We start from the raw sequence: 57,671 nt of genomic DNA, 5'->3' as shown, positions 1-57,671 counted from the left end.
CGCTCCGCGCAGGTTATCATCGCCGCGGCCGCCTTCAACGATATCATTGCCGCCCCTGCCGTTGATCGTGTCCTCGCCGCGTGTGCCGAGAATGCTGTCATTGCCACCGGTACCGTCATATGCGACCCCGTTGTCGCCCGGCGCTTCGACCAGAACGGTCACACCGGGATCGGCGGGATCAAGCGCCGGGACGTCGCCGACCTGGACTTCGACGGTTCTGACAAAGCCCTCACCATTGGTCACGGTATAGGTGAAGAAATCGAAGCCATCGAAATTCGCGCCGGCCGTATAGGTCACGGTACCGTCCGGCTCGATCACAACAGAACCGAACCCGCCATCATTGACCTGCGCCACCGACAATGTGCCCTCGGACAGTTCGACGTCGTTGGCCAGAACGTCGATATTGACTGAACCGCCGGGAGCCGGGGCAGCTACCTTATCGCTGGTGCCGCCGGGCAGGAGCGCCTCAACCGCGACCGTGACATCGTCGAACTGCAGGAATTCGACATTGCGCACCTGGTCGACACCGTCGACAGAGGTGACCGTCAGCTCGCCAGTAAACAGGTCCACGATCCCGATCGTCGCATCGGCATAGTTGCCGCCGAAGACCGCTGTATCGATTTCGCCCCCGCCGTTGATGTCGTCATTGCCGTCACCGCCGATAAGGATGTCGTTTTCGGATCCGCCATTCAGAGTGTCTTCGCCCTCGCCGCCTTCCAGCCGGTCATCATAGCTGTCGCCGTTCAGGACGTCATTGCCGCCATTGCCGATCAGCGTGTCTTCACCGGAGAAGCCGACGATCGTGTCATTGGTGTCGCAGCCCACCAGCAGGTCGAAACCGCCCACGGGCGAGTTCTGGTCGATCTGGCTGGTGCCTTCGATCAAGCCGCAGCGCAGCAGGCCGGCATCGAGCGTCAGATTGGATTCGCCCGCAGCCAGGGAAACGACCTGCGTCATCGCAAAGTCCGGATCGCCCGGCATGGTCACCGCATCGGAATCCCGGGCATCGTTGCCGCCCTGGTTGGCCGAGGTGAACGCAAAGCCCTCAGGCAGGATGAAACCGACCTTGTAATCGCCCGCCGCAAGACCGGTGAACAGGTAGTTGCCGTTCTCATCTGTGACCTGCTGGTCCAGCAGGGTGCCGTCTGCGGCCAGCAGGTGCACACTCACCCCCTGGACCCCCTGCTCCCGGCCGTTAAAGAACGCATCAAAGGCTTCGTCGTTCAGGATGCCGTCGCCGAACACGTCCAGCCATACGGTGTCGCCCAGTTCGGCGGTCATCGGATCAGAATTGCGCGCGCCGGCGTCATTGTCGGGCGTGTCCTGGCCGGCCTCAACCTGAATGTCCATGATCGTGGACATCACAGCGTCGCCGATCGCATCACTGTCGGATGCATCATCGCTGACATTCGGAGTGATCAGGGTCTTCCCGTCCAGAACCCCGTCCGGGTCGGTGAATTTGACACCATAGGTCCCGGCTTGCAGGTCGGTGAAAGAGTATTCTCCGTTCGGGCCCGTGACTGTTGTTGCACCGGTTGGATCCCCGCTTGCATCCAGCAGCATGACGAGGACGCCCTGGATGCCGGGTTCGTCGCCGTTGTTGTTATCCTGATTGTCATCATCCGTGTCGCAGAAGTAACGGCCGGACAGGGAACCCGGTTCGGGTTTCTCGCAAAGGCCCAGATCGATATCGGTTTCTGTGCCTGCGCCGACAGTGACCACGCCGGACATGCCATTTTCATCAACGTCTGAATCGATTGTATCGTCAGTGCCTGCATCCTGGATCGTGAACTCGGTTCCGTCCGGCGCAACCCCCATGATCTTGTAATCCCCGGCCGGGACATCCTCAAACGCATAGTTCCCGTCTGCATCTGTGGTGGTCGTGGCAACCACATTGCCGTCAAGATCCAGGAGTTTGACTGTCACCCCTTCTTTGACCGGTTCGGACACGGTCTCCTGCCTGTCCTGGCCTTCAAGAACGATGTTGTCGATGCGGACATATTCGTAGCCGTCCCCCTTGGCCTTGATCTTCACGCTGTCGCCGCTTTGAATGGAGACATCCTTGATCACATATTCCGAGAAGCCGCCGTTGTTCGACCCGCTGCCATCCGTGTTGCCGTTAAGGCGGATGGCCTCGACAGTCTGGCCGTTTACTTGCAGTTTGATGATGCTTTGGCCGTCGTTTTCGTCCTGAACCCGGATTGTCACGTCATAGACGCCGGTTTTGCCATCAAAAGTGGTGCAAAGAGAGCCATAGGCGCCGGCACAGTACAGTTTGGCAAGTTCGCCGCCTGAGGCCTGGCTGCCGCTGACTGTTTTAAAGCCGCTCTTGGACATGTCTTCGGCTTCGATGGTGTAGTCGCAGCCTGGAATAACGGTGACTTCCCCGTTGATGCCGTCGCAATCCTGATCGCAAAAGACGGTGCCGGAAATGGATCCGGTTTCGTTTTTATCGCCGGCGCCAAGGCATTTGTAATCAACCCAATTGCCTTTGATGCCGCAGGTTTTGACCACGGTCAGCTCAACCCCTGCCGGAGGAACATTGTTGTAGAACGTGAAATAGTCTTCCCCCGCCCCGGGGGCATTATGGCCTTCGATCTCGATTTCGATCATGTAGTATGTATTGCCATCCGACCCCTTCAGGACGTGATAGCTTTCGGCGTATATTTGACCGCCGGCGGGCTGCCCGTCGACGTAGGCTTTTTGCCCGCTGCCATCGTCCGCATTTTCGTTGTGGTAGTAGTCGCCTGACAAAAAGTAATCGTTGTCTTTCGTCGACAGGCAGACTGTGGCGCTTTCAGGCATGGTGAATTTATCACCGCAGCCAATACTTGATCCGTTTCCCCCTTGATCCAGCAGATCAGCTTCGGTGAGTGCCGTCCACTCGTAGTTTTTGTAATAATAGGTCACTTTTGCTATCCCCCGCTAAAGCGTAACTCGTTACACGGAATAGCTGGGGGAGGATCTGAATCTCCGGCTGCGGAAACAGGGATAACCTGAAAAATGCACGCGCTGAACCGCTATGAAACAGAGCGGCTGCGCTAAGTGAAACCTGAAAATCCCCCAGCCTCAAAAGGCTCAGTCTACCCCCGGTGATTAGCTATCCCCCATTATGAACCGCCTGAACCGGTATTTCGTTCCAGGCAGACACCATTGTAGAACTAACGTGCATTTTTTTTTGTCAATGCCAAGTTGATCAACCCAGCCTGAGCGGCCCGGTTTGATTGTCGGGGATATCTGGATTTTGGCCCCGCCCCGTTTCCCGTCCGGGCGCTATGCAGGCTGCCGGGTTTCGCTCAGGCGGGGGGGGACGGTTTTGAGGCAGCCGTATCCCCAGGCGCCGCGGTGCGGCGCCGTTTGCGAAGCGCAAACAGCACTCCCCCGGCCACAGCCTGAAGCAGCACCATCGCCAGGGCGAGCCAAGCCAGTGAGATGGCCGCAGCCGCATCCGTCCCGAAGGCGCCGAACAGGTAGACGAAAATCTGTTCGCGGATGCCGATGCCATTCACCGAAGCGGGGATCATCATCACGAACAGTGACACCGGGATGATCCCGAAATAGACCTGCAGCGGCAGGTCGATCCCGACCGCCAGGCCGATCAGATAGAAATGCAGCACGACATTGGCCTGAAACACAATCGAGATCGCCATACAGCCGTAGACAGCCGTCATCCGGGAGGCGAAGCCCTTTGAGGTTTCGGACATGTTGTGAGCGATCTCGCCCAGTTTGCGGAATCCGGGAATATGCCGCAGGCGGCTTTGGTTTTGGCTTTGGCGGTGCGGCATTGCCTTAAGGACCAGGCCGGCTGCCAGCAGCAAAGCAGCGATGGCGGCAAGCACCCAGATCACGCCGGTCTGGCCGATAATGTTCCAGCCGGCCAGCGGCAAAGCGAAGACGGCGAGCACAAGCAAACCGAACATGCCGGTCAGGCGCTCAACGAAGAGAATCAGGAAGGAGCGGGTATAGGAGCTGACACGGTCGGAGATATCCAACGCGCGCATGAAATCGCCGCTCATCAGCCCTGGCAGAAAGGAATTGAAGAAGATGCCGATCGTATAGGCGCGGATGAGTTCTATGAGGGGAACCCGGAATCCTTGCGCTTTGAGCAGGATTTGCCAGCGCCAGGAACACAGCAGGTAGCCGGCGGCGTTCAACGAGAAAGCCAACAGCAGAAGCAGCGGATCAGCCTGTCCTATAGCGCTCCAGATGTCATCGGCATTGTCGACCTGAACATAGAGCAGATAGGCCAGAAGGCCGGCGCTGACTGAGGCTTTGAGCGCGAGAGCCGTGATCTGGCGCCAACGGGTTCCGGGGGCCTTGGGGATGTCAGCCACGCTTTTGCCTCCGTTGTCTGATCAGTTTGGCCGGAACCCCGCCCATGATGCTGCAGGGGGCCACGTCACGGGTCACCACGGCACCGGCCGAGACAATGCTTCCGCGCCCGATGCGCATGCCGTCCAGGGCCTTGACTCCGGCCCCCAACCAGACATCGTCCTCGAGGACGATGCTCTGGCCGGCGATGCCTTGACTGTTCATCGGCTGCGACAGGTCCGCAAAGCAGTGATTTCCGGACACGATATGGCAATGCCCGGCGATCAGGGCGTTGTTGCCAATCTCCAGCCCGCCATCCCCGTTCAGGATGGCGAAGACATCAACGTAACAATCGTCACCCAGGATGATATGCCCGCCGTATCCGGTCTCGAAATGCGCTCCGTGCATAATCTGGCTCCGGGTCCCCAGCGTCACTGCGGCCGCGTCGCTTTTGATGTCAAAAAACACGCCGGCATCAATCATGCTGCCGGCCCCCAGAGACAGGCGGCTCGGGCAGCGCAGGGTGACGCCGCGCGAAATCGCGGTGCCTCTGCCGTAATGACCGACAAGGAGGGGTAGATTTTTTGCCGCAGGATCAGCCCGGCGGCGCCAGGAAAATTCGTGAGCAGCATTGTGATGAGCTCGTATTTCAGCAGATCCGCCTTGCGGCTGCTGCCGACGACACGCTTGAGATACTTGTTTAAGGCGCTGTCCGATGCTTGAGACTGACGGTTGCCATGAATGTGTCGCCCCACTGAAAGTCCCGCCTTTGCAAGTGATCCGAGCGGTCCGGTCCGACGAACCTGCCTTTAAGGTTAAGTCATCGCCCGCCCTGAGGCCAGCGCAACAAAAATGCGAAAGCGGCCGCTGAACCCGATCTGAATGAATGGAATGCGCTGCGGCCTGCCCGCCCGAACGCAGCAGCTGCGGCTGAGAAGGGGGGCGGACCCGGCGGGCCGCAGCCCGGATTATATGGCCTCCCGCACTCAAACCGGACCGGAAGAGGCGGGCCCTGCCCGGCCCTTTCCCGGAGCGCAGGGCGCGGCGCCTTTGAAGTTCATTTCCGCCAGCAGCGCCCGTATTTTGGCTTCATAGACCGGGCGGGCATATTCGCGGTCATAGAGCTTGCGTGCATTCTCTGCCCGCCGCTTGGCCTCATCCGGGTTGCTCAGCACGTTGCGCATGCCGTCAGCAATCGAGTCCGGTGACGGTTCGACGAGAAAACAATACGCATCGTCCAGCACCTGGGTGTGCGACCAGATCCTGGTCGCAATCAAGGGCTTTCCGCTTGCCAGCTGTTCGTAGATTTTCAATGGGGTGTTGGTGCCATCAATGCGGGGGGACAGCAGCACATCTGCCTCCCGGTTCAGCCGCAGCGCCGTCTTTTTCGAAACCCGGCCCGTGAACACGCATTGACCGGACAAGCCTTCGCCGGCCGCCACCGCCTTCATGGCCGCAACCTGCTCCGGGGTGCCGCCGGCCAGCACCAGCCGGGCGGCCGGATACTGGCCGGTGATCTGGGCAAACGCCTTGATGACGCGGTCGATGCCCTGGTATTTTTCAAATGTTCCGGCATAGACCATCGTCGGGTTCTGTGCGGAAAACACGACCTCCTCCGCGTCCGGATCCACGGCCGCGCTGGGGGACGCCGCCAGCCTGACATCGTCGAAGATCGAGTTCTCGATCAGAAAATGCTTTTCCTTCCGGACGCCCTGCTGCAGCGCATAGTCCCGCAGGTCCGGGCAGATCGTGATCACCGCATCAGCCGCCTTCAGGCAGCTGTCTTCCAGAAAGCGGAAGATCCCGATCAGTATCTTTGATTTTGTAAACCCGAAATTCTCCAGCTGCTGGGGCAGGCTGGAATGCATGTCGTAGATCAGGCGGAACCGGAAGATGGGCTTCAGGGCGCGGCACCAGAATACAGCTTCCTCATGGGCATGCACCAGCCCGTAGCGGTGCCGGATGAGCATCCCGATGGTCCAGAAAAAAACAAAAACGTCCAGAAACAGCTTCTTGACGGACGGGCCGACCGGCACAGGTTCGAGAACCGCAATGCGCGGGATCCGCACGATGCGGACGCCCGGAATATCCACATCCTGTCCGGGATGGTAGGTCAGCAGATCAATCCTGACGCCTTCCTGGGCAAGAACGAGCGTTCGGTAATAGACGCTGAACGGGGTGCCGCGGGGCGTGAAGAACGGGTGCGGCGCCACGACAAGCATATCCGCGCGCGCCCCTGTCTGCCCTGTCTGCCGCCCGCTCATCAGAGCCACCCCTCTTTGACATACCAGTTCGCGGTGTCCGCAAGCCCGCTTTCGTTGGTGTGAAGATACTCATACCCGGTATGCTGCCGCAGTTTCGACGTATCAAACGCGCGGTCCTTGGTGAAGAAGGCGACACGCCGCCGGTAAATCGGCGGTTCTATTCCCAGAGGCTTGCAAATCCATTCGCACAGATCGCCGGCGATAAAAAACGGGGTGACGGGCAAGCGCAGGACCTTGGGCGCCGTTTGCAGATTCCTGGCAATGACGCGGATCATCTGCTCGATGCTGATGGAATCCCGGGCACCGCAGATATAGACCTCGCCGAGGGTCCTCTCATGGGGTGCCGACAGGATCATGAACCGCACCAGATCGGTCACATGGATCAGGTGGTACAATCCCTTGCACCCGTATCCCAGGATCGGCACCACCGGTTTCGTTGCCATCTTGAAGACCTTCAGCAATCGGCGGTCTCCGGGGCCGTAGATGGCGGCGGGCCGGACCACCGTGAGCGGCAATCCTTCGGTCTGCGCGAAATCCCTGATCCACAGTTCCGCTTCGACTTTGGTATCCTGATACTGATCCCCGGGCGCGAAGCGGTAGTCTTCGTTTGCGGGCGGATTTTCTATATGGCCGTGAACGCCGATGGTTGACACGTGGACAAACCGCTTGAAGCCGGGATTCCGCATCGCCGTTCTGGCTAGGTGCTGCGTGCTTTGCGCATGCACTTTCCAGTAGACATCGTCGCTGATCCTGGCTTCCCGGTATGCCGCTGCGGCATGGAAGACATAATGCACCCCCTCAGCGGCGCGGACTGCGGTATCCGCATCAAACACATCGCCCTGAAAGATCTCGACCGGCAAATCCTTGATGCCATCGCGTTGCGAGGATTTGCGGACAATCGCGCGCACTGTGGCGCCGGTGGCGCATAATGCCCTGACCAGATGCTTGCCAGTGAACCCGGTCGCCCCGGTAACCAATACAATATCGCCCCTGCCAATACTCATAATCGCACCGCCTCCAACCCGTTGATCAATGTTCTTTTGAAGGCTGAAGAGGCCAGGCGGTCCAAGACCTGCTGTGCCTTTTCGCGCCGCCGTTCGGCCGGCCAATCGAAATGATCCGCCAGCGTTTGCAGAATCACAGCAAACTGTTTCGCGCGCATTCTGCCCAGCACGAGGTCGTTTGTTCTGCGCAAGATGATGTCGCTGAAGCGGAATGCCTGGGTGTGTTCGGTATGCGCCGCCACGAAACCGCGCAGCTGCGCGCCGGACAATCCGCATGTGTCATGCGGCATATCCGGATAATCCGGGAGAGGTGTCTGACGCGTCCGGCAGCTGCGGTGCTCATTCCATTGGCGCAGCAGCCGGTCAACGGCTTGTTCCGCGGTCAGCCGGGCGGTTGTCCATTTGATACTGACGATGCTGAACATTCCGCCGATACCATCCGTGGCGGCATGATCGACAATCTTGCTTTCATGCAGTTTCGCACCGTCTTCGGCCGTCTCGCCGTCGCCTGGGATAAGCCCCTGGTAGCAATACAGGATATCATCAAGCGCCAGGCCCATCGCCGGGCAGGCGGCATTGAATCCATTGACAAATGCCGCGATTCCATCCGGGTCGGTTTCCATGCTGCCGGAGCTGCCGCGGTATGTGAAATGGGTGGTTCCGATAACCGCCTTGCCCTGCCAGGGCACGACGAAGAACATCCGCTTGGCCCTGTCGATCCGGGAATCGGAGGCGCGGGCGCTCTTTACGGCAAGGGCGTAGGGCAATGCGGGTTTGCTGGTGACAAGGTTCATGCTCTTAACCAGTCCAACCTTCAGCGACAGTCTGGCGCCTCCGGCCTGTTTGATCCAGTCCGCGGCCCAGGGCCCTGTTGCATTTACCACCGAACGCGCCTGTATTTCGAACCGGTTGCCCGTGCGCATGTCTTTTGCCTTGAGACCGCAAACGGAACCGCGGTCCGGCGCGCTGAAACACAGCTGCTCAGCCTGCACGCGGTTGGCGGCGCAAGCCCCGTGATCCACCGCCTGCTGCAGGATCTGCAGAACAGCCTTGTCAGCGAAACCAACCTGAGCGCCGGCCCATACCGCGCCGCCGCTCAGGCCGTGCTGGTCAATGCCGGGGGCAAGCGCCCGGCAGGCGGCGGCCCGCATCAGCCTGCCCCTTGGCCATCCCGGCCTGTTGCCGTCCCGGAGCGACACAAGCGCGTTCAGCAGTTCGAAAAGGCCGATCCCGGCCCCCAGTGCCAGCGGCCCCCTCATGCCGTATCCGTAGGCGGGCATCAGGAAATTCAAAAGCTGAACAAGATGCGGGGCGGTCCTCAGGAAAATCTGCTGCTCCCGGATGGAGTCAATGGCGCGCCTGAAGTTCAAATGCTGGAGGTAGCGGATGCCGCCGTGAATGGTCTTCAAGGAATTATGGCTGGTCGCGCTGCAAAAATCCGCCTGTTCGATCAGCGCGGTGCTCAGGCCCCGCAAGGCCGCGTCCCGTGCCACACAGGCCCCCTGGATGCCGCCGCCGACCACCACCACATCAAAACGGCGGTTCTGCAAAAGGGATAAGTCGCGCCTCATAGGTTACCCAACGCTGTCCGGTTTATGTACAAAGGCCAGCATGTGACAGCCGGTATTCCGGGTCATGCGCGCTGGAAGAGCGTGAAACAGGTCGACAAAAAGAGTGTTATAGACGGCGGCCTTCCAGCCTTTATGCACCTCAGTTCTTTTTGGAAAACGGGATAGTTTTATTTCTTTATCAGGAAATAGGGCGGTCAGTTCCGTGAAATCTTTCAGGTCCATTTTGTGAAAGACCGGCGCATCCATGTAGTCGATTTTCACACCGGCAATGCGGTGCAGGAAATACAGCCACGAGCGCCTGTTGATTGCCATGAGGAGCGCCGTGCCGCCAGGTTTCAGAACCCGGTGAATCTCGCGCACCATTTTCCCGGGCGACGGCGTGAAATGCAGCACCGTGTGGCAGTACACGAAATCGAATTCATTGCTTGGCAGATCCAGAACTTTCCGGCCGGAATAGCGATCAAACCCCGCCGCGGCAGGCAAATAGTCAAGTTTCTCGAAGCGATAGCGCTCAACCTCCTCAAAGAAGGCCTGCGTCCCAATCTGCAGATGATTGGCCACTTTCCAGTTCGAAACGTTTTGGTCCCAATACCCCGAGATGTTCTTCACCGATTTTCACCACTTGCACTACAGCGTCCGGCCCGATCGCGGTATCCGCACTGTAAAATCCCTTAAACCTCATTAGCAACATGGGGCGATGACGCGGAGCGGCACGTTTTTTGTTCTTGCTGATGGCCTGCTGCCTGGAGCCTGGACCAGCTGAAGTGAGAAAATTTTCATAATAATAGAGCCCGCCCCGTTTTGCTCCGGGCGTCATGCGGCCTTCCGGGTTTCTTTCAGTTGGGCCGCAAATGCGCGCTTCTTGCGCGTGATGCTTGTGGTTGCGCTGATCCCTCTTTCGACGGCCAGGCAGATTAAAAACTGTCAGCCGGACCCGGGAATCCCGCATCAGCCGAGGCCGCAGGTCAGGCCTTTAAATAATTCAGGAGCTCGTCGTTCTTCATTGTGGCTTGCAGGTGCGACACGACATCCAGCGGGTCTTGCGCCGTTCGGTCTTGGTTTTTGAGCATCGAGATCAGCGCTGACGAAAACTCTTCGGGGGTGGCTACCGCTGTGACAAGCCCGTCCAGGGTGTCGCCATAGGCTTTGAGTGTTTCCTCAAATGTCAGAACCCGCATGCCAAGCTCGAGATATGTTCCAATCTTGATGCTGATCCCGCTGGCCGCCAGCATCGGTGCGATGCCAATCGCATTTCCATTTGCAAGTTCACACAAATCCTCGACAGGGTGAAAACACCGTATGCCTTCAGGATTGCCTTCAACCCAGCTGGATATTTCGCCAACGATCCACAACTCGCATTTCACTTCGGCCCGGACCCGCGGCCAGATGTCGTTCACAATCAGATCCAGTGCTGCCCGGTTGCCGTCATGGCTGGTGCCGATGAAAACAACACGGGGCACCCCGCCGAGTGCGCCCCTGTTGTCGGTTATGAGCGGGCGCATCCAGATATGCTTTATGTGAGGCAGCTTTTCTTGCAAAAGGTTCGCCTCAAGCTGCGACGCATGAATGCACAGATCTGCCTGCATCAGACGTTCGCATTCCTGCCGGACAGTGATCGGAGTATGATCCGGTGCCCTGCCCGCCTGTCTGAACGATCCCGCACGGCTGGAAAAAAGGTCGTGTATCAATGTTGCGCGTTTTGCGGCGCCGCACCCGCCGAGCAAGGGCGCAAGAGAGGAGTATTCGGCGATCACCAGGTCACTGGGCTTTTTATTCGCAGCCTCCTGAACTTTGCGTGCTTCCGATGAGTTCAGCGTTTTGCCCAAATCGCTGGGATAGGGGCGCCGGGTCCCGCCAAGCCAGAGGCGCAGGGCAGATACCATGTAAGTGAAGAGGCGCCGGATGGCCTTTGCCCAAACGCCCGAACAGGTTGAAACATAGATTCCGCCGATCCGCACAGTCTTAGGCCATTCGATTGAAATCCCATGTTCTGCAAGCACCTTATCAGGCTTGCAGAATGGAATTCTGCCAAAGCTGGTGCGCGGGGCAAGTATAATCCGGATCTCATATCCCGCTTCGATCAGGCAGGCGCACAGGCACATCAGGTGAACACCGCTGCCTGACTTAAGATTGTTCACCCGCCGGTGCATCAGGATCGTCGCCAGCCGGCTTGCCGGCTGGTTTTTCGAATTATCTGTCGGGGAGAGCAAAATGTTGGCTACCTTAACACCGTATCATTTGCGGACCATACTGAGGTTTGACCACCCTAGTTTAAGTTTTGTCGTTTCTGCAACTGGCAAGGAGAGGCTGATCAAAAGTCAGTGTCTTGATTTCAGGCCGAACTTCTTGCCCAGACTCTCAACGATTTGGCGCCCGGCCCTGGGCAGGGCGTATGGATGGCGGCCCGCCAGCCGCAATGCATCCAGCACATGCTTTGATTTCAGCGCCAGCAAAACCCGCTCCGACTCCATCATTTCCCGCAGCCCGGTTTCGCGGCTGCGGAACAGGCGGATGGCCTCGGCGCTGAGATCTTGCGCATTCTGCCCGACAAATGCCCGGTCGGCCTTGATCAGGGCCTCAAAATGATCGGGATTGATCCGGTGTGAAATCGAACCGGCCCGAACCGTATACAGGTAGTCGGGCTCAGGCCAGATATGCACTCTTGCGCCCTTGGCCAGGGCGCTGATGATCAGATGGCAGTCTTCGCCATTGCGCAGTGCAGGATCGTAACGCAGGCCGGCCCGCTTAAGAAACGCGCGGGATATGACCGGCTTGAGGTATCCGGTGCTTTTCGACCCCCGGGACGTCAGATTGCCCGCAACATATTCTTCCAAAGTGACCGGTTTGGCAGGATCAATGCTTTCGCGGGGCAGGAACGGCTCTCCGTCAAGCGGACGGCCGCTTTCATCAACCCGGAGAAAATTCCCCAGAACAATATCAGCCCCGGCCCGTTCCGCCATCGGGATCATGCCGGCCAGCCTGTCAGGCAGCATGGTGTCATCCGAATCCAGAACGCAAATCCAGTTTCCTTGGGCAAGATCCAGTGCCGCATTCCGGGCAGCCGCGGGCCCGCCGTTTTCCGCCAGACGATGGAGAAGGATCTCTTTCCGGTCCGGGAGCCCGGCCGCGATGCTGTCATCGGATGCGTCGTCAACGACAACGACCTGAGCTGATACCGATTGCTGTGCAAGCGCACTGTTAACCGATTTGCTTATCGTGCCGGCAGCATTCCACGCTGCTATTATTACCGTTGCATCGGTCATATGGCTCAATTACGGTTTAAGGAATTCGAATACTTTCAATAGCGGGTTCGAATGGCCTACGGTTTGTGCCCTGCTTGGTCAGGGTATGCAGCATTTTGCAGCGTTTCAACTTTTTTGATCCATTGCCGCTTCGTTGAGGCAAAGGAAGGCAAGACTGCCGTGCATCCTGTTACCGTTGCGGCAGCCTGCCAGTGACCGGATCCGGCACCCCTCCCCAGATCGCCGTGATCATCCCTGCCTGGAATGCCCAAGCGACACTGCGCCGGGCCGTCAGCTCCGCGCTGGCTCAGGAGCAGGTGACGGCCGAGGTGATAATCGTGGACGACGCATCGGCGGACGGCACTCTGGAGTGCGCCAAAGCCCTCGCCGCCAAAGACGGCCGGGTGCAGGTTCTGGCCCAGCCCGAAAACCGGGGCCCCGCCGCAGCCCGCAACCTTGCTCTGGAAAACATCTCAGCCCCATACGCCGCACCGCTGGACTCGGATGACTTCATGGAGCCGGGGCGTCTGGCCAGGCTTTTGCGCATCGCGGAGCAAGGCAACTGGGATTTTGTCGCGGATGATCTCTTCAAAGTTCCGGAGACCGGTATTGAGGGGCCGCGGACCCGGCTGTGGTCGGAAGACAGCATCGGTGTCCAGCCTCTCGGGTTTTCCGCATTCGTGCGGGGCAACCTGTCGGGCCAGCGCGGCGGCCGCAGAGAGCTGGGCTTTATCAAGCCGCTGATGTCCGTCGGCTTCTTGAACCGCACATCGCTGCGCTATGACACCGGCATGCGGCTCGGCGAGGATTATATCCTGTATGCCACTGCGCTTGCGCGGGGCGCCCGCTTTTGCCTGACCGATCCGGCAGGATATGTGGCGGTGACGCGGCCGGATTCGCTGAGCGGGGTGCATTCGGCTCGCGACCTCGGAGCGCTTGTCCAGGGGGACAGGACATTGATGGCGGCTGAAAACTTAACCAAGGCGGAACAGGCCGCCCTGAAAAAGCATTACATCGAGACGCTAAAAAAATGGCATTGGCTGCGCATGATCGACGCTGTCAAGGCGCGCGATTTTGCCGCCGCGATCCGGTGCTTCCAGGCCCCGCCTGCCGTGATCGGCGACTTGTTCGGAAAGCTGGGGGAGCAGGTTGTCATTCGAGGCGCCGCCAGGCTGCCTTTCCGGGCCGCGGGTCCGGGCGCTCTGAAAAACAAGAACAGAAGAGGTGGAAGCCCGTGACAGCGTCAAAAGTCCGATGGGGGATCTTCGGCTCAGGCGGGATTGCCCGGCAGTTTGCCCGGGACATCCGCTTCAGTAAAACCGGCGTGCTTGCCGCCGTGGCATCCCGCAGACTGGAGAACGCGGAAACCTTCGCAAAGCAGTTTCCCGGAACCCGGGTTTTCGGCGGTTACCGGGAACTGGCCGGTTCGGATACGGTAGATGCGGTTTATGTCGCGACCCCCAATATCTTGCACAAACAGCACAGCCTGACCGCAATCACCGCCGGAAAAGCTGTGCTATGCGAGAAGCCATTCGCATGCGATGCGGCTGAAGCGCGCGAGATCGCCGAAGCTGCAGCCGCAGCCAATGTGTTCTGCATGGAGGCGATGTGGACCAGATTTCTGCCAGTCATAGCCGATCTGAAGCGGCGGATTGCCACCGGTGAACTTGGACAGGCGGTCCATCTCGAAGCGGCCTTAGGCTTTGCGCGGGCAGAAACGCCAGGCGATCCGATCACCGACCCGTCACTGGGAGGCGGGGCTCTTTATGATCTTGGCTGCTACGGATTATCAATTGCAGAATTCCTGCTGGGACCGTTTCAGCTCGAAGGCGGCACAGTCGAAAGATCCAAGAGCGGTGCATCCAGAACTGCAGCCTTTGTGCTGCGCCACGCCAGAGCATCCGGGGATGCAGTGTCGGCAATCAGTGTCAGCCACGCGACACAAATGAGCAACACGCTTGTCCTGTCCGGGTCAAAGGCCCGGATTGCCCTGGATGCGCCATTCATTCAGGCCCGGTACGCAACCGCGGCCCCGGTCAGTTTTGCGGCAGCTGGAAAAAACCGCAGATCTTTCAAATCGCGCCTCGCCAACTCGCCATACGGGCAGAGGCTGAAACGTATTGGGCGCATGATCCTTCCTGGCCACACAAGGATTTCCGCCCCGTTTCCCGGAAGCGGCCTGCAGTTCGAAATCGACGAGGCCGGCGCCTGCCTGCTCAACGGCGCGACGGCCAGCGGGATCATGCCCCCAGAGGCAACCATATCTGTCTTGGAAGCCTTGGACAGACTCGATGGAGCACAGGCTTCTACTTCCTGACAGCAAGCACACCGGATCAGGTTTGCTCTTTGCCGGCGGCGGAAACATAATCTTGCCAAAGTCCGGGCGCGAGCCGGCCATGTTTGCCTGCTATTCCCATGCGCGGCGGATCGTTGAAAGCCAGGCTTGGCAAAGCGCCGGATGCTTTATGTTCGTTGCCGTGGTTCGAGGATGGACAATGTTGAACAGTTGGCTTCCATCAGCCGGCCGAAAAGCCCGAATAGGCGGATTGTGGAACAGCACTGATCCGGATCACGCAGGAATTTGCCGATCTCTGCGCTGTCTTTGGCGGGCTATGGTTCTCGCTGTTTTGACAGGATACGCCAGCATTGCGAATCCGGGGCGGGGCACTCAGCCGTTCCGACATCAGAGCAACACCGAATTCGGGGCGGCTTGGGCCGCCCTGGCCTTTTGCGCCGGGCTTTTGCCCGGGCTTTTGGCATGCGAGGCAACTGGAGCGGTTATGACCGATATGAGTACCGAAATGGTAATGGATACCACACACGATGCGACGCATCATTCCGGATCTGCAGCTGGCGGACAGGATCTGACCGGGTCCGGCAGCACCACACTGGCCAAAGCGGTTGCCATGCAGCAGGAGATGCACTCCGGCCATGACAGTGCGCTCATGAACCTGTTTCCGGATGCCGGCGGTTCCGGCACGGCCGTGGCGATCAATGGGGGATCGTGGTTCGACGCTGCGACCTGGGCGAACGGCAAGGTGCCTGGAACTGGCGATGACGTCTACATTCCGAAAGGCATTTCAGTTGTTTACGACGATGTAAGCAAGGCGTCCCTTGGAACAGTGGGGGTTGATGGCGGGCTGCATTTTGCCGTCGACACAGACACACGCATGGTTGTCGATACCCTGGTGACGGGCGGATCCTCCGTCCTGACAATCGGGGCTGAGGGCAACCCGGTGCAATCCGGCGTTTCCGCCGAAATCGTGATTGCCGATAATGGCCCGATCGACCTTTCTGCGGACCCGACACAGCTCGGCCGCGGAGTCGTCACCAATGGCAAGGTCGAAATTCAGGGTGCGTCCAAAGCCCCCTACCTCAAGCTGGCCGAAGAACCCGAAGCCGGCGACACGGTGCTGATGCTCGAAGGCGATGTCGGCAGCTGGCAGGTTGGTGATAGTCTTGTGGTTATGGGCACAGAATACGTCGGCAATGACAAAAACGGTGTTTTGCAGACCCAAGACGAAGAAGTGACCATCGTTTCGATTAATGCAAAGACCGGCGCCGTCACCCTTGATAAGCCGCTGAAATATGATCACACGACACCGGACTATGCCGGCCGCGAGGGGATCGATAACGAGCTGTCTGTCTACGTTGGCAACTCTACACGCAATGTGACCTTCTCCTCCGAGAATCCCGAAGGGGTGCGCGGCCATGTGATGTTCCGGCACAACCCTGACGTCGAAGTCCGTTTTGCCGAATTCGATGAACTGGGGCGGACAGATAAATCGAAGCCGATCAACACAAGCGAGCTGTGGGACGAAAACGATTGGTCGAACCGCGGCCCGGGTATCAAGGGCGGTCCTGGCGAGGATGCCATCGGCACCGCGCGCAATCCCGGCACCGATAACCCCGAGGGCCGCTATGCGGTCCATATCCACCGCACCGGTGCGGAGGAGGACGCAAAGCTCGCGATCGTCGAAGGCAATGCGGTTACCGGCAGCCCCGGCTGGGGCATCGTCCACCACGACAGCCACGCAGCCATTGATTACAATTTCGTCTATGGCGTCGCAGGCGCCGGCATCGTTTCGGAAGACGCAAATGAAACCGGCCAGTGGATCGGCAATTTTGTCACCTCCACCGTCGGCACCGGGCGGGATCCTGGCCGCGATAAAGATGCAAACGTTCTAACCTTGGAAAAGTCCGGCGATTTCGGCATTGAAGGCGTTGCTTACGAAAGCCAGGCACGGCAGATCCTCCAGCAGGACAACATTGCTGCAAACTCCAAGACCGCCTGGATGTTCAACACCTCCGAGACCAGCACCCAGGGTCCGGCTGTGGACGTGGTTCAATTCGACCCGTCGGGCAATCCCTTTAAGGAGCGGGAGCGCTACGACGAAGAAGAAACCTCCATCATCGGCTTCACCGGCAACCAGATCATCGCCGTGGAAGAAGGCATTTTCACCGGCCACCGGAACATCGACAATGCCACCGACATCCAGCAGACTTTCGAAGATCTGACGGCCTATAACGTCAAGAACGAGGCAGTGCACATCTTCAACTACACCAATGAATACGTGTTCAAGGATACGCTGTTCGTAGGCGTTGGCCGGGGTTTCAAAGTCGGCGACAAAGCCGAAGGCATCAACCTGTCGAATGTCCATGTCGAAGATGCGTTCGAAGTTTTCAACTCGCGCGGCTACAATGCTGACGGTGTCTTTATCGACGTGACCTCCCGTGACGTCGACCGCGGTCTTTCGGGGCGCGATATGAATGGGAACCAGGTGAGCTTTGACGACCGGATCATCGATGGCTCGAAAGTGACCCCGGTGGAGCAGATCACCTTTAAAGCGGATTCGGGCACGAAGATGACAATCCGCCCAAGCGGCGGCGAGATCGACATCCGCGGCACCCTGACCGACAGCGTCGGCACATTCAAATTCCACGCCAACACCTGGTATCGTCAGGACGTGCATACGTTCGACGGGTTGCAAACCGAAATCCAGTCGCGCGATGTCGATTACATCCTCGACAAATACGGGGCGGTCAAGAACAGCAACGGCACTTGGGATCTGGCCTTCCACTGGTGGGTCGGAGACCGGATGACCGGTGAAAACCAGGCCGTGTCTATCCCGCTTCGCCTGGAAGGCTTCAAGGATTCATACTTGGAGCAGTACCGGGTCGATGGCTTCTCTGCTCCGTCAAACGAAATCCGGCACTACTATGAGGACGGGATTCAATCCATTGGCCAGGACTTTGCCAGTGAAACGGGCGAGCCCAAACCGGACCCTGTCCCGGGTCCTGATGAGGACGTGCTGCAAAATGGCACCGACGGCAACGACACCCTCGAGAGCGGCGACGGCAACGACACCCTGTTCGGGGGCGATGGAGACGATCTGTTCGTCTTGAACGGCGGCAACAACCGCGTGTGGGCTGGCGACAGCGACACTGGGGCTGACAACATTGACATCAACGGCGACGGCGACAATATCGTGGCCGGCGGCGGCGGCACCGATGATATCGACATCGCAGGCGATGGTGCGAACCAGGCGTGGGGCGGTGAAGGCGGCGACAATATCGACGTCAATGACGGTGCCGATGGCAACAACATTCTGGGCGGCGGCGCAGGCGCAGACATCCTGACCGTCAACGGCGATGGCGGCAATGCACTTTGGGGCGGCGCAGGCGGCGACAGCCTGACAATTGCTGGAGCCGCGGAAGGCGTCAACACTGTTGGCGGCAGCCAGGGCGCAGACACCATCAATGTCTCCGGATCCGGCAACAACATCATCTTCGGCGGTGATGATGATGACAACGACGTCATCACCATCACCGGCACCGGTAACAACACCGTCTTCGGCGGCGGCACCGCTGGCGTCAACACCATCACCATTGGTGATGCGGCGACCGGCATCAACACCATCTACAACGGTGGCGGTGATGATGTTGTCAACGTGAACGGCGCCGGTGCTAATGTTCTTTATGCTGGTGCTGGCGATGACGATTTTGCCTTTGATGATGACGGTGCAGGTACCATTTTTGTCGAAAACGGCAGCGGTTCAGATGATATCACGGGCTTCCGCATTGATGGCACCATCCTGCTGGACCTGTCCGCCCTGGGCTTTGCTGATGCAGATGAAGTGCTGAGCAGTATGACCGATACCGGTGCGGATACCGCTCTGTCAGTCCCGGCAGGCCAAACTCTCACTTTGGCTGGTATCGACTTGAGCGACTTGCAGGCTGCAGACCCCGCCGACTGGCTGGCCCTGTAATTCAAACAGAAAAATGAGATTCCCCAAGGGCCCCGCAAGGGGCCCTTATTTCATCTTCTTTCTGATTCCCGGGGGCCAGCAGCCGGTGTCCCTCACTTAAAGCCGTCCGGATTCCGGGGCGAAGCCAAGCGCCGGGAAACTCCAAGACCCGGTGGCCGGCGCCGGGCTCAGGCCAGGGCGTCTTTGGGCTAACGTTTTGCTAAACTTGAAAGCTTCAGGCTGCAGGCAGCGATGCTGCCTGCGCATTCATCAGCTTGCGCCAAGAGTTTGCTTATCGGCAAATTTCAGGCGTTGCGGCTTGCCGCTTGCAGCAAAGGCAATAGATGGTAAGCTCTAAACGTTAACGATTGGTAAGCTTCAGTTGCGCCGCTGCCCTGTGATTGTTCCGCCAGGGTATTGGGCTTGCTGGGAATACAAAGTTTTTTGTGTGGGGGGAATCTGTGATGTCTTTGGACTCCGCGACTTCAGTGTCGGAGGAAGATAGGGCGTTTGGTACAAGAAGAAGCACATCCTGTCAGTTTGCACATTCCGCAGGCGTAACCGGTTTCACCGGCAGACAGCGTTTTTCCGGGAAAATCTCGAAACGGCTGTGCGATATCATGCTGTCCTTGATGATGATTGTGCTGTTTGCACCGCTCATGGCCATGCTGTCGCTTTACATCATGCTGGTTTACCAGGTGTCGCCAATCTTCAGGCACAACCGTGTCGGCTTGGGAGGCAGGGAGTTTTCCTGCTTGAAGTTCCGCACCATGGCGCCCAATGCAGGAGAGGTGCTGGACAAAATACTTGCAGAAGATCCGGTTTTGCGCCGCGAATGGGAGCAAACAAGAAAGCTCAAAAATGATCCCAGGATCCTTCCCGGCCTCGGAAACCTGATGCGCCAGTCCAGCTTGGATGAGCTTCCGCAGATCTTCAATGTGTTCATCGGAGACATGAGCGTTGTCGGCCCGCGGCCTGTGACGCAGGAGGAATTGGCGCAATACGGCAAGGATAGAGCATATTATGAAGCCGTGAAGCCAGGCATCACCGGTGCTTGGCAGATTGGCGGGCGCTCGGACACCTCTTATGCTGAGCGTGTCTCTATGGATGTGTGGTATGTCTGCAATTCAAGCTTGCGGCTCGATCTTCAGATTTTTTGGAAGACTGTGCTATTGTTTGTTTCCGGCCGCTTGTCCGGAGCAGTATGACGAAGTCCGCTGGACGGGGGGGCTGCGCCGGCTTTTGAAGCGGCTGCGGTGCTCGACGTAGAGTATGATCAAACACAGCGGCGCCGACAAAAGCCAGCCGGCCAGAAGCCACATCAGCCAAGACCCCCCGGACAGCAGGCATATGAGTAAAGACAATCCGATCGAGACGGCTGAGGAGAAGAACAATCTGGATATGATCATTGCCAACATTGATCCTGTCTGGCAGCAGCAGTGTCCTCGCATCCGCTCTTGCGCGGCGGCGAGCACCCTAGTTGTGCGGGATATTGAGCGGAAATGGAACTACAATTTTGGTCACAAAGTAGATAGGCAAGAACTGGCCGTGCAGGTGGCAAGACATGAATATTGACATTGGCATCTGCACATTCCGCCGCGACAGCCTGCACAAGACGTTGGAAAGCCTCGCCGTTCAAAACCTTCCAGAGCACGTGAGAATCCGGATCATCATTGCCGACAACGATGAACGGCCCATCAGAGAAGCCGCGATCGAAGCGCAAGCAAGGAAGCTCAGGCTTAACTTGCGTTATGTGCATGCCCCGGCCGGCAATATCTCGATTGCGCGAAACGCCTGCCTCGAGAATTCCGACGCAGAGTACCTGGTGTTTATTGACGATGACGAGATCGCTGAACCGGAGTGGATCGCCAGCCTTCTTGAAACCGCAGCCCGGGAGCGGGCCGCTGTTGTGTTTGGCCCGGTGCATGCCATTTACCCGCCCGGCGCGCCGGAATGGATGCGCGACAACAAAATCCACTCAAGCGTGCCATCCGCGCTGAACGGAACCGTTGAGACGGGGTTTTCCGGCAACGTGTTCCTGGACCGGCGGGACGCGCGCTTGCGCGATGCCCGGTTCCGCCTCGACTTCGGGCGGACCGGAGGCGAAGATATCGACTTCTTTTTCCGGCTGCATCGCATGGGTTTCCCCATGGCGATCAGCGCATCTGCGGTTGTTCACGAACCCGTAGATCCTTCCCGCCTGTCCTTCGACTGGCTTTTGACAAAGAACATGGCAACCGGAACGATCTATGGATTTTGCGCCCGGCAGGGGCAGTCCCGGAAGATGCCGCTATTGCTGGCTAAAAGCCTTGCCAAATCAGCCTATTGCGGGGTTCGCGCCATCGTATCTTTGAGCAGCAGGACAAGATGCGCCTTCTGGACGCTCCGCGGCGGTTTCCACTACGGCGTCATGAAGGGATGCTTCAGAAAGCCAAATCGCGAATTCTATGGCCGCGTATGAACAATTGCAGCAGGGGCATAGATGACAGCAATGTTCCATTGCTGCAGGCCGGTTCCTTTGATTTTTGCAATTCAGGGAGGTTCTGTCAGCGGGTCTCCTTGAAAGTGATGAAAGCCGGCCAGCCGACACGCGCTTGCAAGAGCAACCGGTTTTTTTATCCAGGCGACGGCAGCTCTTCGCTGAACAAAGACGCATAGGGTGTCCCGTGGAAGGCCTCGTGCAGTTCGTCATAGTTCTCGATAACTTCAGATTTTGAACGGGTATTCTGCTTGGACATGCGCGTATGAACCGGTGCAGGCTCAATTTCCAGGAATGCGAACAACCGGTGCATCTCATCCTGTGTGTTGGCCGCCAGCGTTTCATAGCTCATCTGAAGCAGCCGGTCCTCTGGAAAGGTTTCCACAATGCGGGACTCCCAGGCTTCCAGCCAAGTGAGCTGCTCATGGACCCATTCAACTGACATATGCACGGTCTTGTTGCCATAGGATCCGGACACCCATTGCTGGAGCGCGTTCGCCAGGCGCATTGAAATCAGCAAGGCCAGCTTGTCCTGGCGCCGGAGCTGAATGATCCGGATGGAAGAATTGGCCTGCAGATGTTCCAGCAAGTCTCCAGTCCCTGGGATACCCCGCACATCTCCATATCGAGGCTCGATATTATTGTAGAGAAGTTTGACGCCGGAGATTTGTTCGGTTGTCAGGCGGCTGAGGCGCCGGTCCAGATAGGCACACACCCCCGCTTGGTTGATCCGTCGGCGTACCAATGGGCTTTCAAGCTGAAATTCTCCGAATATTTCACCGTGCTGGAAGATTTTAGAATGAGATTTAAGCAATGATATCAAAAGATTAGATCCGGATCGGCCGCTTGACAGAATGGCAAACTTCTTAATGGGCGGCAGGAACAGGCTGGCCGCTGCACCTGTTGTTGAATGCAGGAAGTCTTTTATCGGCACGGAATATTGAGGCTGCATGCATTTCTCAATGACGGGTCGGTTTCAGTCAGACTATAGGGGATCGGGGCGGCGGCGTCATCCAGCGGCCCGCAACCGGCAGATCAGACCGCGGCCCTGCCAAACCTGATCAGCGGCCGCGGTCTTCGTCAAGCAATGCCATGCTGATACTGAGACCGCCGGAAATCTACCCGGGCCGGTCAAGGGCGGGTTTCAGAGGCGTTCAGCGGCAATGCCGGAACGGCATGCATTCTCTTTGAAGGGATCCCGCAGAGACAGCGCAATGGGTTCACCTGGACACTGCAGCGCTTTGCGGCACTATACTGTGAAATCACCTTTCGCTTTCACGTTCAGCATGGGTTAGAATTTCCCCTTGCGGCTCCAAAACCCTTGATTTGTGCAATTTTTTTGAGTTTGGTAACGATATGACGTCGACATTTGCAGCGCAGCGCGAAACGGCAGGCTCTCTTGATTTGGATGAAACCGGTCGCACAGACGTGCCTCTGATCGTCGATCTGGACGGAACCCTGACAAAATCCGACACGATGCACGAGGCGCTTTTACTGCTCATCTCCAAGCATCCGGCGAAGCTGCCGCAGATTGTAGCCTGGCTGCTGTCCGGCAAAGCCAAATTCAAGGACAGGCTCGCATCGGAAGTCTTGATCGATGCTGCATCTGTTCCGATGCGTGACAAAGTTCTTGCGCTTATCAGCGCGGCCAAAGCCGAAGAGCGCGAGGTCCTTTTAGTCTCGGCCTCGAACCAAAGGCAGGTCAAGCAGATCGCGGCGCAAATGGGTTTGTTCGATGAAGCCGTGGGGTCGGATGACACCCGCAATCTTTCCGGGAAAGAAAAGGCGCGCTGGCTGGTTGAGCGTTTTGGCGAAAAGGGCTTCGACTATATCGGAGACTCGAATGCGGATCTGGACGTGTGGCCTGCGGCACGCCAAGCGATCACTGTTGGCTCCACCAGGACCATGCGCAAACGTGTCGACGAAATATGCGGGAATGCCCTTCATCTGGCGGATGATGACAGCGGCAATACCTTCGGGCGCAGCCGCCATTATATCAAAGCCATGCGCCCGCATCAGTGGCTGAAAAACCTGCTCATTTTCGTTCCAGCCCTTGCAGCACATGATCCGGCGGCGCTGCTGCCGTCGTTCTTGGCGTTTTGCGCCTTCTGCCTGGCCGCGTCGAGCATCTATCTGATCAATGACATGCTGGACCTGCATGTGGACCGCCAGCACCCGCGAAAACGCAACCGCCCGTTCGCTGCGGGGACAATTCCAGTGGCGCACGGAACGGTTCATTCCGGGGTGCTGCTTTTCAGTGCGCTGGCGATCGCGGGTTTTCTGCCACCGCTGTTTGCCACTGTCCTTCTGGGCTATGTCGGCCTGACGTTTGCGTATTCCCTGGTTCTGAAACGCAAGCTTATGATTGATATCTGGACCTTGGGCGCCCTTTACACCATCCGGATCGTTGCCGGGGGCGCAGCCGGCGGCATCCCGCTGTCAGAATGGCTTCTGGCCTTCTCCATGTTCCTGTTTCTGTCTTTAGCTGCCGTAAAGCGCATTTCTGAACTGACGGATCTGAAAGCCCGGAAACTGACCAGTACAGACGGCAGGGGCTACCGCGTTGCTGACTTGCCGGTTGTTCTGGGCGCCATGCTGGCGTCGGGTTATTGTTCTGTTGTCATTCTGGCGCTCTATGTGTCGAACGCAAATGTCGCCAGTCTCTACTCGGAGCCCAGATTGCTCTGGCTGGCCTGCATGATGCTTCTGTATTGGATCAACCGTGTCGCGATCATCTCTTACCGCGGAGAAATGCATGACGACCCGATCGTCTTTGCCCTGAGGGACAGGATCAGCCTTCTGGTGTTCCTGTGCTGCGGGGCGGTGTTTGTCGTCAGCGCACAGGTATGACACGTGCTCAAGTTGTGTGTCTTTATGGCGCGTCTGCTATTGCAGCCGTATTTTGCCAGCCTGCTCACACAACGGCTGCCGTTCACTTTTTATGAGGGCGAACTTGCGCTCCCGCTGGCAATTTGCATGGGAACAATTGCTGGTATGGCCGTTAAGTTTCATCTCGATAAATGCTGGGTTTTCCGGGATGCCCCGGCACATGCGCAGACCTGCAATTCCGGCGTTGCCCATGGCGCCCCCGCCCCTGGTCTCAAACGGTGCCCTCTTTGAATGGCCGACAGCATATGTGCAAGACAATCGCCAAGCAGGATGCCGGATCCCTCGACCCGCGCCAGCAGCGCGCTATCTGCACATATGTTTGACACGCTAACCTTCAACCGGCCAAGGATTTTCTCAATGACTTACGACGGCTTGCCAAGGCAGCAATGACCAAAGACACAGGCTTGTCCGATCCATCGGCCGCTGATGCCGGGACCGCCGCAGAGCGGATTGCTGCAGCCATGGCGCAGGGCCGGTTCGGTATGACCGGACCGCTCTTCAGCCGGAACCTGCATCCATAACAACAAATTTCTGAAGAGACCGGGAACCGCAATGGCACTGGATCGAAAATCCGCAGATTTCCTCTTGGCACTGGGGCTTGCATGCGCTGGAGCGGCGATTGCCTGGCTGCTGACGGGCGGGCTGCCCGCCATCGGCATCGACGACGCTGCCATCACACGGTCTTATGCAGAGAATATCGCCAATGGTGCAGGCTATGTCTACAATGTCGGCGGGGAAAGAGTTGAAGGCTCCACTGCTTTCTTATGGGTTGGGATCCTGACACTGGCGTATTGGCTCACGCCCGCGCCGGAACTTGCAATCATCCTGCTTTGCGGCGTTTTCACTCTGACAGCAATCTATATCACTTTGCGGCTTGTCCGGGCCCTGTGCGGCTGGCTGAACATCGCACCGGCCCCTGCCGTTTGGATCCTGTCAGTCTGCCTGGCCGCCAGCCCGGGCTATTTCATGTGGTCGGTCTGGACCATGATGGAGCTGGCACTCTGGTCGATGATACTGATCTGGATGGTGTATCTGCTGGCCAGGCTGGTGGAGGGGGACGGCGGCCGGAGCAATACTGTCTGCCTTTTGGCCGCGGCGGCCCTGATGCCTCTGGTCCGGCCCGAAGGAATTGTCACCGCGCTCGGCCTGCTCATCCTGAGCGGGATCATCGCGCCGCGGTTCTGGCGGGCGGTTGCCGGACCCGTTGCTGTTGCCATTACCGCCTTCGTTGCGGTGACGTCATTCCGCCTGTCCTATTTCGGCCAGCCTTTCCCCAATACATTCTACGCAAAAGTGTCCTCGGACAAATTGCAAGGCTTGGCCGATGGCCTGAAATACCTGTTCGATTTTCTCCTGCGCAGCCCGTTTGCGGAAATTTTCGTTGCGATCTGGCTGGGGGGGGCAATCTGGGCAATGGCCGCCACGGTACAGAACCGCCCCGGTGCGCGGGCACTCTTGGTGACGGGGGCTGCCATTTTCGGAATTCTAATGGCTTATGCCGCGCTGGGGGGGGATCACTTCACGCTCTGGCGCTTTTATCAGCCGATAGCGCCGCTGATGCCAATAGGGGTTTCCTTGCTGATCGCCGGCGCCCCCTCTGCGGTCGCTGCCGCCCCTGTCAGGGGGGCGGCAAAGTCTGCCGCCGCTGCTGCGGCCGCCGGAGCCTTTATAATCGGATGGATGCAGTATTATCAGGCCAGGTTCGATATCCGCAAAGAATACACATTGGTGGAACAGGGGCTGAGTTTCGGCCGGTTCCTGAACAGGATCGAGCCGCGGCCGACCATCGGGGTTGGTCCCGCCGGCGGTATCGCACTGGCCTATGACGGCGAAATCCTCGATCTGCTGGGCCTGAACTGGGTTGAGATGGCGCATGCCAATCCAGTCAAGGTGGGCATGCGGAATCATGCGAGTTTCGACAAAGCCACATTCTGGAAACACGCACCCGATGTGCTGGCGGCTTTCAACCGGGCCTGCGCCAAGGACAAGTCTTTGGCATTCTGGCCGCATGCCGATACTGCGTTTGATGGCCTCTTTTCAGACGAAAACTTCCGGCGCGCTTATGTGCCGGTAGCCTTCCTGCAGGGGGCAGATTGCTGGCCCGGTTTTGCAAAACCGGAATGGTTGATCCGGACAGGCCCTGGCACGGCGATTAAACCCTATGACTGGGCGGACGTGAAGGTCATGGAGTGACTTGAAGTGGCCGCAGACCACTCCCCCGCCTGGCATTCAGCCAAAAGCTTTTTTGTCAGCGTCAGTTCGCTGGTTTCGGCGCGCCTGTTTTTGGCCCTGTCGCAGATCATGGTTCTGCCGATTGTCGCGCGGCATCTGACGGTCGAGGAATTCGCACTGATGGCGATGGCCATGTCGGTGGTGGTCTTTTGCAGCGTTCTGAGCGATGCCGGTCTCGGCCGTTCGCTGATCCGGACCCCCTCTTATGATCACGAGGAATGGGTCAGTGTATTCTGGCTGCTGGTTGCGGTGGGTATCGGGCTGGCTGCCGCCGTGCTTGCAATCGGACCGCTCTGGGCCGCCTTCTTTGATCAACCGGAATTGGTACAGGTCCTTGCCGCATTGTCGGTCGTCCCTTTCTTTCAAGCCGTGTCAGCTGCTCCGAACGCCGAAATCGAGCGGCGTGAAAATTATACCGGCATCGCCAGAATCCAGGTTCTGACGACGGTCGTCAGTCTGAGCCTTGCAGTTGCCCTTGCCATCTTGGGGGCCGGCATATGGGCTCTTGTGGCACAGCAAGTTTCCCTGGCTGCTGTCAGGCTGGCGGGAATTCTCTACCTGTCCCGGTTCCGGCCCGCCCTGTCATTCAAACTGCGGCTGGTCACCCCGCACCTGATCTTTGCCCGCGATGCCCTGTCAGTTTCGGCCATTTCCGTGATCAAAGCTCAAGTTGCAGTTGTAGCCATTGGAAAATTCAACGGCGAGGCCTCTTTGGGCCTGTTTTCGATGAGCGCCCGGTTTTCCAAACTGCCTCAGTTCGGCCTGGTAGGGCCGGTATCCACCGTCGTTTATGTCCGCATGGCCAAGGCTCAAAGCGATCCCGAACGTCTCGTGAGAATATATCTTGCTGCAATAAACCTGATGGCGACTCTCCTGCTTCCGCTCCTGGCGATGACCGCGGTTGCAGGGACTGCTGTTTTTACTGTCGCGCTGTCCGAAGACTGGAGGCAGGTTGCTCCGATTTTCGCTTTATCCATATCCGGCCTCGCCCTCGAAGCAATCGCTGTGACTCTGCTGGCTTGTATTTTCCGGGCAACCGGCCGCACAGACCTGCATGTGAGACTGAGCACGGAGTCCACTATTCTCTATGCAGGCCTCGTTATCGCTGCAGCCGCTCTGTCCGATGTATTGTCGGTTGCAGCCGCTATCTCGCTCTGGGGCTTTCTGATTGTGCCACGCGGCTGGTATCTGGCGAAAAAAGTGGTGCCGATCAGGGTTCCGGATTGCCTCAATGCGCTTTTGGTGCCAGTCGCGTTGTCTTTGGCCATGGCGGGCGCTCACGCTGTCCTGCGGTCATCTTTCCAGCTTGGACATGCGGCTGAAATCGGGATGGCGGGCCTGATATGGATCACCGGCCTTGCAGTGGCGGTTTCCCTTCAGCATAAGACGCTCGCCAAGGCAATCGGCGTATTCCGTGAGTGACCTGCTTCCGCTGATCCCTGGTTTGCAACGATAGCCTGCGGGCCGGTTCTGATAGAGGCCGGTTTCAGCCGGGAGAAATGCTGTCAGCGAGGCTCAGTGTCTGCTCGACCGTAATCACATCTCCGGGTAAAACAATCGTATCGGATCCCTGAAAGATCTGCTGCCCTTCGCCATTGCCGCGTTGGAGCCGGAAGGTTCTAAAATATTGCTGACCCTCGCCGGCAAACTCAATATCTTCCCCGCGTTCCAAAAGAAGCCTGCGCGCAGTGTCGCGGCGGGTGCGCAGCGTTTCGATCCGCGCGTTCACATTCTGCAGCTCCACTGCGGCCTGAGTTGCCCGGTTTGCCTTCACCGTCAAAATATCCCGCTCGGCTTCCTTGATGCTTTGATGGGCGCGGTAAAACCCGTTTTGAAGGTCGAGCATTTTTTCTTCAATGTCGAATACGCTTTTCTGCGCCTGGGTTAATTGAGGCGTTCGGGCAAGCCCCTTTTCGAGCAGGGAGTACGTGTCCTGAAGATAGTTTTCAGCCTGTTCCAACTGGGCCTGGTGGCTCTCGATCCTCTTTTGAAAGGTTTCGATTTCAGTCGTCAGCAAAGATATAAGCTCGCTCAAGGATGCCAGTTCACGGTCCAGGGCGGTCTTGCGCGAGGTGAAAATCCTGCTTTCTTCCTCCAATAGCGGGGCTAAGGTTTCTGGGCCGCCGGTTTGGAAGAGAGAGTCCGGGAACTGCAGCGCAGCCTGCTCTTCCACCTCAGCCTGCAGCCGGATGGCGGTGATTTGCGCACGCAGCAACTCTGAATCGATCTGTTGCAGCGAGCCCGTCTCGCGCAAGACTGCCAATGTGTCGACACCCGTTTCCTCCAGCCGCCGCCCTCCACCGGCCAGTGCAAAGGCTTGCAGCACCGTCAGGCCCGGCCGGACGGGATAAGCCCCGGGATTGCCGACATCCCCGATGATAAAGAAGGAGCTGTATTCTATCACCTCAACAGCGGTTGACGGGCGGATGTTGCTCCGGATCTGCTTTTCCAGTGCATCGGCAACCTTGTCAGCCAGTTCCTCGGGCGTCTGGCCAACCGCCTGAATACGGCCGGCAAGCGGTATCATTATACGCCCTTCGATTTGAACCGAATACTCTCCGCTGACTGCCTGCCAGATCACGTAGCCGCGCTCGTCCTCATCCCAAGTCACAACACGCAGGCTGATTTTGTCTCCCGGGGAAAGGCGGTAAGAATTCGGCGCAGTCTGGGCCTGCGCATTTCCCCAGAGCATGCAAATCAGGGGAGCGAGGCAAAATATGAGCAGTCGAAGCATAATCTGTTCCTTCCGCATCCGGCGCCGGCATCAAAGCGACAAACAAGTGTCCGCCACGCCGCACAGCACTAGATGTATGAAAACCACCCGTGTTTCTTTGCTTTGGGCTGCATGCAATTTTTCACTTAGGGAACGTCAGTTTGCAAGGTTCTATTTCGGCAATTATCCCGACATTCAACAGAAGCAGGTATCTCGGCGAAGCCATTGCGGCACTTGCAAATCAAACCCGGGCACTGGATCAGATCATCATCTGGGACGATGGGTCAACCGACGGCACCGCGGAGGCCGTCCAACAGGCTTTAAGTGCAGATTTGAACGGTGTTCTCCAGTACTTCAAGGCAGAAAACCAGGGTAAATCTGCAGCCTTGAACGCTGCAATGAAACATGCTCAGGGTGAGTATATCTGGATATGCGATGACGATGATGTCGCGTGCCCGGACGCAGCTGAAAAGCTGGCGCATATTCTTGATACGGATGATGCCGGCATTGCAGCCGGTGCGCACGTCCGGTTTCATGCCGGCACTGGCGGCGGGGAAAAGACGTTCACGGGAACGGGTTACTGGCCGGACCTGTCCGCAGGAAGCGTCATACGCCATTTGCTGGAAGACATCTTTTTTTTCCAGAACGCAAGCCTGGTCAGGCGGTCCTGCTACGACGCCGCAGGACCCTTTCGTGAGGACCTCAGCCGGTCTATCGACTATGAGATGTTCGTCCGGCTGGGGACCCGGTTTCCGATCAAAGTGATCAACGACATTCTCTTCCTTCAGCGCAAGCACAACGGGGTCCGCGGCCCGTCGGCACAGCGGCATACTGCAGATCAGTCGGATGCGGTTTGGCTCGAAAGCGACAGGAAAATCTTTTCCGATCTGCGCGATCGGCTGCCGGTTTCGTTTTATGCCGCCCTCTTCAAGTCCAGTGCAAAAGATTTGGCGCTTCGCGCAGGGTACTTGCAACGGGGCTGCGTCTATGCACGCCGCTGCGACTGGGGCTTTGCGATTGAAGATTTCAAAGCCGCGGCAGAAATATCGCCTTCCGAGGGCTTGTCCGAAACCGAGGTTGGGATCGTGATCCGCTCCATGGCCGGCAAACATGGCAGCGCCATGGCCTATTGCCCTCCGGTGCAGAACCAGCTGCTGGCTCTGGCGCGCGAGAGTCCAGCTGGCAGGGCCATTGTGAAGGCGTTGGGGCGGGGATCTGTTTGGCGCGCGCGCGACGCATTGAACAGGCGGAACTACATGCAGTTTCTTCGCATTGCAGGTTTTTGCGCCCGGGCAGGGTTCCGGCCCCGCCCGGCCCTCCAGAATGCGGCGCTGTCTGAAACAAACTATTTGGAAACCGAGGCATACAATTGGTGACAGCAGCATCACACGACATTGACCCGGCGCGGATTGTCGTTCTGATCCCGACTTTGAACGAAGCGGATCAGATTGAAAAAATCCTGCGTGAGATCATCCACGGCGACCCGGTGGCGTCGCGCTGCCCGGTTGTTGTTGCCGATGGCGGGAGCCAGGATGAAACATGTGCAATTGTTGCCAAAATGATGGGCCGCTATCCCAATTTACAGCTGGTCCATAACCTCGGGAGGACACAGGCCGCGGCAATGAACCTGCTGCTGCAGCCGGAGTTCGACCGGTTTGACATTGCAATCAGATGCGACGCGCATGCTGTCTATCCCGCAGGTTATGTCAGCGGTCTGGCACGGTGCCTTACCAGGAAAGAGGTGGATTCAGTCGTTGTGCCAATGGACGCAACAGCCAGCAGCGGTGGCTGCTTTCAGCGTGGCCTTGTCTGGGTTGCAGACAGCTGGCTGGGCGCCGGCGGATCTCCGCATCGCGGCGGTGTGGCCTCCGGCTACTGCAATCACGGCCACCATGCCGCCTTTCAGATGTCCAGTTTCCGGCTGCTGAACGGTTACGATGCGGATTTCAAGACCAACGAAGATGCTGAATACGATTTGCGGCTGATCCGCCAGGGCGGTAAAATCTGGCTCAATGCTGATATGCGTATAGGGTATTTTCCAAGGCAATCGGCCGGGCGCCTTTGGAAGCAGTACTGGAACTATGGAGCCGGGCGGGCACAGACCTGCCTGAAACACAGGATCCGGCCGGGTGTCAGACAACTCATACCCGCAGTGCACACGGTGCTTGTGCTGCTGAGTTTACTTGCATTGCCAGTGACCCGGCTGCCTTTGGTGTGGCTGTTCATATATGGTATTGTCATTTTGTGCAGCGGCTTGCGGGCCGCCTGGATACACCGGTCCGTTTGCGGCCTGTCGGGTACCCTTGCTCTTGCAACGATGCACCTGGCGTGGGGGCTGGGGTTCTTGTCCCGGCTGATGAAAGCCAGGCAAAAGGCAAACAGGCATACGATGGCAAAAGAGACACTTTAGACCGGGGTTTTCATGTCAACCATCGCATTTTTCGGGCATAACTCCAATGAGCCAGCCGTCCGCCGGCGTGCCAGAGCGTTTCTCGCCGCCGGGCATGCTGTTGTTGGGTTCATGCCGCACCGGGGGCCGAAACAAGCCGCGGATTGGCCGGTTGTCGATTTAGGAGAAACCCGGGACAACGCTTATGGCCAAAGGCTTGTTTCGATTTTTCAGGGCGCCGGCATTGCGGTGCGCGAACGTGCCTTGCTGGAAACATGCGATGCCATTTATGCGCGGAACCTGGACATGCTGGCGACAGCGGCACGTGCCCGCAAAAAACTGGGACTGGATGTGCCCCTGATTTATGAATGCCTGGATGTTCACCACAGATTGACGGGCCATAAGCCAGTTGCACGCATACTCAGGCAATTTGAAAAAAACCTCCTGAAGCAGTGCGCTCTTGTGGTGATTTCGTCGCCGCGGTTCGAGACCGAGCATTTTGCGAAATACTATCCAGGCGCGTACCAGGCCTTCCTGCTCGAAAATCTCATGATTGAAGGAGATGATTTTCCCGGCCGCCCGGAGACCGAAGAAATTGAGGGCGGCCCGGACAGGCCATTGAGGATCGGGTGGTTTGGAAACCTGCGCTGCCGACGTTCTCTTGATCTGCTGATCGGATTGGCGCGCCGCTTCCCGGACCGTGTCACTGTCAATTTGCGCGGCTATCCGGCCCCTGGAGTGCTCAGCAACTTAGAAGCAGAAATCAGCCCGTATAAAAACATCTCTTTTGGCGGAGCCTATTCCGCGCCCGGGGATCTTTCAGAAATGTATGCCGGAGTTGACCTGGTCTGGGCTGGCGACTGGTACGAAGACGGCGGCAATTCTCTCTGGCTTCTCCCCAACAGAATTTACGAAGGCGGCTATTTTGCGACGCCGTCGCTTGCTCCTGCAGAAACCGAGACGGCACGCTGGCTTCACGAGCACGGCAGCGGAATCCTTCTTGCCCCGCCGGTGGAAACGGCTCTGGAGGCGGAAATTGCCAAGCTGCTCGAGGACCGGTCGCCGTTGCAAAAGCTGCGGACGCAGCTACTTTCCTTATCGAGGAACACATTTGTTGAGACCCCGGCAGAAACAACGAAACTTCTGCAGGCTGCCCAAGTTCCGTTTGTTTGAGAATGTTTTAGTATTGAGGCCATCTGAATGATGGCGGTTCGGATGGTAAAGAAAGGCAACACCCCAGAATGTCGTCAGAGTTTCCGCCTGCGCAGTTTCCGCTATCTGTATTTCCCGCAAGGTGCCGGTTGGCCACGGGCTTGATTTGCTGCCACGGTGACTGTTGTGAAATTTCTGAATGACCGAAGAGATCAGAGCTTTGAGACGATTACCTGATTTCATAATAGGAGGTGCACCAAAATGCGGTACGACGTCACTGCATTTTATACTTGGCCAGAATCCTGAGATCGGGATACCGGACAATGAAATTCACTACTTCGATGCCGATGATCCTATCACTCATCCGGATTTTTTAGATGTGAGAGGCGGGGATCTGAAATGGTTCGATGTTCGATTGGGTAATGAAGAAAGCTTGGATTGGTACGCATCCCGGTTTTCTGAATTCGGCGGAAAGCTCCTGGTTGGGGAGGATTCCACTACCTACCTTTTTTCGGCTGTTGCAGCCAGGCGCATCAAAAGCCTTTTACCTGACGTTCGCTTGATTTTCCTGCTCCGAGATCCGGTTAAACGCGCTTACTCCCAATATTGGCACCTAATCCGCAGCGCGCGTTTGAGTTGCAGTTTTGAACAAGCCTTGAGCCAGCACAGCTCAATAATTCTGGGCTCCACTTACGCGCCTCATGTTGCCAATTATTTCAACGTGTTTGGCCGTGAAAATGTGCATGTTGCTGTTTTTGAAGACTTCCTTTCCGACAAACAAGCATTCATCAACCGGATTACGGGCCACATTGGCGCATCAGAAATGGATGCCGGCAAACTGAAAACCTGGTTTAACCGCACCTACTACCCGACAATGCCCGGATGCCAGCAATGGCTGAACCGGATCGGGGGCCGGATTGTCGCCGGGCGTTACCGCAATCACATGGGGCATGAGACCCGGCTGACAGAAAAAATACGCCACAAGCTGCATTATCACTGGTTCCGCAGGGTCAATCCCGTTCTGCTCAAAGCGGAAAGGCCGCCCGCCATGCAGTCCGGCACTGCTGCCTATCTCGCGCACCACCTGTCGGACCGGAACGCCGGGTTATCGGATCTTCTCAACCGCGATCTTTCTGCAATCTGGCCCGGGTTTTGCGGATGAGTGCTTTCCGGTCAGATATCGTGCTTGTTTACGATCCCAGGTTCTCGGGCGGGACCGCTGCCGCGATGCTGGCAGATGCCCAAGCGTTCCATGCGGCAGGTGCAACGGTGGGCCTTCTGCCTGTGACGTCAGGCTTCTTTGCCGGTGCTGAGGATATACCCAATGCCGCTGTTGCGGATCTGGCCGGCCTGAGCGGGTTTGACGTTCTCGCACCAGGCACCGCTGTGGCCGCTGGTGTCGTCTTTTTTCACCACCCGCTGGCCTTCTTTCACGGCGTGGCTGAGACTGCAGACATCTTGGCAGACACATCGGTTCTGGTTGCCCACCATCCGCCGTTCCGCGGGGATGGCTCGTTGGAATACGACCCGGTCACAACAACCCGGATAATCAAAAAAGCCTTTGGCACCAGCCCCATGTGGGCCCCTGTTTCGGGTGTGATCCGCAAGCATTTGCGCAGCTTTCTGCCGTTTGTGCGCCTGACCTGTTCGGATTGGGTAAACACATTCGACGCAGGTCACTGGACGTCCCGCCGGCAAGTATTTGACCAGGCGGTTGCAATTGTCGGGCGGCACAGCCGTGAGGATCCTCTGAAATGGCCAGACCGGGCAGCGGACGTCATGGCCTCTGTGGCGCCCCCCGGGCCAGGCTGGGCAACGCGTGTCATGGGCTGCCCGGTGCAAGAACTGAAGGCCGGCGGTGTGGATCTGAGCAGCTGGGATATTGTGCCGTTTAACGGCGAACCGGTGGACCGCTTTCTGGACAGCCTGGACGTCTTTTCCTATTTCCACAGCGACAGATGGGTCGAAGCCTTTGGCCGGACCGTTCTGGAGGCGATGCTGATGGAGCGGCCCTGTGTTCTGGACCAAAGGCTGCGTGAAACCTTCGGTCCCCTGGCACAATATGCATCGCCTGCGCAGGTTCCGGACCTCTTGAAAGCGCTGCGCTATGATCCAGCAGGCACGCGCCGCCATTGTTCGGAAATACGCGAGATAGTGCTCGGCCGCTACACAAGTGCAGCGGTTCCGGAAAGATTGCAGAGCCTTCGGAGCGATCCGGGCACGTCAATGCGCGGCGGGCCGGTCCAGGCATCTCCGTTTGTCACGTTGCGGAAACTCGCCGGGCTTGCACGGCGCGAACGCTGCGCTGCACGGCGGGCGCGAAAGGTGGAACCTGAATGACCCAAGTCAGCCTCACCGAAGCTCAAGCAGCTGACTATGACACCTGCATTATCGGGGCGGGAGCGGCGGGTCTGGCTCTGGCGCTGGCGCTGGGGCGCTCGGGGCTGCGGGTCCTGGTCATCGAGCAGGGTGGTTTCGGCACGGGCGAAATCGACAGGTCCAGCAAGCGGGATGAAATCGTATCCCGCCAGACCCATGCCCCCCGGCAGCAGACCAACCGCGAGGCCGTCGGGGGGACACTTATGGGATGGGGCGGGCGCTGCATGCCGTTCGATCCCGAAGATTTCGGAGAGCAGTCCGGACGGCATGCGCACTCCTGGCCGATCCCGTTCGAAGACTATGCCCGCTGGATCGCCCCGGCCGCCGAATTTCTTGATACCGACCCGGACTTCCAGGCGCCGGCACCTCCCGGATGGCCACCGGTTCAGGGGGTAAGCATCGAACGGATTGAACGGCTGAATTCACTGGAGCAAGCGAACGTCCTGCGAGAACGGCTGAAGCAGAGCGGCGCGCCGGTCGATCTGCTCAAACACGCGCAACTGCTCTCCATGCGTTGGGACGGGGATCCCGAATACCGGGTGCGCGAACTGGAGATCCTGCACAAGGGGCAAACTGCCGCTCTGCCCTGCCGCCAGGCGGTTCTGGCCTGCGGCGGGCTTGAGACAACCCGCCTTCTGCTGCTGGAGCAAGCCGCACATCCTGCAATCTTCCATAAATCGGCAGGGGTGCTGGGGCGGTACTACATGGGGCATCTGACCGGATCAGTTGCGGAGATCCTGTTCCGCGATCCCGCGCCTTGCAGCAGCTTCGGATATCAAAAAGAGGACGGCAGGAGTCCCTTTCGCCGGCGGTTTGTTCTGACCAGTGACGCGCCGTCCAATGCCGCATTCTGGGTTGAAAATATCAGCCCGTCCGATCCCCGGCACAGCTCGGGTGAAATTTCGGCCAAACATCTGCTGCTGCATTCGGATCGTTTTGAGAATCCGGGGCCTCACATCGCCAATATCCTGCGTGATCCGCGTGGAGTTTTCGATGCCTTGCGGTCGGGTGCAGGGCGGCTTCTCGCCCGCCCGGCGCGCCGTCCGCAGCGGCTGGTGGCCCATGGGCCAGGGCCTTATGCCTTAGCTTATCATGCCGAACATTTCCCCGAGCACGAAAGCCGGGTTATGCTGTGCAACAGTATGGACCAGACTGGCCGGCGTAAGTTGAAGATTGATTTCCGCTATGGGCGGCGCACTGTTGAAAGCTTGATCGACAGTCACAAACTGCTCGCCCATAGACTGTGTGCCGCAAATGTTGCCGAACTGTTTCTGCCGGAAGATGACGCTTTTGCTGAGGCTATTATCCGGAAGTCCCGCGACGGTTATCACCAGATCGGTCTGACACGCATGTCCGTCAACCCGAATGATGGTGTTGTCGATGCGAATTGCCGCGTACACGGAGCCGAAAATCTCTTTGTTGCATCAGCCTCGGTTTTCCCCGTTTCGGGTCAGGCCAATCCAACCTTGTCCGTGGTTGCCATGGCGTTGCGCCTGGCCGAGCATATCCTGGCAAATCACCGGACAGGGTCTGCGGGATGACTGTAACCATGGCATATCCTTCAAACCGGGAGGTACTCGAGCACCGCCGGGATCATATCCTGGTAACCTTGTGGATTTTTGTTACTTTCAAACAGTTCCGGTTTGACGAGTTGGTCCTTTATCCTTTGGCACTTTATTTTGCTTGGGCTTTCGTGCGGGATTTCCCCAGGATTTTCCCGCTGGTCGCGCGCAGCGCTGTCCTGTTCGTTTTTCCGGCCTGGTGGCTGCTTTCCGCACTCTGGGGAGACCAGACCGGGCTCATTCTAAAGTCGGGCCTTCAATTGATGCTCACGATCTTGATCTGTTACTGCATCGCGACACGCCTGACCGCGCGCGATCTTTTCATATCGCTTCTGATTGCATCAAGTTACTATGCCGTAATGAGTTTCCTGGCCCCCTATATGGGGACCGGAACAGTCGCCCGAGGGGTGTTTTCAAGCAAAAACACAATGGGGTCCGCCATGGTGGTTCTGTGGCTCGCCTCGCTCTGCATCCTTATCGACACCGGGTTCTCAAAAAAAATCAAACTGCTGGCGGCTGTTGCGGCAGCCCTGGCTGTCTGGCAAATACATAGATCGGACTCCGCAACAGCTGTGCTGCTTGCACTTGGCATTTTCGGGCTTGTGTTCTGCCTGGGCATTCTGCCCCGATCTGGTATCTTCAAAAGCCCCTTTTTCTACATTGCGGCTTTGACGGTTTCCGGCATCGCCGTTCTGATGCTAGGTGTCTTTTTCTCATCATTGACAGTCGACCCGGTCAATGCCGTCCTAGCGGCTTTCGGAAAAGACGGCACTCTGACTGGCCGCACGGTCCTGTGGCAGTATGCCACCGCACAAATCGAACAGCAGCCGCTTCTTGGTGTGGGGGCCGGCGGGTTCTGGACCCCGTATGACAAACTGTCAGAAGCCAGCCGCATCTACGAAGAATTCCACAAGGCAGACTACGCCACCTTCTCTTTTCACAATTCGTATTATGAAATTGCCGTGCATCAAGGCCTGATCGGATTGTCATTTTCTGTCCTTATTGTGCTCTGGACCATTGGCTGCATCCTTTTTTTCAGAAATAAATCTGAACCGGTTTCAACTGTTTTCTTTCTTTGTGTTTGCGCTGTTACATTAGCCAAGAGCATGACGGAGTCTGAATTGCTCGCACCGTTTGCGCTTTTGACGATACTCTTTCTTACAGGAGGCCTGATGTCTTTGCGTGGTTTTCCGGCAGTTCCAAGCTCCGGGAAACAGGTCAGCGGGCTGCACGTCATGGGATGAGATCAGGCCTATTGCTTTAGGCACCGGAATGGGGGAGGCATTTGCAATGCGGGTGGATCCAAACGCCAAGGATATGGCGCGGCGGGGTGAGTTGCTCCGCAATCCAGATCTGCGAACCGGCATGGGGGCTGCGGCACAGGCGCGAACAGTAAGAGAGTTCAGCCCGAACGCCTATGGCCGAAAGCTCAACAGCTTCTTCGGTCATGAGGTTGAACCACGCCTTGAAACGGGAATGAACAGGGTCGCAAATTGAAACTGGTATCCGCAGAAGAGGCGCAAAAAACCGGCTGGGATGTCATTCTGGTTGGAACAAGTTTCGCCTCGTTCTTCTTTGCCTATAAACTGAAGGGCAAGGGTCTGAAGGTGCTCTTTGTTGAGCGCGGGCCTTATGTCGATCACGACAGGCAGCTTGAAAACCGGCTGCACCGCCCGGCTGACGAAGTTGCTCAGGAAAACAGTTCCGGGCAGCGCAAGGATTGGACCGTGCGCCATCAGTTCGGCGGATGTTCGAATTGCTGGTGGGGGAATACGCCGCGCTTGCAGCCAAGCGACTTCGAGCTTCGTTCGCGCTACGGCGTAGCGCAGGATTGGCCCGTTTCCTACGCTGACATTGAGCCTTACATGATCGAGGCGGAATACCTGATGGATGTCGCCGGCTCGGATGAGGCCGGATATGCACCGCGCAGCGCACCGTTCCCGTTTCCGCCGCATGTTCCGAGCCGGGCGGAACGCAGGCTTTTCGAAGCCGCGCCGAGCTGGCAGCCAATGCCATGTGCCCGGTCCAACGGCGGCCGCCGCCCGGCCTGCTGCGTGTCTGGCACCTGCAATCTCTGCCCCATCGATGCGAAGTTCACTATACTGAACTCGCTTGATCTGTTTGCGGATGATGGTTTCCAGTATCTTCTCGATGCAGAATGCAGGATGGTTGAAACTGCTGCAGGCCGGGCAGCGGGGATTGTGGTCAACACTGCGGACGCAGGCCCGGTCACGCTGCGTGCAGATTTCGTCGGTCTAGGGGCGAACCCGATCTACAACTCTGCCATTCTTCTGCGCTCCGGCATCGGCTCCGAACGGGTCGGCCGCGGTATTCACGAACAGCTTGGCCAATTCATTTGGGCCGATATCCCGTTCGACAATTATTATGGCGGCACGTCTTTGACCGGCATGGGCTATGGGCTTTATGACGGGGATTTCCGCCGCGAAGCTGCGTCGGTGCTGATTGAAAGCTGGAATGCGCCTCCCTCGCTCAGGCTGGAGCGCGGGAAATGGCTGCGGCGGCTCAAGCTCAAACTGGTGGCGGAGGATTTGCCGCAAGCAAGCAACCGGGTTGTCTTGAAGGACGGTGAACCGGTTGTTTTATGGACCGGGCACAGTGATTATACCTATGCGGGTCTTGCGCGCGGCCGTGAGCTTCTGCCTTCCTTGATCCCCTTCGAGCATGAAATTGTCAGAATAGGCGGCTTTGAGCCGACCGAGGCGCATATTGTCGGCGGAACACCAATGGCCTGGGATCGCGCCGGCGGGGTCGTTGACAGGAAATGCCGTGTTTTCGGCACGCCGGATCTCGCCTGCCTGGGCGCTGGCGTGTTCACCACAGGGTCTGCCGCCAATCCGACACTGACGCTTGCGGCATTATCTCTTTATGCAGGAGAACTCTTATGAAAATGCGCCGCCGGATGTTCTTGATGGGCGCCGCCGCGACAGCTCTTGTTGCGGTTCCAGTGTCATTGGGCGGGACGGTCGGATTTCTAAAGCGTACGCTTCGCGATCATTTTGGGCCTGATGTTCTGAACCTTGATGGGGTTGCCGATTTCGTCACTGAATTTGCATCATATTCCGCGCAGGGCAGCCCGGCCAAAAAACTGGCCGCGGAGGTGTATTTTGCCTGGCATGGCGACCAGATGAAGATGATCGGCCCGGCTGCCGCCCTTCGGGACCGGTTCCTGTATACGATCCTGACCAGAAGCAATATTATTGCAGTCCAGCAGCAGCGGGCAGCTCAATTCGACTATGGCTTGGCTGACCCTTGGCTCCCGGCTTGCGGTCAGTATCTTTCCGCAGCTGCCGACGAGACGCTCTGAGGTTTGGATCGGCCGGAAAGGATACGGCCAGCCGCCGAGGGGGAGCCAAAATCCGGCAGGCGCGCGCATTGAGCAGGCGGGACTGTGCTGTCGCCGTGCTTCCATCCTGCAATGGACACCCCGTTCCCGCTGCTCAATGCGACAGTCACGCCTGCGTTCCGGGTTTCCTGCAAAAGCCTAATGATGTTCGGGCTTCGGATGCCGGGCTGGTTGGTTATAAAAACACCCACCGGATTGCAAAGGACTGTGAGTTTGAAATCGGAAAAATCTCCGATCAGGGGACGGCCCGTCCTGAGATCGGTAGTGAACGGCGGCGTGTCCGGGCTGCGTATATATAAAAACTCAGAGAACCTTGGCCTATTATAAGCCAGATCGAAGTCGCCCAGCCATTCGATTGCGCGCATTTCCTCATCAGTCACGATGAGGGCATTGTCCGCCAGCCATGGCGCAAGCAATACATCAGCATCCTGCCATTGCCAGCGTGTTTTGCCTAACAGCATATTTCCATCTTGCCCCATCATCAGCTTCGCACTGCGAACGAAAGCCGGGTTGGAGAGAGCTAAGAAACCCGTTGCGATGAGGATGGTCAGGCAAGAAAGAGGGTTTTTCAAAGAGGCAGGAAGAAGAGGCGGCATGGCTTTGACTGAAGTATCCCTCAGAAGGCGCCAGAGCGCGGGCAATAATGCCTGCAAGCCTATCCCCCAGAGGACGAAGAAGAACGGCATTGTTGAAAAGAGATATCTAATGTTCTTCAGCCCTCCGAAGGACTGCAGCAAAAAGGTCGTTGCGAACAGTATCAGGCAAAAAGAGGCAGGCAGGAAATTTACACGCAGCGCAACAATGGAAATTATCGGGAAGAGAGGCCAGAATGTGGGGTAGTTGTCTCTGAAATTCCGGTGATAGAACGTTGTGTCGTCAACAGGAGGCCAAGGCTCCCAATTGTATGTGACCCAAAGCCAGTGGATTTTCTCCGAAAACGCGCCGCTCAACAGGATACCCGCAATCACAGCCACCGCGGCGCCAGCCAGCCACCACCGCAAAGGATTTGCCCGTAACCAGCCTGGCAAAAAAACCAAAAGAATCCAGATTCCTGCTGCGCCTACGCCCAAGGCGGTAAGCATTTGCAGATCCAGCGCAATCAGAAAGAGGGCGGCTGCCACGGCGAGAGCGGTCAGCTGCCATGCACGCGAAGTGAGATTGGCAAAGGCAATGTAGACAAGCAGGGCTCCTGCCACAAAAAGCATACCCTGCGCGGCATAAAATCGAATATACTGGGATACTTCGATGCCGTTTGGCCAGAAAAGCAAAAGAGTCAGCGTGATCAGCGCGGTTACGGCACCGCTGACATGATAAGCCCATGCCACGACCATTGACACCATGACCGCGCCGGGAATGATCGCGGGTATCAGTCTGGCGGCGAAAGCTGATTGCTCCCCGAGGATATCAAAGCTCAGCGCAATCAACTGAGTGAAATGTGCGGCCCGGGTGTATGCGCCATCCAAAACAGAAAGAGTCCGGTCTTCCTGCCAACTGATAGCGGGCAGGTACTGATAAAGCTCATCATAGATCAGGGGATGATCAATCATTCCGGTCCGGGTGAAAACAGCCAAAACAAATGCAACCAAACCGATCATAACAACAGTGATGGAATGCATGTTGTTGCGCCCCTGATCAGAACTGTTCCCCCTTAATCCACAGCGCTCTGCCACCAATATCCCCTATATGCTGCATGTGTTTTTTGGCGCAACGGGTGCGCCAAAGGTTTGGTCAATCCGAACTGACCGAAAACTGTTCTCGAGCACTTTTGAAATTGCTGGCGGCGACATCATGCGATGAAGCGCCATCGGGGGTGCAAACTGTCCGATCGAAGCCTCCTTGGAAAACTTAGCGTTATGCAATACAGCTACAATATCAGATTTTTTCATCATCATGAACTTCCGAATACCGCCTTCGAGCTGTTTCTTCAGTCTGAATTCTGCCGGGTCTAAAAGGTTTGCGCCACCAGCAACCGGGAAATCGATGGCGGCAGGTTTTCTGGCGGCTTGTTCTGGCTCCGCCGGATAGCTTTACCAGCCGCCAATATGCGCCATATCCCTAAAATATATCACCATAGCGAAACTTTGATCCGCAAAGAGGAGCCACTGTAACGCTTCCTTTTCCATTTCAGGTTTTTGTGTTTTATCTGTATCGCTTCGGATGTGATCTGACATTTACCCGGGTTCCGGTGGCTGCTGTCAGTCAAAGTTCTGCTCAGGAACTTTCCCTTCCAGATTTCCTTACCCTCAATCATGGTCTGGAACGGCGCTTTTCCGCAACGCATTTTGCCCTGATGAGTGCGCTCGTGATTGTAGCGGCGCTGCCATTCCCCTGCGGCACCCTGAAACCGGGCGGTATGCCAATCTGCCAAGGAAACAAGATCGGCCTAGCCGGCCCCGATTGCCTGACGTCAGCACCAATGGGCCGGTTTAGAGCGGTTTAATAAGAGAGGGCTTGTTTCTCATCCTGGCCGCCATGAAGCAGAGGTCAGACAGAAACACTTCAGTGCAACTGTGCTCTCACATAGAAATTTGTTCGCAGAGGGATCGGCAGCCGGTCCGGATTAATGATCTTAAGCATGAAAACCCCTGGGCGGCCAAGATGCATTTTAACTTTTCCAATAAAGTATGCATTGACGACACCGATGTCGAAGAACTCAATATCGAATTGATGTTTTAAGAAGCGCCGCCTCAATTGATAGTAGCTGTGCAGAGCACAATGTTGTGGCGGTTTGAGAAAATCGAAGGTCCGCTTGATGCCGTAAAGCGTTGACCAGCGCACCATTTCAAATGGTATGTTGGCCCACTTGTTCGGAGTCTGAAGGAGATAATGCCCATTTGGTTTAAGGACCCGGCGCACCTCTTCCAGGTGGCGGTCGGTATCCGGAATGTGCTCGAGAACATCAAAGCTGAGCACGAGATCGAAGCAATTGTCATCGAAGGGCAGCTTGGCGCCATCGGCGACTTGGACGTCGAGCCCGGGCGGGCATTGATCAAGTGCGTCACGCTCCGAATCGATTGCGGAGATCTGGTGGCCGGCCTCATGAAGGGCTTGCAGCAGGCGCCCTTCACCGCAGCCAATCTCCAGAATGCGTTTTGGTGACTGAAGCAGTCCCGTACGCTCCAGGAACTCAATGTTCGAAGCAAAGTTGCCCCAATCCTGACGCTCCAAGTCAAGCATATGACAACGCCTTTTCCATGTGCATTCACCTTGGTTTTATATATCTATCTTGCCTGACTGCCCAGTTGAAAGGAAGCTTGGAGCCCCCGCGGAATTTGGATTGCGGATGTGAAGATTTCCGGCGCTTGTCCGGTCCGGAAAACTGTCCCGGGTCTTGTTAGCATGGCGACCGGAACTCTGTCACCGGTTGCGCCATGGAGCCGCCGCAGTCTCAATTCCCGGAAAATCTCCAGCCGGGTGGTCCAAAGCCGGGTAGCGGCGCAGCCAGCCTTGCACTAACTTTCCATTTGAACCACTCAAATGGGTCTGCACATGGGCATTCCTTCTGTGTTGCCGGTTTCTGGAAATAGTGCCGAATAAATACGGGTTTCAAGAGTTGCATTGGGAAAAGGCTGGTGGCTTTGAACGACAATAGCTTAGCAGAGAGCTGCTCATCTCCGCAAATTCATAAGGTGGCTGGCCATGTGCATCTGCATCCCGGTTTCGATCTCGCGCAAGTGCTGAACAGCGCGCGCCGCAACATGGGGCTTTCCGGGCCGCCTGAAAGACCAGTCGGTTTTCTGCTGCTGACAGAAACAGCGGGCACCGACCGTTTTTCCTCGCTTCCCAATCGCGCTGGCGCCTGGTCTGTTGAACCGTGCGCGGAACCGGTTTCCAAGGTCGCACGCTGCAGTGACGGGTGCCGGCTTTTTATCATTGCAGGACGTCAGATCGTAACAGCAGAAGGCCTCGAAGTTCTTGTCCACGGCGCGACAGAAACCATTGCCGATGGCCTTCCTCTGCGCGACGTGATGGCTGTTGCGGACGATCTTGAGGTTCTTGCCGTGCTTCCTTGGCGGGGCGTAAAATGGGTTGGAGAGCGTGGAGCCATCATCCGGTCGCTCACGGCTTCGGCTCCAGTCTCTGCAAGGTTCTGCCTTGCTGATACCGGTGTCCGTCTTAAGGGGACGCCTCGCCCGAAGGCGCTGACGGAAGCCGAAACAAACGGGTGGCGTGTTCTTGCAGGTTCAGACCCTTTGCCGTTTCCGGCCCAAACTTCTGCTGTCGGGCGCTTTGGGTTTGCTGCCGAATTCCTGCTCGATCCTGATCATCCCTTCCGCAGCCTTGAGAGTTGGGTCCGATCATGCGGCCGGTCTCCAGCATGTTATGGCCCGCTGCAGGGTTTGATCGGATTTCTGGTGCTCCAAACCTTCATGCAAGTGAGAAAGCGCTTGGTGTGATCCATGCCTGCCACGCTTGGCCATATCGGAATCCAATATCTGGTGACGAAGGCGTTTTTGCCCGCCGCTGATGTGAAATGGATATTGGCAGGATGCGTCGTGCCGGATGTTCCATGGATCATTCAACGTGCTGCAACCGGGTTGACTGACGTACCGTTGATAGATCTGCGTTTGTTTGCAATCGCCCAGGGCAGCTTGGTGATAAGCTTGGTTTTATGCGCCTTCCTGGCCACTTTCAGCAAGAGATTTTGGTCCGTTTTTCTTATTCTGGCACTGGGTTCCGTTCTGCACTTGGGGCTTGATGCTTTGCAGACAAAATGGGCAAACGGTGTTGTTTTGCTGGCGCCGCTGCGATGGGATTTGCTGAACTTCGGCATGTTTTGGCCTGAAGACTGGCCGACCTATGCGCTGTACGGTCTGTCAGTTGCGGCCGGAATTCGGATTTGGGCAAATGATCCAAGATCTGGCACTGACTTGCAGTTCCCGAGCGGATGGAGGGCGCCAATTGCAGCCCTGCTATTGGCAGCATATGCCAGTCTTCCAGTCCTTATGAAGGATGGTGTGCGGGCGGCAGATCTGCACTATGCGGCCACACTCGAAGATACCGGAAACAGAATCGGAAAGCCGATAGAGTTCGATAGAAGCCGCTTCGGCATTTTTCCGGGCGGCGCCAATCTGAAAGCCTGGACTGGCGAAGAGTTTCAGTTGATCGGGCATCTTCCAATTCAAGGTGAAACCGTCTCCATTCGAGGCAGGTTTGAAACGTCAGCGGCAATCCGCGTTTCCGAGTTTCATACGCACGCTTCAGGTGTGCGGGACGCTGCTTCCTACAGCGGGCTCCTGGTGATCATCTTGTGGTGGGTTTTCTGCATTGTGGACCGTTTCCGTGCCTGGTTCAGATAATACTGAGGGGCGACCGCGAAGAACCTCCTCGATTTCATAGCTGCGCAATCTTCGGCTTGATGAAAAAATGATGATTTCACCCACCAAACCGAGAGCCACGATCTGAATTCCTAAAACCAGCACCAGAACAGAGAAGACCAATGCGGGGCGATCGGCAAGCGGGGTCCCGAAAAAGAGACGCTCAACCGCGAGATAAGCGGTCAGCAAGGCTCCGGCGATGATAAGCGGGACACCGATAGAACCGAAAAAACGCAAGGGGCGCTTAAGGTATTTCAGGCCGACGAACAGTGTCATCACATCGACAAGCGCCCCGACATGAGCATTCGGCTTGAACTTGTAAATCTTTTGGGCGTCGAAATCTTTTACAATTGAAAGGTCCACTTCCTTGACCCTATAGCCTTCCGATGCTGCGATCAGCGGCAGAAAATGCTGCCGGACGCCCAACTCTGCAACACGCAGGAACACGTCTCTGCGCCCGGCCCGGGCCCGGCAAAAGACATCATCGAAACTTTGGTGGAAAAGAGTGTTCAGGAGGCTGTGAATAACCCAGGCGCGAAACCTCTGCATGCCGCTTCTGTTCAGTTCGCTGCGCTTGCCAACGACCATGTCGGCTTGCCCGGCGGCATCAATCAGGGTGCTGATAGACTTGGGGTCAATTTCGGGCCAGGACGGAAGGGTCAAAACAATCTCGCCCACCGCTTGGCCAAGCCCGTGCTTGATGGCTGCGTCTTCCCCTCCCCAGGGGCGCATCGAATAAAGTTTCAAGTTCGGCCACTGCGTTTTCAGCGGGTTCAGAGCGTCACGAACCCCGTGCGAGGCTTGTTCGAAAACGACAATCAGCTCATAGGGCTCAGGCCTGCTGTCAAGTACGGTCCGGAAGTCCATCAGCAGCTCGGCGATGCCTATTCCATCGCCTTCTGCACTCATGATCACTGAAACCAGCCCGGTTGCAGGCGCCCCGGGTCCGGTCGGGTTTTGATCGTGAAGCATATTACTCTCTCTCTGGTAGTGCGCTTTCTGAGTGGCCGCCCTGCCAATACAGATCAGAGGGACCGATCTGGCGGTGTATCAAGCTGCACACCATGCCGATCAAAAACAGAAATAGTGTCAAGGATCCGAAAAGCATTGAAACCGATGTGTAAACCATCACGCTGCCTGCCCCGGCTGTTCCCTGGCCGATGAGCACAAGCCCCGCAAACAGAAGCGCTGCGGCGGCAGAGCTGAGAGCAAGCCCGGTAAAACGGCGCATCGGGCGGCGCGCAAACAGAAGCAGGGTTTTGATCGTGATCAGGTCAAGCAAAACCTTGAAAATCCTCGAAAGCCCGTATTTTGACTCGCCAAACTGACGCGCGTGGTGCCGCACGCCGACTTCTGCGATCCTGGCGCCGACAGGGAGGGTCATGGCAGGAATGAACCGGTGCATGTCAGAATAAAGCGGCACGCGTTTAATCACATTCGCCCTGTACACTTTGAGCGAACACCCGTTGTCTCTCACGGGCAGGCCTGTGATCCGGCCGATCAGCTGGTTGGCGATCATCGATGGCAGTTTGCGCGACAGCCATTTGTCCTGCCGGTTGATCCGCCAGCCAATGACCATGTCAAACCCGTCATCGATTTTCGACACCATCATCGGGATGTCGGCCGGGTCGTTTTGAAGATCGCCATCCATGGTTACGAGCACTGAACCGCGCGCATATTCGATGCCTGCAGCCATCGCCGCGGTTTGCCCGTAGTTTTTCCGGAATTTCAGCACAACGACACGGGGATCGGCGGCCGCAAGGTTTGAAAGTTTTGAGAAACTGGAGTCGGTCGACCCGTCATCGACGAATATCAGCTCAAACGGAAGACCTGCAGCATCAAGAATTTCTGCGACTTTGCTGTACAATACATCAACGCTTTCTTCCTCGTTCAATATCGGAACGATTACAGAATACCTGACAGCCACTGCCCTACCCCCGCTTCAAGATCTACGGTTACTCAAACTCCAGTGTTTCTCCAATAAAGGCTCCCGGCCCCAAGATGCATTGACCTTAGCAATGCAAGTAAATGAAGACAATTCTTGAAGAAACTAGGCCGCTTTGACATCATTGCTAGGCCGGAACGGGAGAGCAGCTGGTGCTTGCTTGGTGCACTGCTCCCCAGCTTTGGACCGCCAGAAGCTGGATTTATCCGGCTCTGTCACAATGACGGGCTGGTGACGCCCGCCCGGAACCCCGGACCGGAAGCGGGGTGTTTTCCCGCCGGACATCCTCTAACTATCAAATTGTGCCAATTAGGCGGAACTGATCGGAGGCGGGCGCGGGTAAATCATCATGACTCCTATAAAAGACCCTCAGAAAGATCGCATTGTCGATATGCTTTCGTCCGAAGCGTCGGCCCTGAAAAAATATCAGCATTTCTTTGTAGGCCGGCATGGCTGGGGCAGTTTTCTGCGTTATGAGGCCACAACCTTCTTCTGCGCTGATATCAGGGGTTCGTGATTGGCCCGCGCACCCTGATCGCCCGCGATGTCGTGATGGTGGTCAAACAGGGGTATCTCCGCATTGGCGCCAACAGTTCAATCGGAAGCCAGACAACGCTATCCGCCGTTTCGGGGAGCGAGATCGGAAGCCATGCCATTATCGCTGGGCACTATTATTTAGGCGGGGGCCGCTACAAAACCGAGCTGGGCGCCGGGCCAATGGTCGAGCAGGGACACAAGACCAAAGGGCCGGTCATACTTGGGAATGACGTCTGGGTGGGAGCAGGCGTCCGGGTGCTGGATGGTGTCGTTGTAGGCGATGGCGCAATTTTGGGCGCAGGGGCCGTGGTGACCAAGGATGTTCCGAGCAATGCCATCGTTTGAGGCGTGCCTGCGAAAGTAACTGGCAGTCGATCTGAGGTGTTTGATCCCAGGATTTGACCTGCAAGACTCAAATCGTAATGCAGAGCGCGCCCTGACTTTTCGCGGATCAAAATTATATGTAGCCCATGAGGCTGAAATTTTACTTACAAAGTATCTTGGCTCAAAAGTAGCGGTACAGAGCAAAAGATGGTTTCTATAGTCTGTAGCAGGAAGCCGCGTGGGGATTTTTGGGGCCCGAAAACCTATGGAAGCGTATGAACAAAGTTATATCGCCTGACAGAAAACTGGACGTGCGCTTGTCAAAAGCCACGGATCGCCTGCCGAAGACGCTTGAGTTTTTGGAGGTCGTAAGGGCGCTGAGGCGCCGAATGGTTCTGATACTGGCAGTAGCGGTGTTTTGCTTGGCATTTGCGGTACATTACCTCTCGGCCATCACGCCGACCTACGCTTCAGGCGGCCAGCTTCTCCTGGGAAGCCAGGGGCTCAGTGAGCAGAATTCATTTGATCTCGTCGAAGCGCAAGTGCTCAGCAATGCAGTGATCGAGGGTGAGATCGCAATCATGCGCTCCAATGAAATCCTGATCAAAGTGGTGCGCAAGTTAAGGCTGGATGAAGATCCGGAGTTCAATCCTGCCCTCAGGGAGCAGAGTGAGCCGAACCCGGTCACCACTTGGCTCAAGACAACGCTGAAATCTATTCTGAAACCGCCGAAGCAAGAGGGCAGCACAGCGGTTACGGCAGCCGCCCCGGTGAACCAGGAAATTCTCGATGCCGCATCGGTGAATGAACAAACTCTTGGAGAACTCGGGACGGCTGTCAATATTGTGCGAAGGGGGCTGTCGATCAAACAGCAGGGGACGTCTTTTCTGATGTCCGTTCAGGCAACCTCCGAAAGCGCCCCTAAGGCCGCGGCCATCTCAAACACGGTTATGAGCGAGTATATCCGCTTTCTTGCCGACGAGCGTTTCCAGGCGGCAAGCCGGTTTGCCGTCTGGCTGGAGGGGCGTGTCGAAGAGCTGGCGAACAATGTGGAAGCTTCGGAACGGGCGGTTTTGGAACTGCGCGGCGTTATGGAAGCGGATGCCGACAACGGCGCGCGCCTGGAGCAGCAGATGCAAGAATTCACCACCAAACTGGTGAATGCCCGGGCCGAGCTTGCGGAAGCCGAAGCGCAGGCCCGCCGCGCCATTCAGGTGAACGAGGACGAGGGCCCGCTTGCAGCCGCAAACATCCTGACCAGCGATGCGATCCTCGAGTTTCGCAGGACACTCACCGATCTGAGGCGCGAGGAAGCCGAGGCATCGCTGAATTTTACCGAGACATCTGCGCGGATGGATGCGATCCGGCGGGCGATTGCAAAAGCCGAAGCGGAGCTGTCCAGCGAAGTCAATAATTTGCTGCTGCAGCTGAACAATCGCGTGGAGATCCTGAGACTGAATGTACGGACTTTGGCGATCAGTCTCCGCAGCTTCGAAGGTCTTAATCTGGAGCGCTCCAAGCAGTTGATCAAATTGAATCAGCTCCAGCGTGTCGCCGATATCAATCGCCGTGTTTACGAAGATTTTCTTGGGCGCTACAGGCAAATCAGCGAGTTTCAAAAAATTCCCGTATCGGATGCGAAGGTTATCACATATGCGACCCCGCCGGTAAGCCCTTCGTATCCGCGTAAGAAGGTCGCCGCAATACTGTCGCTCATCGGCGGTTTGTCGATTGGCGCCGCACTGGCATTGTTCGTTGAATTGCGGCCCAAGAAGCTGTCGGCGCCCTTGCAGATTTCCAGAGAGGCAGGAATGGCTGTTCTTGGCAGCACCCCGCGTCTTAAAAAAATTGGATCGGCACGGGAACTGCTTCGCCAATTGCAGAAGGATAAGGCCCTGGCGCAGGCGGCCTTGAATTTGGCCGATAATGTCAACCTGCACACCGGGCGGACACTGCGATCGATTTTTGTTACCTCTCACAATGCAAACGAAAACCGGACATTTACCTCCGTCCTGCTTGCCTGGGCGAGCGTCCAGCGCGGAAAGAGCTGTGTTTTGGTGGATGGGGACTTTCGAACCGCTCAATTGACCAAAAGCCTTGGCATCTCGGATGAAGCCAGTTTCATTTCTGCCATTCACAATGAGAAACCTCCAAGTGAATGTGTGGTGGTGATGGGATCGGACAGTGGTTTCGACTGCATTGGAACTCAGGTATCAGCGGCGGACCCCTCGGTCATTTATAATGCCGAGCGCGTTCAAGAGCTGATTTCAGTGCTGAGAGAAGCCTATGAAGTTGTGATCGTTGATGCACCAGGCCTCGAAGACGCTTCAAATAGTTTTGCCAACTTGAATTCTCAAGATTTGGGAATCTTCACGATTACAAAAAATAAAGTAACATTGGGAAAGATTGAAGGCAGCTTGAGCATATTCGGGGAAATGAAGCTTGGAGGAGCGGGTATTGTTTTGAATGGGGTGGTTTGATCACCTCAACAGCCTTTGCGCACAAATGGCGTGAAGGGATACACCCCGCGGCGCCAGGGGGATAGCAGGAGGAAATGGGAAGCCTGTCCTGGAACCTGCAGCATAGCCTCGATGCGATTGCGTCGTTAATGCCTGTGTTTTCCTTATCGCACAGCCTTGTGCGCGGGGCTTTCGCCTTGGGGTGCAAAGTCCGCCCCCTTTGCCTTTCGCCTCTTTTCACAACCAGTCTGCGTCTCAGCCAAGATCCCCGAGCCGTCTCTCCGCCTTCGGCAGCCTGCTCAGCAATGCCCATGCTTCAATGCCGCCGCTGGCCTGCCCAGCGATGACGAGTGGTAAGCGTCCGGTCTGCCTGCCCTGACGGCCATCGTTAGTGAGTAAGCGTTGCCCACGCCTCACGCGGGATCAGCTTGACGGCAGGAAGTTCCAGGGGGGAGCTCGTCGATCCGGCTGGCGGAATGACCCGCAGTAATGGCTTTGAGGTATCCATCATTACCCTGCGGGCCGTATTTCTTCGGCGCGTCACACCAGTGCAACCCATTGCAATTGATAAAAATAATTTCGTCAATATGCACCAGCCATCAACGTATGGTTTGTCGTGGAATTTGGAAAACAGGGTTCAGGACGCGCCTTCTGCGCGTCGCTCAACCAAAAAATCACTTATGCCACCACTTGATTTTCACCAATGAATCACGGCCAGGCGCGGAAACCGGCGGGGCCGGAACCGCTGGGAACCCGGGCCGCCGAAGCCACCAGCGGCACCCTTCGCGCAGTTGAAGTTTCTGATCCGAATTCCACCCGGAACGAGGCCGTGCGCGCTTCAGGATTTCCGGGCCGGACGATGGCGAAGGATGACAGGGTACCTCCAGCGGCGTCACGCCGTGGCGAAGATGCATTGCGTTGGTCCGCGGGGCCAAGCGCTGACGGTTCGGGGCTTTGACTGCCAGGCCGCGGCAATCCAGACCCGCCTCGCCGTTCTGAATTGCTGCACAGGTTTTGGCAAGCCTGGCACAGAAGCTGCAGGATGAGCACGCCCGGGAAAAAGGGCTGTCTTGCCCTCTGCAGATTTGTGAAAAAAGGCCCCGTCTGGTAAATAGGCCATTATGTTTCTCATAAGGGGCTATGAGGGTGGCGGCACATGTTCTGTATAATCATGAATTCAAACCACTTTCTTCTCCGCGGAGAAGCGTGAGATTCTCACTGCGATGACCAGCGTTTCAGGAAATGTCGGAATTGCATTTGTTGGTTGTGGATATGTCGCAGACCTGTACCAGGCGACACTCGCCAATTGGCCTCAACTGCTTTCCCTGCGAGGTGTCTATGATCTCGATTCCGCCCGGCAGCAGCAATTCGCAAAACACTATGCTCTAAAGGAATTTGACAGTATTGAAGCGGTTCTCGCAGACCCGGGTGTTGAGATCGTGGTCAATTTGACTCCGCCTGATCAGCATTATGCGGTCACGAAACAGTGCTTGGAAGCGGGGCGGCATGTGTACTCCGAAAAACCCTTAGCGCTTGACTTCGGTGAAGCACGGCATCTGGTTGAACTGGCCGGGAAACAGAAGCGGCATGTGGTGTCGGCTCCTTCCAGTTTTCTGGGGACTGCCGCGCAGACATTGTATCAGGCGGTGCGCAGCGGCGAACGCGGAAAGCCAAGGTTGATCTATGCCGAGATGGACGATGGCATGGTGCATCGGATCGGCTATGAAAACTGGAGAACATCGTCAGGTGCCTATTGGCCGGCTGAGAATGAATTCAAGACCGGATGCACCTTGGAACACGCCGGCTATGCCTTGACTTGGATGGTTGGAATGTTCGGCCCGGTGCGCCGGCTGGTCTCTTTTGCCAGCTGTCTTATCCCGGATAAAGGGACCCACACGCCGCCGGATTATTCGACACCGGATTTCACTGTTGCGTGCCTGGAGTTCGACCATGGCCTGGTTGCCCGGCTGACCAACAGTATTCTGGCACCGCATGATCACCAGTTCCGGATCATTTGCGAGGATGGTGTGCTCAGTCTTGACGAGACTTGGAATTTTTCCTCTTCCGTGCGCTCTTTCCCGATCCCGACAACCAGATTGCGCCGCGGCGCCAAAAAGCTTCTGGGGCTTGATTTCAGCAGGCGGATCAATCCTGAAAGACCTCGGGGCATCTCCACGGCCAAGCGGGGCTACCCCATGGATTTCACTCTGGGGATTGCCGAAATGGCGGTAGCGGTACGAAACGGGTCTACGCCACGGCTGGCCGGTGAATTCTCTTTGCACATCACTGAAGTTTCACTGGCCATTCAACACCCGGAGATATTCGGAGTCGAGTACTTCCCGGCCACCGCACCTGCGGCGGTAGAGCCAATGACAGCTCTTTGAAAGATCCGGATGCGGGCAACAACCAGCGAAACGGCTTCTGGGGCGTGCCTAGACAGAGCGGGGAGCGCCAACTGAGGAAACAGAAATCAAGCCCCCTTGGGACCCCCTAAAGATTCAACGTGAACTGGAACCGCTTTAAAACCGGGTCCTTGAATGTGTCCAAAAGCTTATCCGTGCGGTACGGTATGAAACCAGTTTTGATCGCGCTATCTGCCGGATTCCAGTGAGCCCCGCATGGAAGCAGTACAACACTTTGGCACCCAGGCCGGCTGCGCTGCAACATCCAGCCGCCGCTCCCTGCTGAAGGCTGCTGCCCGGATGATTGCCGCGGTGACCGCTGCCTGTGCAGGGGCTTGGGCACTGCATGCAAAGGATATCGCGGCAGACGAAGCAACCCGCACCCCCGCCCCGTTTCCCTCCCCCGGCCTTGAGAACCCCATTGTCTACAACCTCGGCATTCCAGTCGCTTCGCCGTGGCAAGGCGCGCTCTTTGCCCATGACCTTACGGGGGAGGGAAATATGGACTTCGTCATCACATCTCCGGGGCACGTCGCTGCCTATACCGGGTCAGGAGAGATGCTTTGGCATGTGCAGGATCCTATCTTCCTCGGCCTCGCGGAGCATGGGTTCTATCCGCCGGGGCGTCACGCGCCTGCTGCCATTGCCGGCGACATGGACGGCGACGGCCGGGAGGAGGTCGCCTATCTGCTTTCAGATGGAACGCTGACGATCAGAGACGGACAGAGCGGAGAGATCGAGCGCAACTTTTCATTTCCCGGCGCACGGGCACTCTCAATCGCGAATTTCCGCGGGACAGGCGAGCGGGATGCCCTGCTGCAATACAGCCAGCGGGAGATACGCGCTGTCAGCCTCGAAGACGGCGCCACCCTTTGGCATGCCGATGATTGGTGGGGGGTGGAGCATAGTATCGCCCGCACATTGGATCTCAACGGTGACGGCCGGGACGAGGTTCTGGGACCGGTTCTGCTCGATCATGAAGGCCGGACATTACAATCCGCGGCGCGGGACGGGACACGGATGGATGCCTTTGACAGCCTGGCTGTTGGCGATTTGCTCGCTGAGCCCGGGCTTGAAATCGCCCTTGCCGAGCAGCATGGCAACGAGGAAACGATTGTGCTGGGCCGGACTGGCGCGGGCTGGTCGCGCCACCATGAGCCAGGCGGCATCTGGGCCATCGGGGAGTGCCGCCACAACGAAGATCCCGACAAGCTCGCCGTCGGCGACTTTGATCCAGCCCGGCCTGGCATGGAAGTATTTGCGCGGTCTTCTTGCGGCAACCACCCCTGGGTGATGAGTGGGAACGGGGACGTCATCGCATCCTGGCCGGTCCGCCGCACTGCCCCGCCGGGGTGGTGCCACGTCGGCGATTGCCGGGCGGATCCGAGCGTCAGCCTTTCCGAATGGCTCATCGACCTGATCCGGGTGGATTTCCGCGGCGGCCGCAGCGCCCGGCGGGGCGAATATGGGATTGACTTGGCCAGGCCGGTTCACTGGGAGGGCACAGGCAGGCAGCTCTTGTTTGTGACCGAACGCCACATAAACGGCCAGATCGCCCTGGTGGACGCGCTGACCGGGGAGTTTCTGCATGTCTGGCCGGCAAAGGCAACCCGCACCTACGCTGCGGATGTGCTGGGGGACAGCCGGGAGGAACTCATCATTCTTGAAACCGGGGCTGATGGGGCGGTCCTTAAGATCTTCTGGAACGAAGAGAGCGCAGCCGGAGCGCCGCAAGCACGGCTGTGGGACAGCCAGTCATACCGCCGGACCCGCCAGAATTGGAATTATTATTCACCTTAAGGCGCAAGCATGATGCGAGATGCAGCCCTGAATAATGCAGTGGTTCCGATGACATCTTAGCCCAACTGGTCTTGCCGCGGTTCAGGTCCGGTCTCTTTCGCGCAATGTTTGCTATGAAGGGGACAAGGAATGGCAACCGGATACACCGGCGAGTGCCGCTGTGATGCGGTCACTGCAACGGCCAGCGGCCTCTGATTCGGGCGTTGGCCTTTCGGCGCAGAGCAAGCGGGTACTCAGGCATTTCCGCCAGCTACCGCATTGGATTCACCGGGTTAATCCCGGATCCTTTTGCGCAGCGAGGCCAGGGAAAAGGATACGCCTTGGCCATCGGCCCGTTTCTCCGGGATGCGGCCCCCGTCAGATAACACGGCCTAAGCAGACATCATGTTGATTTGCACTGCAGGGGGCTTAGTTGTACAAAAGCTTAGGGTAAATGGTTTCTGTTCTCTGTGGTTGCGCCAATTCGTTTCAGTACACGTTGCACGCCACCACTTTTTGACGGTGGGTTTGGGGTAAATGTCGACATTTTCAGAGGAATTTAACGGCCCGCTGGCGGCCGAAGATTGGTTGATATCAGATTATGCATTGCCGGGGGGATGGATCGATACGGCCTGGTCGCCTTCCAATATCGCCGTCTCAGCCGGTCAGCTCACCCTCACACTGGACGATCAGCCACTGGGCGGGAAGACATACAGCGGCGGCGAAATACGCTCGGTCGAAGATTTCAGCTTCGGGACCTACACCGTTACGATGCAAACAGCGGATGGCGGCGGAGCCAACTCGACATTCTTTCTGTACTCACCCCAAACCGAGATTGATTTCGAGTTTCTCAGCAGTGACCCGACCCAAGCATTGGTGACATATCACTTTGGCGGTGAAAGCTCAGGTGTTGCCGTTGACCTGGGTTTTGACTCTTCTGCTGGAATGCACACCTACACAATCGAATGGGGGCCGGACTCAATTGCGTGGTATGCAAATGGCACCCTCTTGCACTCGGTGGCCGATCCGGCCGGCCTTGAGGTTCCAACCGCCGACGCGCAGATTTTTCTGAGCATCTGGCACGGCACGCCAAGCTGGATGGGCGATCCCGCGTTTGCACCGTCCACTTCCGCGGTCTACGAGTCCGTCAGTTTCACTGCACGCACGGCGCCGGTTGCACAGAACGATTGGATCGTCTTGGCTGAAAGCGGACCGGCCGTCCTGGATTTGCTGGCAAACGACAGCGATCCCGACGGTTTGGCGCTTGATGCCGGCAATATCGCAATCACTCAGCCGCCTGCCTTCGGAAGTTTGTCGCAGGACCCTGGAACCGGTGAGCTTACATACACCCCTTTTGACGGAAATTTCATAGGAATCGAACGGTTCGAATACACCGTCACCGATAGTAACGGCGAAGTGTCCAATTCTGCCTGGGTGACTGTTCAAGTCGGGCTGGACCCGATCGACCCTGCGGCGGTTTTGCTGACGGATGGGGATGACGACAATCTGGCGCTGATCAGCGGCGGGGCGGATATTTTCGACGGTCTTGCCGGCAATGACACGCTGCATGGCGGCGACGGCGGCGACCGGCTCTACGGCAATACCGGCAATGACGTGCTGAACGGCAATGACAGCGGCGACAGCCTCTATGGCGGCTCCGGCAATGATGTGCTGGACGGCGGCAAGAACAACGACCTGCTGGATGGCGGCGCCGGCGCCGATACGCTGACCGGCGGCAAGGGCAATGACACCTTCAAATTCTCGGTCGTCGACGGCGCCGTCGACACGGTCGAGGATTACGCCTGGTGGAATTTCCTTGATGTCGGCGATGCGCTGGTAGGCTACACGGCCGGGGTCGATACGCTTACTGATTTCGTGCGCTTCACCGCCGCCGGCCCGGACACGCTGCTGGAGATCAACCCGGACGGCGCCAGCGGCTTCGTGCCCGTCGCGCTGCTCAAGAACGTCTCCAACCTGATCGGCGACGAGGCCGAGATGGAGGCCAACGGACGGCTGCTGACGGCCAGCGCCAATGCGGCGCCGGAGGCGGCGGACGATGCGGCCAGCGTGGACGAGGACCAGAGCGTCACCATCGACGTGCTGGCCAATGACAGCGATAGCGATGGCGGCGTGCTGTCGCTCCAGGCCGCGGGCCAGGGCCAGTTCGGCACGGTGGTGATCGATGCCGGCCAGCTGATCTATACGCCGGATGCGGATGCCAATGGCAGCGACAGTTTCAGCTACACGGTGTCGGACGGACAGGGCGGCACGGCGGTGGCCACGGTCGCTGTGACGGTGGCACCGGTGGCCGACGCGCCGGCGGCGCAGGACGATGCCGCCAGCGGCGAGCAGGACGGCCCGATCCAGATCGACGTGCTGGCCAATGACAGCGACGCCGATGGCGATGCGCTGAGCATCGACATCTCGGGCGCGGCCCCCGCCAATGGCCAGGTGGCAGTCTCCAACGGGCAGATCACCTATACGCCCGATCCCGGTTTTGTTGGCGCGGACAGCTTCACCTATGCGGCCACCGACGGCAGCCAGAGCGCCGCCGCCACCGTGACGGTAACAGTCTATGAGACCAACGCCGCGCCGGTGGCCGCGCCCGATGCCGCCGCAACCCCCGAAGACCAGGCGGTGGCCATCGGCCTGCTGGCCAATGACAGCGACGCCAACGGCGATCCGCTGACGGTGACCGCCCTGACCAGCGCCTTCGACGATGCCGCAACCGCGGGCGTGACCGAGACCGAGCACGGCTCGGTGACCCTGTCGGGCGGGATCGCAACCTATACACCGGATGCGGATTTCAACGGGGCCGACAGTTTCGGCTACACCCTCAGCGACGGCAAGGAAAGCAGCGCGGGCACGGTCTCGGTGACGGTGCAGCCGGTCAATGACGCGCCGGTGGCCCAGGATGACGCCGCCGCCACCGACCCTGACGTTGCGGTCTCGATCGATGTGCTGGCCAATGACAGCGACGCCGATGGCGACGCGCTGAGCCTCGACGTCTCGGGATCGGTGCCGGCCAACGGCTCGGCCGCGCTGGTGAACGGAGAAATCCTCTATACCCCCGATCCTGGCTATATCGGCACCGACAGCTTCAGCTAT

Annotated in this window: 45 protein-coding genes and 1 pseudogene (2 of these 46 cut by a window edge); 28 read left to right on the top strand and 18 right to left on the bottom strand. The window is 57.6% G+C overall.

Annotated elements, in window-relative coordinates:
- The 10 genes from AQUI_RS0102815 to AQUI_RS27050 form a co-directional block, all read right to left on the bottom strand.
- Positions 1-2,910: the 5' portion of an SdrD B-like domain-containing protein gene (locus tag AQUI_RS0102815; protein ID WP_027256144.1), read on the bottom strand. Its footprint begins 519 nt before the window's first position; 2,910 of the gene's 3,429 nt are visible here — the first part of the coding sequence; its start codon is at positions 2,908-2,910; the stop codon falls past the left edge of the window.
- 386 nt (positions 2,911-3,296) lie between these two features.
- The gene (locus tag AQUI_RS0102810; protein ID WP_027256143.1) at positions 3,297-4,334 is read right to left on the bottom strand and encodes a lysylphosphatidylglycerol synthase transmembrane domain-containing protein; all 1,038 of its coding nucleotides are present in this window, start codon (positions 4,332-4,334) and stop codon (positions 3,297-3,299) included.
- Positions 4,327-4,794 (bottom strand): acyltransferase, encoded by a 468-nt coding sequence (locus AQUI_RS27060; protein WP_051371797.1) that lies wholly within the window; start codon positions 4,792-4,794, stop codon positions 4,327-4,329. The genes AQUI_RS0102810 and AQUI_RS27060 overlap by 8 nt, the downstream gene beginning before the upstream one ends.
- Positions 4,791-5,066 (bottom strand): hypothetical protein, encoded by a 276-nt coding sequence (locus AQUI_RS30560; RefSeq protein WP_156916759.1) that lies wholly within the window; start codon positions 5,064-5,066, stop codon positions 4,791-4,793. Before AQUI_RS30560 ends, AQUI_RS27060 begins: the two co-directional genes overlap by 4 nt.
- A 231-nt stretch (positions 5,067-5,297) precedes the next feature.
- Complete coding sequence (locus AQUI_RS27055; RefSeq protein ID WP_051371796.1) at positions 5,298-6,575, bottom strand: glycosyltransferase family 4 protein; 1,278 nt, start codon at positions 6,573-6,575, stop codon at positions 5,298-5,300.
- Positions 6,575-7,579 carry an NAD-dependent epimerase/dehydratase family protein gene (locus AQUI_RS0102795; RefSeq protein ID WP_035919672.1) on the bottom strand — a complete coding sequence of 335 codons (1,005 nt, stop codon included), beginning with the start codon at positions 7,577-7,579 and terminating at the stop codon, positions 6,575-6,577. Before AQUI_RS0102795 ends, AQUI_RS27055 begins: the two co-directional genes overlap by 1 nt.
- A complete protein-coding gene (locus tag AQUI_RS0102790; protein ID WP_084294256.1) occupies positions 7,576-9,150 on the bottom strand; it encodes a glycerol-3-phosphate dehydrogenase/oxidase in 1,575 nt (524 codons plus the stop codon). The genes AQUI_RS0102795 and AQUI_RS0102790 overlap by 4 nt, the downstream gene beginning before the upstream one ends.
- 3 nt (positions 9,151-9,153) lie before the next feature.
- Entirely contained in the window at positions 9,154-9,759 is a 606-nt protein-coding gene (locus tag AQUI_RS0102785; RefSeq protein ID WP_027256139.1) for a class I SAM-dependent methyltransferase, read from the bottom strand.
- Between the two features lie 356 nt (positions 9,760-10,115).
- Positions 10,116-11,108 (bottom strand): glycosyltransferase family 4 protein, encoded by a 993-nt coding sequence (locus tag AQUI_RS0102780; protein ID WP_211235991.1) that lies wholly within the window; start codon positions 11,106-11,108, stop codon positions 10,116-10,118.
- 360 nt (positions 11,109-11,468) lie between these two features.
- A complete protein-coding gene (locus AQUI_RS27050) occupies positions 11,469-12,413 on the bottom strand; it encodes a glycosyltransferase family 2 protein (protein WP_051371795.1) in 945 nt (314 codons plus the stop codon).
- A gap of 191 nt (positions 12,414-12,604) precedes the next feature.
- On the opposite strand from AQUI_RS27050, the gene AQUI_RS27045 reads away from it, so the two are divergent.
- From AQUI_RS27045 to AQUI_RS0102745, 6 genes are all read left to right on the top strand, one after another.
- Positions 12,605-13,630 carry a glycosyltransferase family 2 protein gene (locus tag AQUI_RS27045; RefSeq protein ID WP_051371794.1) on the top strand — a complete coding sequence of 342 codons (1,026 nt, stop codon included), beginning with the start codon at positions 12,605-12,607 and terminating at the stop codon, positions 13,628-13,630.
- Positions 13,627-14,709: a Gfo/Idh/MocA family protein gene (locus AQUI_RS27040; RefSeq protein WP_051371793.1), complete on the top strand. Its 1,083-nt coding sequence runs from the start codon at positions 13,627-13,629 to the stop codon at positions 14,707-14,709. Before AQUI_RS27045 ends, AQUI_RS27040 begins: the two co-directional genes overlap by 4 nt.
- Positions 14,710-15,172: 463 nt before the next feature.
- On the top strand, positions 15,173-18,661 hold the full coding sequence (locus AQUI_RS0102760; protein ID WP_027256137.1) for a G8 domain-containing protein: 3,489 nt from the start codon (positions 15,173-15,175) through the stop codon (positions 18,659-18,661).
- Positions 18,662-19,104: 443 nt separating this feature from the next.
- A complete protein-coding gene (locus AQUI_RS27035; protein WP_084294248.1) occupies positions 19,105-19,848 on the top strand; it encodes a sugar transferase in 744 nt (247 codons plus the stop codon).
- 142 nt (positions 19,849-19,990) lie between these two features.
- Positions 19,991-20,215: a hypothetical protein gene (locus AQUI_RS0102750; RefSeq protein WP_156916758.1), complete on the top strand. Its 225-nt coding sequence runs from the start codon at positions 19,991-19,993 to the stop codon at positions 20,213-20,215.
- On the top strand, positions 20,205-21,101 hold the full coding sequence (locus tag AQUI_RS0102745) for a glycosyltransferase family 2 protein (protein WP_027256135.1): 897 nt from the start codon (positions 20,205-20,207) through the stop codon (positions 21,099-21,101). Before AQUI_RS0102750 ends, AQUI_RS0102745 begins: the two co-directional genes overlap by 11 nt.
- Positions 21,102-21,255: 154 nt before the next feature.
- On the opposite strand, the gene AQUI_RS29690 is transcribed toward AQUI_RS0102745, so the two are convergent.
- The gene (locus AQUI_RS29690; RefSeq protein WP_084294246.1) at positions 21,256-22,071 is read right to left on the bottom strand and encodes a sulfotransferase; all 816 of its coding nucleotides are present in this window, start codon (positions 22,069-22,071) and stop codon (positions 21,256-21,258) included.
- A gap of 404 nt (positions 22,072-22,475) precedes the next feature.
- Here AQUI_RS29690 and AQUI_RS0102735 point away from each other — a divergent pair, with 404 nt between their 5' ends.
- From AQUI_RS0102735 to AQUI_RS0102715, 4 genes are all read left to right on the top strand, one after another.
- Positions 22,476-23,969 carry a UbiA family prenyltransferase gene (locus AQUI_RS0102735; RefSeq protein WP_084294262.1) on the top strand — a complete coding sequence of 498 codons (1,494 nt, stop codon included), beginning with the start codon at positions 22,476-22,478 and terminating at the stop codon, positions 23,967-23,969.
- A 425-nt stretch (positions 23,970-24,394) separates the two neighbouring features.
- The gene (locus AQUI_RS32195; RefSeq protein ID WP_281171987.1) at positions 24,395-24,529 is read left to right on the top strand and encodes a hypothetical protein; all 135 of its coding nucleotides are present in this window, start codon (positions 24,395-24,397) and stop codon (positions 24,527-24,529) included.
- 31 nt (positions 24,530-24,560) lie between these two features.
- Positions 24,561-26,201, top strand: a complete 1,641-nt coding sequence (locus AQUI_RS0102720) for a hypothetical protein (RefSeq protein WP_027256131.1) — start codon at positions 24,561-24,563, stop codon at positions 26,199-26,201.
- 6 nt (positions 26,202-26,207) lie between these two features.
- On the top strand, positions 26,208-27,662 hold the full coding sequence (locus AQUI_RS0102715) for an oligosaccharide flippase family protein (RefSeq protein ID WP_027256130.1): 1,455 nt from the start codon (positions 26,208-26,210) through the stop codon (positions 27,660-27,662).
- Between the two features lie 64 nt (positions 27,663-27,726).
- Here the strand turns inward: AQUI_RS0102715 and AQUI_RS0102710 are convergent, their stop codons facing one another.
- Entirely contained in the window at positions 27,727-28,974 is a 1,248-nt protein-coding gene (locus tag AQUI_RS0102710) for a polysaccharide biosynthesis/export family protein (protein ID WP_169730747.1), read from the bottom strand.
- An 89-nt stretch (positions 28,975-29,063) separates the two neighbouring features.
- On the opposite strand from AQUI_RS0102710, the gene AQUI_RS27030 reads away from it, so the two are divergent.
- The 10 genes from AQUI_RS27030 to AQUI_RS0102655 all read left to right on the top strand — a co-directional run bounded on the left by AQUI_RS27030 (position 29,064) and on the right by AQUI_RS0102655 (position 39,760).
- The gene (locus AQUI_RS27030; RefSeq protein WP_051371791.1) at positions 29,064-30,329 is read left to right on the top strand and encodes a glycosyltransferase family 2 protein; all 1,266 of its coding nucleotides are present in this window, start codon (positions 29,064-29,066) and stop codon (positions 30,327-30,329) included.
- Positions 30,326-31,363 (top strand): glycosyltransferase family 2 protein, encoded by a 1,038-nt coding sequence (locus tag AQUI_RS0102700; protein WP_027256128.1) that lies wholly within the window; start codon positions 30,326-30,328, stop codon positions 31,361-31,363. The genes AQUI_RS27030 and AQUI_RS0102700 overlap by 4 nt, the downstream gene beginning before the upstream one ends.
- A 12-nt stretch (positions 31,364-31,375) precedes the next feature.
- The gene (locus AQUI_RS27025) at positions 31,376-32,515 is read left to right on the top strand and encodes a glycosyltransferase family protein (protein ID WP_051371789.1); all 1,140 of its coding nucleotides are present in this window, start codon (positions 31,376-31,378) and stop codon (positions 32,513-32,515) included.
- 178 nt (positions 32,516-32,693) lie between these two features.
- Positions 32,694-33,656 (top strand): sulfotransferase family protein, encoded by a 963-nt coding sequence (locus AQUI_RS29685; RefSeq protein WP_084294242.1) that lies wholly within the window; start codon positions 32,694-32,696, stop codon positions 33,654-33,656.
- A complete protein-coding gene (locus AQUI_RS27020) occupies positions 33,653-34,834 on the top strand; it encodes a glycosyltransferase family protein (protein ID WP_051371788.1) in 1,182 nt (393 codons plus the stop codon). Before AQUI_RS29685 ends, AQUI_RS27020 begins: the two co-directional genes overlap by 4 nt.
- On the top strand, positions 34,831-36,414 hold the full coding sequence (locus AQUI_RS0102675; RefSeq protein ID WP_027256126.1) for a GMC family oxidoreductase: 1,584 nt from the start codon (positions 34,831-34,833) through the stop codon (positions 36,412-36,414). Before AQUI_RS27020 ends, AQUI_RS0102675 begins: the two co-directional genes overlap by 4 nt.
- Positions 36,411-37,679, top strand: a complete 1,269-nt coding sequence (locus AQUI_RS27015; protein ID WP_051371787.1) for an O-antigen ligase family protein — start codon at positions 36,411-36,413, stop codon at positions 37,677-37,679. Before AQUI_RS0102675 ends, AQUI_RS27015 begins: the two co-directional genes overlap by 4 nt.
- 46 nt (positions 37,680-37,725) lie before the next feature.
- Positions 37,726-37,932 carry a glycosyltransferase gene (locus tag AQUI_RS0102665; RefSeq protein ID WP_156916757.1) on the top strand — a complete coding sequence of 69 codons (207 nt, stop codon included), beginning with the start codon at positions 37,726-37,728 and terminating at the stop codon, positions 37,930-37,932.
- A complete protein-coding gene (locus AQUI_RS0102660) occupies positions 37,929-39,341 on the top strand; it encodes a GMC oxidoreductase (protein WP_051371786.1) in 1,413 nt (470 codons plus the stop codon). Before AQUI_RS0102665 ends, AQUI_RS0102660 begins: the two co-directional genes overlap by 4 nt.
- Positions 39,338-39,760 (top strand): hypothetical protein, encoded by a 423-nt coding sequence (locus tag AQUI_RS0102655; RefSeq protein WP_027256123.1) that lies wholly within the window; start codon positions 39,338-39,340, stop codon positions 39,758-39,760. Before AQUI_RS0102660 ends, AQUI_RS0102655 begins: the two co-directional genes overlap by 4 nt.
- Here the strand turns inward: AQUI_RS0102655 and AQUI_RS0102650 are convergent.
- The 4 genes and pseudogenes from AQUI_RS0102650 to AQUI_RS29110 form a co-directional block, all read right to left on the bottom strand.
- On the bottom strand, positions 39,724-41,415 hold the full coding sequence (locus AQUI_RS0102650) for a phosphoheptose isomerase family protein (RefSeq protein WP_027256122.1): 1,692 nt from the start codon (positions 41,413-41,415) through the stop codon (positions 39,724-39,726). The genes AQUI_RS0102655 and AQUI_RS0102650 overlap by 37 nt on opposite strands.
- Before the next feature lie 411 nt (positions 41,416-41,826).
- The gene (locus AQUI_RS30555) at positions 41,827-41,970 is read right to left on the bottom strand and encodes a hypothetical protein (protein ID WP_156916756.1); all 144 of its coding nucleotides are present in this window, start codon (positions 41,968-41,970) and stop codon (positions 41,827-41,829) included.
- 38 nt (positions 41,971-42,008) lie between these two features.
- A pseudogene (locus AQUI_RS31755) lies at positions 42,009-42,140 on the bottom strand (IS481 family transposase); the annotation flags it as partial.
- A gap of 158 nt (positions 42,141-42,298) precedes the next feature.
- The gene (locus AQUI_RS29110) at positions 42,299-42,976 is read right to left on the bottom strand and encodes a class I SAM-dependent methyltransferase (RefSeq protein WP_051371785.1); all 678 of its coding nucleotides are present in this window, start codon (positions 42,974-42,976) and stop codon (positions 42,299-42,301) included.
- A 395-nt stretch (positions 42,977-43,371) separates the two neighbouring features.
- On the opposite strand from AQUI_RS29110, the gene AQUI_RS0102630 reads away from it, so the two are divergent.
- Together AQUI_RS0102630 and AQUI_RS30550 are read left to right on the top strand one after the other, a co-directional pair.
- Positions 43,372-44,196: a hypothetical protein gene (locus AQUI_RS0102630; protein ID WP_156916755.1), complete on the top strand. Its 825-nt coding sequence runs from the start codon at positions 43,372-43,374 to the stop codon at positions 44,194-44,196.
- Positions 44,197-44,199: 3 nt separating this feature from the next.
- The gene (locus AQUI_RS30550) at positions 44,200-45,099 is read left to right on the top strand and encodes a hypothetical protein (RefSeq protein ID WP_156916754.1); all 900 of its coding nucleotides are present in this window, start codon (positions 44,200-44,202) and stop codon (positions 45,097-45,099) included.
- Here the strand turns inward: AQUI_RS30550 and AQUI_RS27005 are convergent.
- Entirely contained in the window at positions 45,001-46,089 is a 1,089-nt protein-coding gene (locus tag AQUI_RS27005; protein ID WP_051371784.1) for a hypothetical protein, read from the bottom strand. The genes AQUI_RS30550 and AQUI_RS27005 overlap by 99 nt on opposite strands.
- Before the next feature lies 1 nt (position 46,090).
- A complete protein-coding gene (locus AQUI_RS27000; protein ID WP_084294238.1) occupies positions 46,091-47,044 on the bottom strand; it encodes a glycosyltransferase family 2 protein in 954 nt (317 codons plus the stop codon).
- A 531-nt stretch (positions 47,045-47,575) separates the two neighbouring features.
- Between AQUI_RS27000 and AQUI_RS26995 the strand changes: the two genes are divergently transcribed.
- From AQUI_RS26995 to AQUI_RS0102585, 6 genes are all read left to right on the top strand, one after another.
- Positions 47,576-47,944, top strand: coding sequence for an acyltransferase (locus tag AQUI_RS26995; protein WP_051371783.1), 369 nt, complete (start codon positions 47,576-47,578; stop codon positions 47,942-47,944).
- A 254-nt stretch (positions 47,945-48,198) separates the two neighbouring features.
- On the top strand, positions 48,199-50,403 hold the full coding sequence (locus AQUI_RS0102600) for a GumC family protein (RefSeq protein WP_084294236.1): 2,205 nt from the start codon (positions 48,199-48,201) through the stop codon (positions 50,401-50,403).
- Positions 50,404-50,858: 455 nt separating this feature from the next.
- Positions 50,859-51,089, top strand: coding sequence for a hypothetical protein (locus AQUI_RS32405; protein ID WP_156916753.1), 231 nt, complete (start codon positions 50,859-50,861; stop codon positions 51,087-51,089).
- Between the two features lie 516 nt (positions 51,090-51,605).
- Positions 51,606-52,766 carry a Gfo/Idh/MocA family protein gene (locus tag AQUI_RS0102595; protein WP_027256118.1) on the top strand — a complete coding sequence of 387 codons (1,161 nt, stop codon included), beginning with the start codon at positions 51,606-51,608 and terminating at the stop codon, positions 52,764-52,766.
- A 234-nt stretch (positions 52,767-53,000) separates the two neighbouring features.
- Positions 53,001-54,584: a hypothetical protein gene (locus AQUI_RS0102590; RefSeq protein ID WP_027256117.1), complete on the top strand. Its 1,584-nt coding sequence runs from the start codon at positions 53,001-53,003 to the stop codon at positions 54,582-54,584.
- A gap of 516 nt (positions 54,585-55,100) precedes the next feature.
- A protein-coding gene (locus AQUI_RS0102585; RefSeq protein ID WP_027256116.1) for an Ig-like domain-containing protein crosses the window boundary here: on the top strand, positions 55,101-57,671 show its 5' portion. 2,202 nt of this gene lie beyond the right edge of the window; the window shows 2,571 of its 4,773 coding nt (coding positions 1-2,571); the start codon lies at positions 55,101-55,103; its stop codon lies beyond the right edge, outside the window.

This window comes from Leisingera aquimarina DSM 24565, assembly GCF_000473165.1.
Lineage (GTDB): Bacteria > Pseudomonadota > Alphaproteobacteria > Rhodobacterales > Rhodobacteraceae > Leisingera > Leisingera aquimarina.
The sequence above is the reverse complement of the archived record's forward strand: the minus strand, read 5'-3'. Positions and strand labels throughout refer to the sequence as shown.

Excerpts from the sequence above, each read along its gene's own strand:
- AQUI_RS0102600 (WP_084294236.1), top strand. The coding sequence starts at position 48,199 with ATGAACAAAGTTATATCGCCTGACAGAAAACTGGACGTGCGCTTGTCA.
- AQUI_RS0102720 (WP_027256131.1), top strand. The coding sequence starts at position 24,561 with ATGGCACTGGATCGAAAATCCGCAGATTTCCTCTTGGCACTGGGGCTT.
- AQUI_RS0102655 (WP_027256123.1), top strand. The coding sequence starts at position 39,338 with ATGAAAATGCGCCGCCGGATGTTCTTGATGGGCGCCGCCGCGACAGCT.
- AQUI_RS27005 (WP_051371784.1), bottom strand. The coding sequence starts at position 46,089 with ATGCTTCACGATCAAAACCCGACCGGACCCGGGGCGCCTGCAACCGGG.
- AQUI_RS0102590 (WP_027256117.1), top strand. The coding sequence starts at position 53,001 with ATGGAAGCAGTACAACACTTTGGCACCCAGGCCGGCTGCGCTGCAACA.
- AQUI_RS29110 (WP_051371785.1), bottom strand. The coding sequence starts at position 42,976 with ATGCTTGACTTGGAGCGTCAGGATTGGGGCAACTTTGCTTCGAACATT.
- AQUI_RS0102650 (WP_027256122.1), bottom strand. The coding sequence starts at position 41,415 with ATGCATTCCATCACTGTTGTTATGATCGGTTTGGTTGCATTTGTTTTG.
- AQUI_RS27020 (WP_051371788.1), top strand. The coding sequence starts at position 33,653 with ATGAGTGCTTTCCGGTCAGATATCGTGCTTGTTTACGATCCCAGGTTC.
- AQUI_RS32405 (WP_156916753.1), top strand. The coding sequence starts at position 50,859 with ATGACCCGCAGTAATGGCTTTGAGGTATCCATCATTACCCTGCGGGCC.
- AQUI_RS0102710 (WP_169730747.1), bottom strand. The coding sequence starts at position 28,974 with ATGCTTCGACTGCTCATATTTTGCCTCGCTCCCCTGATTTGCATGCTC.
- AQUI_RS0102760 (WP_027256137.1), top strand. The coding sequence starts at position 15,173 with ATGACCGATATGAGTACCGAAATGGTAATGGATACCACACACGATGCG.
- AQUI_RS29685 (WP_084294242.1), top strand. The coding sequence starts at position 32,694 with ATGACCGAAGAGATCAGAGCTTTGAGACGATTACCTGATTTCATAATA.
- AQUI_RS0102595 (WP_027256118.1), top strand. The coding sequence starts at position 51,606 with ATGACCAGCGTTTCAGGAAATGTCGGAATTGCATTTGTTGGTTGTGGA.
- AQUI_RS27060 (WP_051371797.1), bottom strand. The coding sequence starts at position 4,794 with ATGATTGATGCCGGCGTGTTTTTTGACATCAAAAGCGACGCGGCCGCA.
- AQUI_RS32195 (WP_281171987.1), top strand. The coding sequence starts at position 24,395 with ATGACCAAAGACACAGGCTTGTCCGATCCATCGGCCGCTGATGCCGGG.
- AQUI_RS27035 (WP_084294248.1), top strand. The coding sequence starts at position 19,105 with ATGTCTTTGGACTCCGCGACTTCAGTGTCGGAGGAAGATAGGGCGTTT.
- AQUI_RS27025 (WP_051371789.1), top strand. The coding sequence starts at position 31,376 with ATGTCAACCATCGCATTTTTCGGGCATAACTCCAATGAGCCAGCCGTC.
- AQUI_RS27055 (WP_051371796.1), bottom strand. The coding sequence starts at position 6,575 with ATGAGCGGGCGGCAGACAGGGCAGACAGGGGCGCGCGCGGATATGCTT.
- AQUI_RS0102745 (WP_027256135.1), top strand. The coding sequence starts at position 20,205 with ATGAATATTGACATTGGCATCTGCACATTCCGCCGCGACAGCCTGCAC.
- AQUI_RS0102675 (WP_027256126.1), top strand. The coding sequence starts at position 34,831 with ATGACCCAAGTCAGCCTCACCGAAGCTCAAGCAGCTGACTATGACACC.
- AQUI_RS0102735 (WP_084294262.1), top strand. The coding sequence starts at position 22,476 with ATGACGTCGACATTTGCAGCGCAGCGCGAAACGGCAGGCTCTCTTGAT.
- AQUI_RS0102795 (WP_035919672.1), bottom strand. The coding sequence starts at position 7,579 with ATGAGTATTGGCAGGGGCGATATTGTATTGGTTACCGGGGCGACCGGG.
- AQUI_RS29690 (WP_084294246.1), bottom strand. The coding sequence starts at position 22,071 with ATGCAGCCTCAATATTCCGTGCCGATAAAAGACTTCCTGCATTCAACA.
- AQUI_RS27050 (WP_051371795.1), bottom strand. The coding sequence starts at position 12,413 with ATGACCGATGCAACGGTAATAATAGCAGCGTGGAATGCTGCCGGCACG.
- AQUI_RS30555 (WP_156916756.1), bottom strand. The coding sequence starts at position 41,970 with ATGTCAGATCACATCCGAAGCGATACAGATAAAACACAAAAACCTGAA.
- AQUI_RS0102750 (WP_156916758.1), top strand. The coding sequence starts at position 19,991 with ATGAGTAAAGACAATCCGATCGAGACGGCTGAGGAGAAGAACAATCTG.
- AQUI_RS0102665 (WP_156916757.1), top strand. The coding sequence starts at position 37,726 with ATGCGGGTGGATCCAAACGCCAAGGATATGGCGCGGCGGGGTGAGTTG.
- AQUI_RS30550 (WP_156916754.1), top strand. The coding sequence starts at position 44,200 with ATGCCTGCCACGCTTGGCCATATCGGAATCCAATATCTGGTGACGAAG.
- AQUI_RS27015 (WP_051371787.1), top strand. The coding sequence starts at position 36,411 with ATGACTGTAACCATGGCATATCCTTCAAACCGGGAGGTACTCGAGCAC.
- AQUI_RS0102790 (WP_084294256.1), bottom strand. The coding sequence starts at position 9,150 with ATGAGGCGCGACTTATCCCTTTTGCAGAACCGCCGTTTTGATGTGGTG.